The 57,671-nt window shown below is 51.2% G+C and carries 59 protein-coding genes (1 of these 59 running past the window's edge); 34 read left to right on the top strand and 25 right to left on the bottom strand.

The features are described from left to right. The 3 genes in view from sppA to rnk are tightly spaced (at most 53 nt apart) and all read right to left on the bottom strand, a layout consistent with a single transcriptional unit that may run on beyond the window. Positions 1–641: the 5' portion of a signal peptide peptidase SppA gene (gene sppA, locus ACK3CJ_RS10960; RefSeq protein ID WP_409526437.1), read on the bottom strand. 409 nt of this gene lie to the left of the window's left edge; only the first 641 of its 1,050 coding nucleotides appear in the window; it begins with the start codon at positions 639–641; its stop codon lies off the left edge, out of view. A gap of 18 nt (positions 642–659) precedes the next feature. Next, complete coding sequence (locus ACK3CJ_RS10955; protein WP_409526436.1) at positions 660–1,331, bottom strand: HAD family hydrolase; 672 nt, start codon at positions 1,329–1,331, stop codon at positions 660–662. A 53-nt stretch (positions 1,332–1,384) separates the two neighbouring features. Further along, the gene (rnk, locus tag ACK3CJ_RS10950) at positions 1,385–1,774 is read right to left on the bottom strand and encodes a nucleoside diphosphate kinase regulator (RefSeq protein ID WP_409526435.1); all 390 of its coding nucleotides are present in this window, start codon (positions 1,772–1,774) and stop codon (positions 1,385–1,387) included. Positions 1,775–2,139: 365 nt separating this feature from the next. On the opposite strand from rnk, the gene ACK3CJ_RS10945 reads away from it, so the two are divergent. The 6 genes from ACK3CJ_RS10945 (at position 2,140) to ACK3CJ_RS10920 (ending at position 8,847) form a co-directional block, all read left to right on the top strand. Further along, positions 2,140–2,865 (top strand): response regulator, encoded by a 726-nt coding sequence (locus tag ACK3CJ_RS10945; protein ID WP_409526434.1) that lies wholly within the window; start codon positions 2,140–2,142, stop codon positions 2,863–2,865. Next, positions 2,866–4,329 carry an ATP-binding protein gene (locus ACK3CJ_RS10940; protein WP_409526433.1) on the top strand — a complete coding sequence of 488 codons (1,464 nt, stop codon included), beginning with the start codon at positions 2,866–2,868 and terminating at the stop codon, positions 4,327–4,329. A 249-nt stretch (positions 4,330–4,578) separates the two neighbouring features. Beyond that, positions 4,579–5,844, top strand: coding sequence for an ABC transporter substrate-binding protein (locus ACK3CJ_RS10935; protein WP_409526432.1), 1,266 nt, complete (start codon positions 4,579–4,581; stop codon positions 5,842–5,844). A gap of 74 nt (positions 5,845–5,918) precedes the next feature. Then, a complete protein-coding gene (locus tag ACK3CJ_RS10930; protein ID WP_409526431.1) occupies positions 5,919–6,854 on the top strand; it encodes a carbohydrate ABC transporter permease in 936 nt (311 codons plus the stop codon). Then, positions 6,847–7,725, top strand: coding sequence for a carbohydrate ABC transporter permease (locus tag ACK3CJ_RS10925; RefSeq protein WP_409526430.1), 879 nt, complete (start codon positions 6,847–6,849; stop codon positions 7,723–7,725). Before ACK3CJ_RS10930 ends, ACK3CJ_RS10925 begins: the two co-directional genes overlap by 8 nt. 12 nt (positions 7,726–7,737) lie before the next feature. Beyond that, on the top strand, positions 7,738–8,847 hold the full coding sequence (locus ACK3CJ_RS10920) for an ABC transporter ATP-binding protein (protein ID WP_409526429.1): 1,110 nt from the start codon (positions 7,738–7,740) through the stop codon (positions 8,845–8,847). 102 nt (positions 8,848–8,949) lie between these two features. Here the strand turns inward: ACK3CJ_RS10920 and ACK3CJ_RS10915 are convergent, their stop codons facing one another. Then, positions 8,950–9,696 (bottom strand): alpha/beta fold hydrolase, encoded by a 747-nt coding sequence (locus ACK3CJ_RS10915; RefSeq protein WP_409526586.1) that lies wholly within the window; start codon positions 9,694–9,696, stop codon positions 8,950–8,952. A gap of 333 nt (positions 9,697–10,029) precedes the next feature. Between ACK3CJ_RS10915 and ACK3CJ_RS10910 the strand changes: the two genes are divergently transcribed. After that, the gene (locus ACK3CJ_RS10910) at positions 10,030–12,312 is read left to right on the top strand and encodes a YgiQ family radical SAM protein (protein WP_409526428.1); all 2,283 of its coding nucleotides are present in this window, start codon (positions 10,030–10,032) and stop codon (positions 12,310–12,312) included. A gap of 62 nt (positions 12,313–12,374) precedes the next feature. Here ACK3CJ_RS10910 and exaC read toward each other — a convergent pair whose 3' ends face one another. Beyond that, positions 12,375–13,895 (bottom strand): acetaldehyde dehydrogenase ExaC, encoded by a 1,521-nt coding sequence (gene exaC, locus ACK3CJ_RS10905; protein ID WP_409526427.1) that lies wholly within the window; start codon positions 13,893–13,895, stop codon positions 12,375–12,377. A gap of 186 nt (positions 13,896–14,081) precedes the next feature. After that, a complete protein-coding gene (locus ACK3CJ_RS10900) occupies positions 14,082–14,837 on the bottom strand; it encodes a DeoR/GlpR family DNA-binding transcription regulator (protein WP_409526426.1) in 756 nt (251 codons plus the stop codon). A gap of 136 nt (positions 14,838–14,973) precedes the next feature. Between ACK3CJ_RS10900 and ACK3CJ_RS10895 the strand changes: the two genes are divergently transcribed. From ACK3CJ_RS10895 to phnE (ACK3CJ_RS10825), 15 genes are all read left to right on the top strand, one after another. Further along, positions 14,974–15,954, top strand: coding sequence for an ABC transporter substrate-binding protein (locus ACK3CJ_RS10895; RefSeq protein ID WP_409526585.1), 981 nt, complete (start codon positions 14,974–14,976; stop codon positions 15,952–15,954). 6 nt (positions 15,955–15,960) lie between these two features. Then, entirely contained in the window at positions 15,961–17,661 is a 1,701-nt protein-coding gene (locus ACK3CJ_RS10890) for an ABC transporter permease (RefSeq protein ID WP_409526425.1), read from the top strand. Further along, positions 17,649–18,716, top strand: a complete 1,068-nt coding sequence (locus tag ACK3CJ_RS10885) for an ABC transporter ATP-binding protein (RefSeq protein WP_409526424.1) — start codon at positions 17,649–17,651, stop codon at positions 18,714–18,716. Before ACK3CJ_RS10890 ends, ACK3CJ_RS10885 begins: the two co-directional genes overlap by 13 nt. Beyond that, entirely contained in the window at positions 18,713–19,810 is a 1,098-nt protein-coding gene (locus ACK3CJ_RS10880; protein ID WP_409526423.1) for an MBL fold metallo-hydrolase, read from the top strand. Before ACK3CJ_RS10885 ends, ACK3CJ_RS10880 begins: the two co-directional genes overlap by 4 nt. 55 nt (positions 19,811–19,865) lie before the next feature. After that, positions 19,866–20,450: a histidine phosphatase family protein gene (locus tag ACK3CJ_RS10875; protein ID WP_409526422.1), complete on the top strand. Its 585-nt coding sequence runs from the start codon at positions 19,866–19,868 to the stop codon at positions 20,448–20,450. Continuing rightward, entirely contained in the window at positions 20,443–20,895 is a 453-nt protein-coding gene (locus ACK3CJ_RS10870; protein WP_409526421.1) for an HAD family acid phosphatase, read from the top strand. Before ACK3CJ_RS10875 ends, ACK3CJ_RS10870 begins: the two co-directional genes overlap by 8 nt. Before the next feature lie 543 nt (positions 20,896–21,438). After that, the gene (locus ACK3CJ_RS10865; protein WP_409526420.1) at positions 21,439–22,245 is read left to right on the top strand and encodes a transketolase; all 807 of its coding nucleotides are present in this window, start codon (positions 21,439–21,441) and stop codon (positions 22,243–22,245) included. Positions 22,246–22,281: 36 nt separating this feature from the next. Next, positions 22,282–23,256, top strand: a complete 975-nt coding sequence (locus ACK3CJ_RS10860; RefSeq protein WP_409526419.1) for a transketolase family protein — start codon at positions 22,282–22,284, stop codon at positions 23,254–23,256. A 14-nt stretch (positions 23,257–23,270) separates the two neighbouring features. Next, the gene (locus ACK3CJ_RS10855; protein ID WP_409526418.1) at positions 23,271–23,594 is read left to right on the top strand and encodes a hypothetical protein; all 324 of its coding nucleotides are present in this window, start codon (positions 23,271–23,273) and stop codon (positions 23,592–23,594) included. A 67-nt stretch (positions 23,595–23,661) separates the two neighbouring features. Beyond that, positions 23,662–24,912 carry an IS256 family transposase gene (locus tag ACK3CJ_RS10850; RefSeq protein ID WP_409522858.1) on the top strand — a complete coding sequence of 417 codons (1,251 nt, stop codon included), beginning with the start codon at positions 23,662–23,664 and terminating at the stop codon, positions 24,910–24,912. 69 nt (positions 24,913–24,981) lie between these two features. Beyond that, a complete protein-coding gene (locus ACK3CJ_RS10845) occupies positions 24,982–25,533 on the top strand; it encodes an EamA family transporter (protein WP_409526417.1) in 552 nt (183 codons plus the stop codon). A gap of 144 nt (positions 25,534–25,677) precedes the next feature. Beyond that, positions 25,678–26,652 carry a phosphate/phosphite/phosphonate ABC transporter substrate-binding protein gene (gene phnD, locus ACK3CJ_RS10840; RefSeq protein ID WP_409526416.1) on the top strand — a complete coding sequence of 325 codons (975 nt, stop codon included), beginning with the start codon at positions 25,678–25,680 and terminating at the stop codon, positions 26,650–26,652. Between the two features lie 150 nt (positions 26,653–26,802). Next, the gene (phnC, locus tag ACK3CJ_RS10835; protein WP_409526415.1) at positions 26,803–27,681 is read left to right on the top strand and encodes a phosphonate ABC transporter ATP-binding protein; all 879 of its coding nucleotides are present in this window, start codon (positions 26,803–26,805) and stop codon (positions 27,679–27,681) included. 2 nt (positions 27,682–27,683) lie between these two features. Then, positions 27,684–28,502 carry a phosphonate ABC transporter, permease protein PhnE gene (gene phnE, locus ACK3CJ_RS10830; protein ID WP_409526414.1) on the top strand — a complete coding sequence of 273 codons (819 nt, stop codon included), beginning with the start codon at positions 27,684–27,686 and terminating at the stop codon, positions 28,500–28,502. Next, the gene (gene phnE, locus ACK3CJ_RS10825; protein WP_409526413.1) at positions 28,502–29,329 is read left to right on the top strand and encodes a phosphonate ABC transporter, permease protein PhnE; all 828 of its coding nucleotides are present in this window, start codon (positions 28,502–28,504) and stop codon (positions 29,327–29,329) included. Before phnE (ACK3CJ_RS10830) ends, phnE (ACK3CJ_RS10825) begins: the two co-directional genes overlap by 1 nt. A gap of 19 nt (positions 29,330–29,348) precedes the next feature. Here the strand turns inward: phnE (ACK3CJ_RS10825) and ACK3CJ_RS10820 are convergent, their stop codons facing one another. From ACK3CJ_RS10820 to ACK3CJ_RS10810, 3 genes are all read right to left on the bottom strand, one after another. After that, positions 29,349–30,233: a hypothetical protein gene (locus ACK3CJ_RS10820; RefSeq protein WP_409526412.1), complete on the bottom strand. Its 885-nt coding sequence runs from the start codon at positions 30,231–30,233 to the stop codon at positions 29,349–29,351. Positions 30,234–30,257: 24 nt separating this feature from the next. Beyond that, a complete protein-coding gene (gene imm45, locus ACK3CJ_RS10815) occupies positions 30,258–30,545 on the bottom strand; it encodes an Imm45 family immunity protein (protein WP_409526584.1) in 288 nt (95 codons plus the stop codon). 182 nt (positions 30,546–30,727) lie between these two features. After that, positions 30,728–31,186 (bottom strand): hypothetical protein, encoded by a 459-nt coding sequence (locus ACK3CJ_RS10810; protein ID WP_409526411.1) that lies wholly within the window; start codon positions 31,184–31,186, stop codon positions 30,728–30,730. Between the two features lie 261 nt (positions 31,187–31,447). Between ACK3CJ_RS10810 and ACK3CJ_RS10805 the strand changes: the two genes are divergently transcribed. Both ACK3CJ_RS10805 and ACK3CJ_RS10800 read left to right on the top strand, forming a co-directional pair. Next, a complete protein-coding gene (locus tag ACK3CJ_RS10805) occupies positions 31,448–32,761 on the top strand; it encodes an IS1380 family transposase (RefSeq protein ID WP_409526410.1) in 1,314 nt (437 codons plus the stop codon). Positions 32,762–32,960: 199 nt separating this feature from the next. Then, positions 32,961–33,086: a hypothetical protein gene (locus tag ACK3CJ_RS10800; protein ID WP_409526409.1), complete on the top strand. Its 126-nt coding sequence runs from the start codon at positions 32,961–32,963 to the stop codon at positions 33,084–33,086. A 118-nt stretch (positions 33,087–33,204) separates the two neighbouring features. Here the strand turns inward: ACK3CJ_RS10800 and ACK3CJ_RS10795 are convergent, their stop codons facing one another. Both ACK3CJ_RS10795 and ACK3CJ_RS10790 read right to left on the bottom strand, forming a co-directional pair. After that, entirely contained in the window at positions 33,205–33,570 is a 366-nt protein-coding gene (locus ACK3CJ_RS10795) for a MarR family transcriptional regulator (RefSeq protein WP_409526408.1), read from the bottom strand. Between the two features lie 357 nt (positions 33,571–33,927). Continuing rightward, the gene (locus tag ACK3CJ_RS10790; protein WP_409526407.1) at positions 33,928–34,917 is read right to left on the bottom strand and encodes a bifunctional helix-turn-helix transcriptional regulator/GNAT family N-acetyltransferase; all 990 of its coding nucleotides are present in this window, start codon (positions 34,915–34,917) and stop codon (positions 33,928–33,930) included. 166 nt (positions 34,918–35,083) lie between these two features. On the opposite strand from ACK3CJ_RS10790, the gene ACK3CJ_RS10785 reads away from it, so the two are divergent. After that, complete coding sequence (locus tag ACK3CJ_RS10785; protein ID WP_409526406.1) at positions 35,084–35,560, top strand: LEA type 2 family protein; 477 nt, start codon at positions 35,084–35,086, stop codon at positions 35,558–35,560. A gap of 6 nt (positions 35,561–35,566) precedes the next feature. Here the strand turns inward: ACK3CJ_RS10785 and ACK3CJ_RS10780 are convergent, their stop codons facing one another. From ACK3CJ_RS10780 to ACK3CJ_RS10745, 8 genes are all read right to left on the bottom strand, one after another. Next, complete coding sequence (locus ACK3CJ_RS10780) at positions 35,567–36,487, bottom strand: AraC family transcriptional regulator (RefSeq protein WP_409526405.1); 921 nt, start codon at positions 36,485–36,487, stop codon at positions 35,567–35,569. Between the two features lie 70 nt (positions 36,488–36,557). Further along, positions 36,558–38,066, bottom strand: a complete 1,509-nt coding sequence (gene xylB, locus ACK3CJ_RS10775) for a xylulokinase (protein ID WP_409526404.1) — start codon at positions 38,064–38,066, stop codon at positions 36,558–36,560. After that, positions 38,063–39,046 (bottom strand): transaldolase, encoded by a 984-nt coding sequence (tal, locus tag ACK3CJ_RS10770; RefSeq protein ID WP_409526583.1) that lies wholly within the window; start codon positions 39,044–39,046, stop codon positions 38,063–38,065. The genes xylB and tal overlap by 4 nt, the downstream gene beginning before the upstream one ends. Further along, the gene (locus tag ACK3CJ_RS10765) at positions 39,047–40,534 is read right to left on the bottom strand and encodes a mannitol dehydrogenase family protein (protein ID WP_409526403.1); all 1,488 of its coding nucleotides are present in this window, start codon (positions 40,532–40,534) and stop codon (positions 39,047–39,049) included. It lies immediately after the preceding gene. Between the two features lie 38 nt (positions 40,535–40,572). Beyond that, the gene (locus ACK3CJ_RS10760) at positions 40,573–41,700 is read right to left on the bottom strand and encodes an ABC transporter ATP-binding protein (protein WP_409526402.1); all 1,128 of its coding nucleotides are present in this window, start codon (positions 41,698–41,700) and stop codon (positions 40,573–40,575) included. 12 nt (positions 41,701–41,712) lie between these two features. Further along, entirely contained in the window at positions 41,713–42,546 is an 834-nt protein-coding gene (locus ACK3CJ_RS10755; protein WP_409526582.1) for a carbohydrate ABC transporter permease, read from the bottom strand. A gap of 15 nt (positions 42,547–42,561) precedes the next feature. After that, positions 42,562–43,404, bottom strand: coding sequence for a carbohydrate ABC transporter permease (locus ACK3CJ_RS10750; RefSeq protein WP_409526581.1), 843 nt, complete (start codon positions 43,402–43,404; stop codon positions 42,562–42,564). Positions 43,405–43,570: 166 nt separating this feature from the next. Then, positions 43,571–44,887, bottom strand: a complete 1,317-nt coding sequence (locus ACK3CJ_RS10745; protein WP_409526401.1) for an ABC transporter substrate-binding protein — start codon at positions 44,885–44,887, stop codon at positions 43,571–43,573. Positions 44,888–45,271: 384 nt separating this feature from the next. On the opposite strand from ACK3CJ_RS10745, the gene ACK3CJ_RS10740 reads away from it, so the two are divergent. Beyond that, a complete protein-coding gene (locus ACK3CJ_RS10740; protein ID WP_409526400.1) occupies positions 45,272–45,931 on the top strand; it encodes a DsbA family oxidoreductase in 660 nt (219 codons plus the stop codon). On the opposite strand, the gene ACK3CJ_RS10735 is transcribed toward ACK3CJ_RS10740, so the two are convergent. The 3 genes from ACK3CJ_RS10735 to dauA are packed head-to-tail and all read right to left on the bottom strand — an operon-like array spanning position 45,905 to position 48,684. Further along, the gene (locus tag ACK3CJ_RS10735; protein ID WP_409526399.1) at positions 45,905–46,675 is read right to left on the bottom strand and encodes a spermidine synthase; all 771 of its coding nucleotides are present in this window, start codon (positions 46,673–46,675) and stop codon (positions 45,905–45,907) included. The two genes, ACK3CJ_RS10740 and ACK3CJ_RS10735, sit on opposite strands and share 27 nt — an antisense overlap. A gap of 51 nt (positions 46,676–46,726) precedes the next feature. Beyond that, positions 46,727–46,957: a hypothetical protein gene (locus ACK3CJ_RS10730; protein WP_409526398.1), complete on the bottom strand. Its 231-nt coding sequence runs from the start codon at positions 46,955–46,957 to the stop codon at positions 46,727–46,729. Further along, entirely contained in the window at positions 46,954–48,684 is a 1,731-nt protein-coding gene (gene dauA / locus ACK3CJ_RS10725) for a C4-dicarboxylic acid transporter DauA (protein WP_409526397.1), read from the bottom strand. Before dauA ends, ACK3CJ_RS10730 begins: the two co-directional genes overlap by 4 nt. A 287-nt stretch (positions 48,685–48,971) precedes the next feature. Between dauA and ACK3CJ_RS10720 the strand changes: the two genes are divergently transcribed. From ACK3CJ_RS10720 to ACK3CJ_RS10705, 4 genes are all read left to right on the top strand, one after another. Beyond that, positions 48,972–49,163 (top strand): CopG family transcriptional regulator, encoded by a 192-nt coding sequence (locus tag ACK3CJ_RS10720; protein ID WP_409526396.1) that lies wholly within the window; start codon positions 48,972–48,974, stop codon positions 49,161–49,163. A 135-nt stretch (positions 49,164–49,298) separates the two neighbouring features. Then, on the top strand, positions 49,299–50,171 hold the full coding sequence (locus ACK3CJ_RS10715; protein WP_409526395.1) for a GGDEF domain-containing protein: 873 nt from the start codon (positions 49,299–49,301) through the stop codon (positions 50,169–50,171). A 139-nt stretch (positions 50,172–50,310) separates the two neighbouring features. Then, positions 50,311–50,595 carry a type II toxin-antitoxin system RelB/DinJ family antitoxin gene (locus tag ACK3CJ_RS10710; RefSeq protein ID WP_409526394.1) on the top strand — a complete coding sequence of 95 codons (285 nt, stop codon included), beginning with the start codon at positions 50,311–50,313 and terminating at the stop codon, positions 50,593–50,595. After that, positions 50,592–50,870, top strand: coding sequence for a type II toxin-antitoxin system RelE/ParE family toxin (locus ACK3CJ_RS10705; protein ID WP_409526393.1), 279 nt, complete (start codon positions 50,592–50,594; stop codon positions 50,868–50,870). Before ACK3CJ_RS10710 ends, ACK3CJ_RS10705 begins: the two co-directional genes overlap by 4 nt. A gap of 122 nt (positions 50,871–50,992) precedes the next feature. On the opposite strand, the gene ACK3CJ_RS10700 is transcribed toward ACK3CJ_RS10705, so the two are convergent. Next, a complete protein-coding gene (locus ACK3CJ_RS10700) occupies positions 50,993–51,493 on the bottom strand; it encodes an Lrp/AsnC family transcriptional regulator (protein ID WP_409526392.1) in 501 nt (166 codons plus the stop codon). A gap of 78 nt (positions 51,494–51,571) precedes the next feature. On the opposite strand from ACK3CJ_RS10700, the gene ACK3CJ_RS10695 reads away from it, so the two are divergent. Beyond that, positions 51,572–52,783 (top strand): MFS transporter, encoded by a 1,212-nt coding sequence (locus ACK3CJ_RS10695; RefSeq protein WP_409526391.1) that lies wholly within the window; start codon positions 51,572–51,574, stop codon positions 52,781–52,783. 38 nt (positions 52,784–52,821) lie between these two features. Here ACK3CJ_RS10695 and ACK3CJ_RS10690 read toward each other — a convergent pair whose 3' ends face one another. Then, positions 52,822–53,568: an SDR family oxidoreductase gene (locus ACK3CJ_RS10690; RefSeq protein ID WP_409526390.1), complete on the bottom strand. Its 747-nt coding sequence runs from the start codon at positions 53,566–53,568 to the stop codon at positions 52,822–52,824. A gap of 133 nt (positions 53,569–53,701) precedes the next feature. Between ACK3CJ_RS10690 and ACK3CJ_RS10685 the strand changes: the two genes are divergently transcribed. The 3 genes from ACK3CJ_RS10685 (at position 53,702) to ACK3CJ_RS10675 (ending at position 56,080) form a co-directional block, all read left to right on the top strand. Beyond that, complete coding sequence (locus ACK3CJ_RS10685) at positions 53,702–54,916, top strand: RNA polymerase sigma factor (RefSeq protein WP_409526389.1); 1,215 nt, start codon at positions 53,702–53,704, stop codon at positions 54,914–54,916. A gap of 126 nt (positions 54,917–55,042) precedes the next feature. Beyond that, positions 55,043–55,588 (top strand): hypothetical protein, encoded by a 546-nt coding sequence (locus ACK3CJ_RS10680; RefSeq protein WP_409526388.1) that lies wholly within the window; start codon positions 55,043–55,045, stop codon positions 55,586–55,588. Next, positions 55,589–56,080, top strand: a complete 492-nt coding sequence (locus tag ACK3CJ_RS10675; RefSeq protein ID WP_409526387.1) for a hypothetical protein — start codon at positions 55,589–55,591, stop codon at positions 56,078–56,080. Between the two features lie 537 nt (positions 56,081–56,617). On the opposite strand, the gene ACK3CJ_RS10670 is transcribed toward ACK3CJ_RS10675, so the two are convergent. Then, entirely contained in the window at positions 56,618–57,349 is a 732-nt protein-coding gene (locus ACK3CJ_RS10670; protein WP_409526386.1) for a hypothetical protein, read from the bottom strand. Positions 57,350–57,671: the final 322 nt, after the last annotated feature.

Below are 57,671 nucleotides of genomic sequence, written 5' to 3'. Positions count from 1 at the left end.
TCCATTAACTCAACAAACCCAAAACTGGATGCCGTCACACCGATTGATCCAACCAGACTGGCTTTATCGGCATAAATTTCATCAGCAGCCACAGCAATATAGTAAGCACCGGATGCACCAATATCAGTTATGACGGCATAGGCCTTTTTCTCTGGATGCAGGGCACGCAGACGCTTGATCTCGTCATTGATATAGCCCGCCTGCACCGGACTGCCACCCGGGCTGTTGATGCGCAGTATCACCGCTTCGCTGTTTTTGGCAGAGAAAGCTCTGCGTAGTGAGGTGATCACGACATCAGCATTAGCATCGGCACTGTCTGCTATGACCCCGGAAACCTCAATCACCGCGACATGGTTACCGCGCTCAACCGTTTCAGGACTCAAAAAGCGCCCCACCAGATAAATACCCAGCAAAGCAAACAGGTAGATAAAAGTCAGTAGCTTGAAAAAAATACCCCAGCGGCGAGCACGACGATGCTCAACATGCAGCGCGCCGACCATTTTCTCAATCAGCTTCCACTCTTTGCTGTTTTTATGAGGTGTCGCAGCATGCTGCCGATCCATGGCAGCTGGAGAGCCCTCCCGTTGCGTAGACTCATCCATTTCTTGCTTTTCCGGGTCGTCCCAGTGGTTCTGTGACACGTATATCTCCTTAAAACACTAATCCACTTTATCCAGCATCTGAGTATGGTTGGCCAGCCAGAGTTCCAGCTCCGTAAAATGATCCAGCTCAACCACTGGACACCACGGGCGCAGGCGATGGATGGGATGAGCTCCGTAACTCACTGCCGCAGTAGGCACACCAGCACGCTGCCCCATTTCAAGATCATACTCTGTGTCTCCAATCATCAAAGCCTGATGAGCCGGCACCTGCGTTTCAGACAGTATCTCATGCAGCATGTGAGGGTCCGGCTTGGATGTTGTTTCATCTGCACAGCGCGACAGTTCAAAATACTGACCTAAACCTGTCTGCTCAAATACGCGATCAAGACCCGGTCGGTTCTTACCAGTAGCCACCGCCATCCTGAAACCGCGATCCCGAAGGCGCGCCAGGGTATCCTCAACGCCAGGAAACAGTGGCGTTGGCGTCTGATCACCCTCTATATAGTGAAAAGCGTAACGCTCACGCATTCGTGGAATCATCTCATCGGCGATTCCAGGGATCAACGCTCTGATTGCCTCAGGTAAACCGAGGCCAATGATATTTCGTACGGCTTCAGGATGAGGTAGAGGCAGCTCCAGATCCTGACTGGCTGAGCGCATGCAGGATATGATGCGCTCTTCCGAGTTAATGATGGTGCCATCCCAGTCAAATATCAGTAACGTATACACAGTCAGAAATCCTCTTTCACTCAAAGCCGTTCAGGCTGTTAGCAGATCACCACTCAGGCGGGATTTTCCACACGGATAATCTTTACGTGACGATGTTTGGTGTCGGGTAAAGTCCAATCTATCTTCTGCCCAACAGACAAGCCAATCAACGCACCACCGATGGGCGCAAAAACTGAGATCGCCTGCTGGGCGTCTTTCATCTCGTGCGGAAAGCACAGCTTCATCTGAAACTGTTGTCCGCTCTCTTCCACCTCGAAAGTCACCACAGAATTCATGCGCACCACATCGCCCGGAACCTGCTCGGGCTTGACGACGGTCGCTCTGGCCAGCTCAGCTTTGAGTGTATTAAATGTTGGATCATCACGGTAGGGTTTCTTGTCCAGCAAGCCTTCAAGCCGGTCAATATCCAGCTCGGAAATCACAATAGCAGGCATATCAGACATGTATTACTCCAACGAAAAAAACGCCATGAAAGCAGGCGTGGTTCGATAATAAATTAATTAAAAACTGAAAACACGATGACCTCCGGCGCACTGCCGTCAGCCAGATGGCATGGGCACAGCTTAGCTGCTGTGCCCTGTAACGGGGATTTTCAGAGCAGCCGGATATCCGGAGGCGATCATGTAACAGGGTGTAAAGTTATCTTTCATGCAGCTATTGTTGCCTCTTTAACATCCGTACGCAAGTCCCGAGAAAGAATGAGGATACTCTTTTATCAACCGGTTTCGACTACTGTGGGGGAAAACGGGCATTGTTCATACCACTACCATCCAATATAGTGTTCATGATCAACCAACAATAAGAAGTTATGAACCCTACAAACTCCCCTGCGCATATCCTTGTGGTGGATGATGACCACGAGATCACGGAACTACTGGACACTTACCTGTCGCGCAATCAGTTTCAGGTATCCACTGCCCACAATGGGCAGCAGATGCTGTCGCAACTTGAAAAAAACGATTTCGATCTGATCGTCCTGGATCTGATGATGCCGGGTGAGGATGGATTTACGCTGTGCAAGAAGGTTCGTGCCAGTTCTGCCATTCCTATCATTATGCTGACAGCCGGTTCCGATGAAACAGACAGGATTATCGGCCTGGAGCTGGGCGCCGATGATTACATGAACAAGCCCTTTAACCCCAGAGAACTGTTGGCCAGAATCAAGGCAGTGTTACGTCGGATTGAGGAGCGCAATACCGACCCGGAACCGAATCGCCAGATGATCCGTTTCGGTGTCTGGACACTGGACATGCTGCACCGTCAGTTGATCCACGAACGCGGGGATAAGCTGCCACTTAACGGCGCCGATTTCGACCTGCTGCAGATATTCATCGCCCACCCTGGCGAGATCATCAGCCGCGAATCACTCTTTCAGCGACTGAAGGGGCGTGAGCTGAGCCCTTACGATCGTTGCATAGATGTCCAGATCAGCCGTCTCAGACATAAGCTTGATGATGACGGCAAAACGCCACAGCTGATTAAAACTGTGCGTGGGCAGGGCTATCTGTTGAGCACTAACATCGAGTATCTGTAGATGCTCAAGCGCGTTCTCACTTTCCTTCCGAAAGCTTTTTCATCTTTGTACAGCCGCCTGTTGCTGGTGATGATGCTGGCTGTCGGCGGCTCATTTTTTATCGCCACAACCATCTGGCTGCACGCCATCCAGAGCGATAAGGAGGCAGATGCCGCTGCCAGCGTACAGGATCTGGCGATCTCCATGGCGCAGACGGTCACTTATTTTGAAGGGCTACCCAAGGCTTATCAGCACATTATCATTGATCAGCAACGGAATATGGGGGGTAGCCGATATTTTCTGAGCGTCAATCAGGAATATGTCGATTTTGAATCGATCCCCGACAATCCTCTGAAACTGGAGCTGATAAAGGAGTACCAACTGGCATTTCGTGAGCGAGTTGGACAACGCATGGGGCAACTTCGTGTTGATTTCGCTTACCCGGATAAGCTCCGAGTGTTCAACAGCGGCGTGCTTTTCTCCGAACTACCCTCTCGATGGGTACAGAACAACCTGGTATTGAATCCTCCGGCACCAGTGCTGGTGGCGCAGATGCAGATGGAAAGTGGCGACTGGCTCTATCTGGCCAGCCTGATGCTGCCAGACCCTTATGTGGTTGAAGGGATACCGGCTTTCACCGGTGATCAGTTGGCGTTCACCCTGATACTGTCACTGGTGTTGATCCTCAGCAGCTGGTTTATCGTGCGCTGGTTGACCAAACCCTTGCGTCGACTCTCCAAAGCAGCCATGTCGCTCGGGCGTGATATTCATCAGGTACCCGTACCCGAACAGGGCACTTATGAAGTGAGAGAGACTGCACGCGCCTTTAATCTGATGCAGCGCCGCATACTGACATTCATCAGTGAGCGCGACCTGTTGTTTTCGGCAATTTCACATGATCTCAAGACCCCCATCACTCGCCTTAGATTGCGCGCCGAGCTGCTTGATGATGAGCCAACCAGAGATAAAATCAACCAGGATCTTGCCGAGCTTGAACAACTGGTACAGGGCGCTCTTGAACTGGCCCGCGGCAGTGATCTGAACGAGCCATCGGGGCGCATCAAGCTCAAACCGATGCTGGAAGCGATCCAGGAAGAGGTGGCTGTACTGCAACGGCAGGTGCATATCGAGATGCCCTATCCGGTATTTTTTTCCGGCAAGCCGATGGCATTCAAACGCTGCCTGTCTAATCTGATACATAATGCTGTGTTCTATGGTTCCGAGGCCTGGATCAAGGTGGTGGATGAGTCAGACAGCATCACGATCATCATCACCGATAATGGCCCCGGAGTTCCGGAGTCAGAGCTTGAGCATATCTTCGACCCCTTCGTTCGACTCGAAGGGTCGCGCAACAGGCATACTGGTGGCAGTGGACTGGGCATGACAATCGCCCGCAATATCGTGCACAGCCATGGTGGCGAGATCAAGCTGCACAATCTTCCCGTGCAGGGTCTTGAGGTGCAGATACGCGTACCCAGGGAGTGAATGTAACAATTTTTTTACATTTATTTCACTTTACAAAAACTCAATAACAGTATGAAATACAATTATTTTTTTATTAATAACAAGCTCTCCATCACACTCTCACCAAGCAGGTTGCAGTAACAATTGGTAACTCTTCCTTACGTGTAAATGTCCGGCACAGGGATTAAATTTGGTCTGGCAATAATATCAGTACTGGATCCTTCAGGCTGAGTCCGCCAGATAAAAACAATAAGTTGAGGACAAACTCTCATGTATCTGAAAAAGCGTTTCATGGCAGCTGCGATCGCATCCGCTCTCTCTGTTTCCACCCTTTCTGCTACAGCCACTGCCGGTGAAGTTGAAGTACTGCACTGGTGGACCTCAGGTGGTGAAGCCGCCGCCGTCAGCGTATTGCGCGAAATGGTGGAAAAAGAGGGGCATACCTGGAAAGATTTTGCAGTGGCTGGTGGCGGTGGTGAAAACACCATGACCGTTCTGCGTGCTCGTGCGGTTTCTGGAAACCCTCCCTCCTCTGCACAGATCAAAGGGCTTGAGATTCAGGAATGGGCAGATCTTGGCTTCCTGGCCAATCTTGAAGAGGTCGCAAAACAGGAAGGCTGGGATGACGTGTTGCCTCCCGTTGTCGCCGACATCATGAAACACTATGACTACTATGTCGCAGTCCCGGTCAATGTACACCGCGTAAACTGGATGTGGGTCAACCCTGCCGCGCTGGAAAAAGCCGGAGCATCGGTGCCGACCACCTTGGATGAGCTATGGGAAACTGCAGACAAGCTCAAGGCAGCCGGTATTATCCCAATCGCACATGGTGGCCAGTCCTGGCAGGATGCGACAGTGTTTGAGTCCATCGCACTGAGTGCCGGCGGACCTGAATTTTTCCGCAAAGCATTTGTAGAGCACGATCAGGACACATTGCTCAGCCCACAGATGGAAACAGTGTTTGATCAGTTCCGTAAAGCACGTGAGTACCTTGACCCCGGCTTCCCAGGCCGTGACTGGAACATCGCCACATCCATGGTCATCAAAGGCGAGGCTGGCATGCAGTTTATGGGCGATTGGGCCAAGGGTGAATTCACAGCCGCAGGCATGGAGCCCGGCACCGACTATCTCTGCCTGCCCTTCCCTGGCACTGAAGATGCGTTTGCATTCAATATCGACTCTCTGGCGATGTTCATGCAGCGTGACGCCGATAATGTGAGTGCTCAGCAGACAATGGCACGACTGGTTCTCTCCCCCGAGTTCCAGGAAACATTCAACCTGAACAAGGGCTCTATACCCGTCCGTCTGGATCAGGATATGACCCCGTTTGACAGCTGTGCCAAGGCATCCATGGAAACCTTCCAGAGCACCTCTGAGAGCGGTCAGGGTCTGGTGCCTTCAATGGCACATGGCATGTCCACCACTTCGGCGGTTCAGGGCGCCATTTATGATGTCACGACAACTTTCTTCAACAGTAGCATGAGCTCCCAGGACGCAGTGCGCCAGCTGGCTTCAGCCATACGCGCAGCCCAGTAAGGGCCTTATCCTGCACCGGCCTGTCATGCGCAGCACCGGTGCAGATTCAGCCAAAGCTGCACAGGTACACCACCATGTCTCAAACACTGACTTCATCGTCGCAGGCTGCTCGTACTCCTGCGCCTGCACGCTCACCTGCAGATCGCATTGCCCAATGGATACCCAAACTGGTGCTGTCACCCACTCTGGTGATCGTAGTGGTTTTTTTCTACGGCTTCATCTTCTGGACTGGGCTACTCTCTTTTACCAACTCCCGCATGCTACCAAGCTATGGCCTGGTCGGCTGGGACAACTACGTTCGCCTGTTCAACAATGAGCGTTGGCTTGTTGCACTGGGCAATCTGGGTATCTATGCCTTTTTGTTCATCGCTATCTGTCTGGTGCTCGGTTTACTGCTGGCGATACTTCTGGATCAGAAAATCCGTGCCGAAGGCGCGCTGCGCACCATCTATCTCTACCCGATGGCACTATCTTTCATCGTCACCGGTACCGTCTGGAAATGGATGCTCAATCCTCAGGTGGGTCTGGAGCAGTTCGTACAAAGCCTCGGCTGGGATAGCTTCCAGTTTGACTGGCTGGTCAATCCCGATTTCTCGATCTACACCGTCGTTATTGCCGCAGTCTGGCAGTCCTCTGGTTTTGTCATGGCACTTTTCCTGGCAGGTCTTCGCGGTGTCGATGACAGCATAATAAAAGCCGCGCAGATAGATGGTGCTTCACGCTTTACCATCTACACCCGCATCATCATCCCAAGCCTGCGCCCGGTCTTCTTCAGCGCTTTCATCATGCTGGCGCACATTGCGATCAAGTCATTCGATCTGGCGCTGGCACTGACTGGCGGCGGACCGGGTATCAGTTCGGACCTACCGGCCATTTTCATGTATCAGCTCTCCTTCACCCGCAACCAGATGGGTATCGGGGCGGCGTCTGCGATGATCATGCTGCTGACCGTGATTGCGATTCTGGTGCCTTATCTGTACTCCGAGCTTAGGGTGAAAAAACATGACTGAGCATAACCAACGTCGCTACAGCGATATCAGCGGACGCGCCATTCTCTATGCCCTGCTCGGGATCATGGCGCTCTACTACCTGCTGCCACTGGCATTGATGATCGTGACCTCCTTCCGCTCCATGGATGAGATACGCCTGGGGCAATTGATTGACTGGCCAACGCAACTGAGCCTGGATGCCTGGCGCATCGCCTGGGATCAGGCGCAGATCGGCGCGCGTTCCGAGAAAGGTCTGCGCCCCTATTTCATCAACTCACTGTTGATGACACTGCCAGCCGTGGCGATCTCGACAATGATTGGTGCCATCAATGGCTATGTCCTGAGTTTCTGGCGCTTCAAGGGCAGCAATCTGTTCTTCGGCCTGCTGCTGTTTGGCTGCTTCATCCCCTTTCAGGCGATACTGCTGCCCCATGCCACCGTGCTCGGTAAGATGGGCATCAGCGGCTCCATCGTCGGTCTGATCTTCACCCATGTGATCTATGGCGTCGCATTCACGACCCTGTTTTTCCGCAACTACTACGTGACCATTCCCGGTGAGCTGGTCAAGGCCGCACAACTGGATGGCGCAGGGTTCTGGCGCATCTTTTTCCGCATCATGCTGCCGCTGTCGACCCCGATACTGACAGTTTGCGTGATCTGGCAGTTTACTCAGGTATGGAACGATTTTCTGTTTGGCGTGACCTTTTCTGATCCCTCATCCCAGCCGATCACGGTCGGGTTGAACAACCTGGTGAACAGCTCCACCGGGGAGCGTCGTTACAACGTGGATATGGCCGGTGCAATCATCGCCGCCCTGCCCACACTGCTGGTGTATGTGATCGCTGGTAAATATTTCGTGCGCGGGCTGACAGCCGGCAGCGTCAAAGGCTAGGAGAATAATAAGATGGCCAGTTTAAATATTGAAAATGTAGAGAAATCCTTCGATCAGACCCATATCCTGAAAGGGATCAATATGGATATCCGCGATGGTGAGTTCATCATCCTCGTCGGACCATCCGGCTGCGGTAAATCGACCCTGATGAACTGCATCGCGGGTCTTGAAGACGTTACATCCGGCTCCATCAGCATCGCCAATCAGGATATTACCGGTGTACTGCCGAAAAACCGCGATATCGCGATGGTGTTTCAGTCCTATGCGCTCTACCCGAATATGAATGTGCGCAAGAACATCTCCTTCGGCCTTGAGATCCGCAAACTGCCCAAGGATGTGATCGCCAATGAGGTAGACAGAGTCGCCAAACTGCTACAGATCGAACATCTACTGGATAGAAAGCCGGGTCAGCTCTCTGGTGGACAGCGCCAGCGCGTGGCGATGGGTCGTGCTCTGGCTCGTCAGCCGAAGATCTACCTGTTTGACGAACCCCTCTCCAATCTGGATGCCAAGCTCAGGGTCGAGATGCGTACCGAGATCAAGAAACTGCATCAGCGCCTCGGCACCACTATTGTTTATGTGACCCATGATCAGATCGAAGCGATGACCCTGGCGGACCGAATTGCGGTGATGAAAGATGGGCATATTCAGCAGTTCGGCTCCCCGCAGGAGGTCTACGACAACCCGGCCAACCGCTTTGTTGCCGGCTTTATGGGATCACCCTCAATGAACTTCATTGAAGTGATGGTCGTGCAGCAACAGGATAGAGCCTGTATCGAACTGGCCATCGATGGTGTCACGCACTACCTGCCGATCCCGGATCAGGAGCAACGTGTCAGACAGATGGTTGGGCAGACCGTGATTCTGGGTATCCGCCCTGAACAGATCACCCATGTTATCCCCCATTACGACGACAACCCCGGCATTGCCAGAGTGGATGCTACAGTTGAAGTAATAGAACCAACCGGCGCCGATACGCTGGTACTGGTCAGGATGAACGGCCAGGAGGTGAACTGTCGTGTTGATCCCTATGAGGCACGCCAACCCGGTGAAGCAATGACGCTGATGCTGAATATGGGCAAGGCGGTTTTTTTTGATGTAAGCAGTGGGGAGAGGATCTGACTTAATGTGTTGCTCTACTGTCTCAACAGGGACGGCCACCAGTACATCCCTGTAGACCTTGACTGCGGCCATCCCTGGCCGCAGTCACCCCGTTGAAACAGGTCATCGACTCTTCAGGTCCGGCCGAGAGCTTTCCAGAAAGCTTAAAAGTATCTCAAGAAATAGTTCCGGCTCTTGCTCTGCCGGATAGTGCCCGGCATTCCGTATGACTTTGGAGGTGACATTGACTCCAAACTCACTAAGCCCCAAACCTACAGCTTTGCCCATACCAAATTCACCACCGAGCGCAAGCATAGGCATATCTAGCGGCCATTCCCGTTCGGAGCGAATATCCAGTATGTCTTTAGTTTGCGATCTGTAATATCCGAGAGTTGATGTGAGTTGCGATTCACCGACATAATTTTCGAGATATTTTGCGATTGCAAAACTCTCGAGTGGAAACTTTCCTGCACTTTGTCTCAGAAAAAGGCCATAGTATTCACTTTCTCGTCCGGGAACCAATTTCTCTGCTAAGCCTTCAGCACGATTGAACGGACCATGCCAAGTTGGGTAGTAGTCTGAACCTGGCGCCGGTACATCAACATCAACACCTGGAAGAATCTCCTCTTCAACTACAAGCGCGAAACATTTCTCTCTAGCCCTTGTAGCAAGTAAATAGCCGATCGTGCCCCCCCAGTCATGCCCAATGATGGCAAAGTTTGATAGCGACAGCTTGTCGATTGCTTCAGATATCTCCAATGCGATCGTAAGTTTGTCAAAACTTCCTTGGCCCGAAGTTTCCATTCCGAGTCCTCGAGGAGTTACCGAAATCGCCCTGTAACCGGCTGATCTTAACTTGGGGATTATCAATCGCCAATGGAGGTCTGTGACCGGCCAACCGTGGATTAGAATGAGCGGGACACCAGCCCCGTCATCGTCCAAGCCAACTATTCCGCCGTTGTCGAGTGTTATGGTATGTCTCAATTTCTACTCCTGTCACTGCGCATCAAGTTATCAACTGGCTCTCCCAATATTTGTCTTGATGATGACACGAAGAGTAGCATCTGTCAGAGGATTGCACCTTGATTGAGCGCAAAAAACTTCGCCCTTTAGCCTTGTAAATGACTCAAGTAATCAAAGACCTTTTTTTGCATTCCGCGTATACTTGACCGTTTGACTAATCCCTCAGACAGTACCTCCGCCATGACGCAAGCCGTAACACCCATCCATACCCGCGCCCAGTTCAGGCCCGCTACCCGCAGCAAACCTGCCCCCTTTCTGCCGATGAGCCGCAAGGAGATGGACAAGCTCGGATGGGACAGTTGCGACATTATCATTGTGACGGGAGATGCCTATGTCGATCACCCCTCCTTTGGCATGGCGATCATCGGGCGCCTGCTGGAAGCTCAGGGTTTTCGTGTCGGCATCATCGCGCAGCCAGACTGGCACAGTGCCGAAGCCTTCAAGGCGCTGGGCAAGCCGAATCTGTTTTTCGGTATTGCGGCAGGCAATATGGATTCGATGATCAACCGTTACACGGCTGACAGAAAGATCCGCTCCGATGATGCCTACACACCAGGCAATATCGCTGGCAAACGCCCCGATCGGGCAAGTATCGTTTACAGCCAGCGCTGTCGTGAGGCCTGGAAGGATGTGCCGCTGATTCTGGGTGGCATCGAAGCCTCACTGCGCCGAATCGCTCATTACGACTACTGGCAGGACAAGGTGCGTCGCTCCATACTGCTGGACTCGCGTGCCGACCTGCTGCTCTACGGCAACGCCGAGCGCGCCATTGTCGAAGTGGCGCACCGCCTGGCAGCTGGTGAAGCGGTCGCAGAGATTCGTGATGTGCGCGGCACGGCGTTTGTGCGCAAAGACACGCCTGAAGGCTGGATGGAGATCGACTCCACGCGCATCGACCGCCCCGGCAAGGTCGACAAGATCATCAATCCCTACGTCAACACACGTGACCTGCCGGAATGCTCACTGGAGCAAAACGACACTGTCAACAACACACTCGCGTTTGATCCAGACGAGGAGCAGGTGCTGCATATTCTGCCCAAGCCGAAGCTGGATCGCGCCACAACAGTGATCCGTATCCCCTCTTTCGAGAAGGTCAGTCAGGACCCCGTGCTGTATGCGCATGCCAGCCGTGTGCTGCATCTGGAGACCAATCCCGGCAATGCGCGGGCACTGGTACAGCTGCATGGGGATCAGGAGGTCTGGCTGAATCCGCCACCGATACCCCTGACCACCGAAGAGATGGATTATGTATTTGACCTCACCTATGCGCGCGTTCCTCATCCTGTGTATGGCAAGGAGGAGATTCCGGCGTACAAGATGATTCGCTTCTCGGTCAATATCATGCGCGGCTGCTTTGGCGGCTGCACCTTCTGCTCCATCACCGAGCATGAAGGCAGAATCATTCAGAACCGTTCAGAGGGATCGATTCTGCGCGAGATCGAAGAGATTCGCGACAAAGTACCCGGTTTTACCGGTGTTATCTCTGATCTTGGCGGGCCGACTGCGAACATGTATCGCATCGCCTGCAAAACGCCTGAGATCGAGGCCGCGTGTCGAAAACCCTCCTGCGTTTACCCAGGCATCTGTAACAATCTGAACACCGATCACTCAGCCCTGACGCAGCTTTATCGTGATGCGCGCCGCCTGAAAGGGGTCAAGAAGATTCTGATCGCGTCCGGTCTGCGTTATGACCTGGCGGTTCAGGACCCCGAGTACGTACGCGAGTTGGTCACGCACCATGTTGGCGGTTATCTCAAGATTGCGCCGGAACACACTGAACGCGGCCCGCTGGATAAGATGATGAAGCCCGGCATCGGTGCCTATGACACCTTCAAGAAGATGTTTGAGCGCTTCTCCAAAGAGGCTGGCAAGGATCAGTACCTGATCCCCTACTTCATCGCCGCTCACCCGGGTACCACCGATGAAGATATGATGAACCTGGCACTCTGGCTGAAGACAAACGGCTTCAAAGCGGATCAGGTGCAGGCCTTCTACCCCTCCCCGATGGCAACTGCCACGGCGATGTACCATACCGGCCGCAACCCTCTGCGCAAATTGAGTTATAAGAAAAGCTCTGAGAAGGTTGAGAGCGTCAAGGGTGAGAAGCAGCGCCGCCTGCACAAAGCGTTCCTGCGCTGGCATGACCCCGACAACTGGCCACTGCTGCGTGAAGCACTGGCCAATATGGGACGTGTGGATCTGATCGGCGATGCTCCGCATCAGTTGATTCCGTCCGAAGACAGCGACAGCCAGTATACCAGTGCGCGCCGAAAGAATACCCCGGGAGCAGCCAGAACTGCCAAGGGACGAATACTGACCCAGCACACAGGCCTGCCACCACGGACACACAAGGCTCCCGCGGGGAAAGGCAAGGCGGCTGCAGGGGCTAATCCTTCCAATAAGCGGACCTCTGCCGGTAACCGTCCTCCAAAAGCAGGAAAAGCCCGTCAGACGCAAACCTGACGAGCTTTTAAATCAGCAGGTTAAGTGTTTAATTTAACCTGCTTTCAAGACAAGCCGATCGATCAGAAGAACCCCATCGGATTGGTATCATAGCTGACCAGCATGTTCTTGGTCTGCTGATAGTGGTTCAACATCATCTTGTGGTTTTCACGGCCAACACCAGACTTCTTGTAACCGCCGAAAGCAGCATGAGCAGGATAATGGTGGTAGCAGTTGGTCCAGACGCGACCCGCTTCGATACCACGACCCATGCGATAAGCGCGGTTCATATCTCGTGTCCAGACACCGGCACCGAGACCGAACTCAGAATCGTTGGCAATCGCCAGCGCTTCAGCCTCATCCTTGAAGGTGGTCACAGATACCACAGGCCCGAAGATCTCTTCCTGGAACACGCGCATGCTGTTGTTGCCTTTCAGCAGTGTCGGCTGGATGTAATAGCCGGTGCTCAGGCCACCTTCCAGCGCTTCACGACCACCACCGATCAGCACTTCAGCGCCTTCATCGCGGCCGATATCCAGATAGCTGAGGATCTTGTCATACTGCTCCTGCGACGCCTGTGCCCCAACCATCACTTCGGTATCCAGCGGATTACCACGCTTGATCTGGCGGGTACGGTCGATCACCATGCTGATGAACTGATCGTAGATGGTTTCCTGAATCAGCAGGCGTGACGGGCAGGTGCACACTTCACCCTGGTTGAAGAACGCCAGTACTGTACCCTCAACACATTTGCTCAGGTAGTTGTCTTCAAAGCTCACCACATCTTCAAAATAGATGTTTGGTGACTTGCCACCCAACTCGACGGTAGATGGGATAATGTTTTCAGCCGCACATTTCAGAATATGTGCGCCAACAGGGGTAGAGCCGGTAAAAGCGATCTTGGCGATACGCTTGCTGGTAGCCAGTGCCTGACCCGCTTCGGCACCATAGCCGTTTACTACGTTGAGTACGCCAGGTGGCAGCAGATCTGCAATCAGTTCAACAAACTTAAGGATCGACCAGGGCGTCTGCTCGGCTGGCTTGAGCACGATGCAGTTACCAGTCGCCAGTGCCGGAGCCAGTTTCCAGCAAGCCATCAGCAGCGGGAAGTTCCAGGGGATGATCTGCCCAACGACGCCAAGCGGTTCATGGAAGTGATAGGCAACCGTGTTGTGATCGATTTCGCTGATGCCACCTTCCTGCGCACGGATGGTACCGGCAAAGTAGCGGAAATGATCAACAGCCAGTGGCACGTCGGCATTCAGGGTTTCACGAACGGCCTTGCCGTTGTCCCAGGTTTCTGCAACGGCCAGCATCTCCAGATTAGCTTCCAGGCGGTCAGCAATCTTGAGCAGAATATTGGAGCGTGCGGTCACGGAGGTGGTGCCCCAGGCCGCTTTGGCCTTGTGTGCAGCATCCAGCGCCAGTTCGATATCCTCAGCGGTAGAGCGTGGAATCTCGCAGAAGGCTTCGCCATTCACAGGCGAGATATTCTTGAAATACTGCCCTTTTACCGGCGCAACCCACTCACCGCCAATAAAGTTGCCATAGCGCTCATTAACGGTAGTCTTGGAGCCCTGATGTCCTGGTTGTGCGTATATCATGATGTTTGCCTCTTTTTTTTATGACGTGCAATATTCAATGGAGAAGTGAATGACTTCATGCCTCCATAATAGGCAGGGAGAGGCTTGATCCGACATGCCGCATTGGCAGCAGAAAAACAGTACCTTGGTAGTAATTCTTCAGACCTGCCTGATGCTCTCATTCAACATTCAGCTTCCGAAAGCCGCTCAGCAGATCAGTCGCACACCTGCAGCAGACAGTTCACTGCGCAGTGACGCGCCAGGAGGCTGATCCATCACCACAATATCGTAATCGGTCAGATGTCCGGCACTGCAGCAGGCCTCGGTATCAAATTTGGCGCTGTCGAGCAGCAGCACCTTTTGCCGCGCATTAAGCAGTAACGCCTCACGCGCCATCACCTCATCGGTATTAAAATCATACAACTGTCCATGACGGCTCATACCACCAACAGACACGATGCCGATATCCACACGAAAGCGGGAGAAAAACTGCAGTGCATCGCCACCCACAACATCCTGATCACGCTTGCGTACCAGTCCACCGGCAATGATCAACTCACAATCAGGATGGTGGCACAGGCGCGTAGCGGCATGGATATTGTTGGTCATCACCCGTATTCCTTTACGCAGATTAAGCAGATCAGCAAGGTGCTCCACCGTTGTACCAGTACCCAGAAACAAACTCTGATAGTCACTGATAAGCTCCAGACACTGCTCGGCGATCACCCGTTTACCCGAGCGATTCACAATCTGGCGCTGATCAAAATCGACATTTTCCCGACCGGGAAAGGGAGCCGCGACACCATGCCGACGCATCAGTAATCCTCGATCTGCCAGCACGCGTATATCGGTGCGGATAGTCTGGACAGACACATTAAATCTCTCGGCCAACTGTTCCAGACTCTGCCTGCCGGACTGATTGATCAGAACGACAATCTGTTGGCGACGTTCACTGGCACTCATATACCTCTCCTGAAAACGAAAACAAAACCGATCAACGCGAAAGATCCGGCAGCTGATTCGAAAGGTTAATGTCACTTTATTGTCATTCGATGACAGTACGCTGACATCTCTGATCCAACCAACCGGAGATGCCGCTATGCCCTGCCCGACCCTGCACCGCTGGATACTGACGACCGCACTGGCCATGCCTGTAATGGCCTTCGCTCAGGAATCCCTGATTCTGTACACCAGCCAGCCGAACACCGATGCTCAGATGACTGTCGACGCTTTCACCGCCGCCCATCCCGAGATCAAGGTTGAATGGGTACGTGATGGAACCACACAGTTGATGACTCGCCTGAGAGCCGAGATGAGTGCCGGCGTATCGAAACCGGATGTGCTGCTGATTGCCGATAGTGTCACTATGGAATCGCTCAATCGTGAAGGCCTGCTGCACCCCTACCTGAGCCCGGAGCGCTCCCAGTACGATTCCGAGCTGTATCATCAGGAGGGTTACTACTATGGCACCAAGATGATCACCACCGGCATCGCTTATCACACCCAGGCACCACTGAAGCCAGACAGCTGGAAGAGCCTCACCACATCTGACTATCGCAATCAGGTGGTGATGCCCAGTCCGCTTTACTCCGGTGCAGCATTGATCCATCTGGCTGCACTGACCGATCAGGCCGAGATGGGTTGGGACTATTATCAGCAGTTGCAAAACAACGGCGCTACCGCTCATGGCGGCAATGGTGGTGTGCTTACCGCGATCACATCCGGCACCAAGCCCTATGGCGTGATTGTTGATTTCATGGCGATTCGTGAAGCTGCCAAGGGCTCACCGATTCAGTTTGTGTTTCCTGAAGAAGGGGTCACTGCCGTTACTGAGCCAGTTGCCATCCTGAAACAGGCTGACAATATGGAAGCGGCACAGAAGTTTGTCGACTTCTTGCTTTCAGCGACTGGCCAGAAGCTTGTACGTGAGCAAGGCTACCTGCCTGCCCGTGCCGATATCGACCCACCCGAAGGCTTCCCTGCACGCAGCGAAATCAAGATGATTCCTCTGGATGCCGGCAAAGCACTGGATAATGCGGAATCCAACAAGCAGCGCTTCAGCGATATCTTCAGCGGTTGATCACTGATGCTCACAACGCTTGACTCCGGCAGCCAGCCCCGCTGGCTGCTGTTATCGATCCTCTTACTGATCAGCCTACTGACACTGCTGCCAACCCTGCGTCTGCTGCTTGAAGCGCTGCAGGGATGGCAACTCGGTGCCGACTCGCCCATGATGCGCGTGTTGCAACAGCCTGCCACCTGGCGAGCGTTCTGGCACAGCCTATATACCGCAGGAGTCGGCACACTGATCGCGGTGATACTGGGCAGCCTGTTTGCATTTACCGTGACACTGACTGATATCCGCTGGAAAACCCTGCTGGTTTTCAGCTTCATGCTGCCTATGATGATTCCACCGCAGGTGACTGCTCTGAGCTGGTTACAGATGACCGGCCCCGGTAGCCCACTGCTCAACACGCTGGGGATCGCTCCGCCCTTGGGGTCGCCACAGCCGCTCTATTCTGCCGAGGGGATCGCGCTGCTACTCGGTATTCAGCACGCTCCACTGGTGTTTCTGGCACTGCGCACCAGTCTGATCAATCTGCCGCGTGATCTGATCGAAGCCGCCCGGATCAGCGGCGCTCGCCAGCGTCATGTCTGGCTGGATATGATTCTGCCTCTGACTCGTAACGGCATGGTTGCCGGGGCATCAATTGCTTTCGTATCGGCATTGGGCAATTTCGGTATCCCTGCGATGCTGGGTATTCCGGCATCCTATTATGTATTGCCGACGCTGATCTATCAGCGCATGTCCAGCTTTGGTACTGGCGTGTTGCCGGAGATTGCGTCCCTGTCGGTGTTGATCGGCCTTCTCGCCCTGATCGGTGTCATGCTGCAACAGCAGATGTTGAAGAAAAGTCACTTCAGACTGCTGGGCCATGCCGGAAAAGCGCAGGATTTCGCACTCGGTCGCTGGCGACTGCCGCTTCAGGGCCTGCTGTTTATTCTGCTCGGCATCATCCTGATCGCCCCGCTGGCCGCGCTGATAACCAGCTCGCTGGTACCGGCGCTGGGCGTGCGACTGACACTGGACACGATGACACTGAGCGCCTATTACGAGATGATCGGACGCCAGAGCGTGACTCTTCGCGCTTTCAGTAACAGCCTGCTGCTGGCCGGTGGCGCAGCACTGCTACTGATGTTGCTGTCTACCCTGCTTGCCTATCTGATGCAGGGAATGTCGGACCGCGCACGCAGCAGCCTGATCAGTATGATAGAGATCCCCTACGCGCTGCCAGGTGTCGTGCTTGCCATCGCCTGTATTCTGCTGTTCGCAAAACCCTTGCCACTGCTGAATATCACACTGTATGGATCGCTTGGCATCATCTTTATCGCCTATCTTGCCCGATTCATCAGTGTCAGTCTGAAGCCGATCAATGCCAGCTTCAGCGAACTGGACAGAAGCCTTGAGGAAGCGGCACGTATTGCCGGGGCAGGCAGCATCCGTCGCCTGGTCGATATTCTGCTGCCACTGATTGCACCCGCCGTATTTGCCGGGGGCCTGCTGGTTTTTCTCACTGCGGTCAATGAGCTGACTGTCTCTGCCCTACTCTGGAGCGCTGGAAAGGAGACTCTGGGCGTGCTGATCTTCAATCTGGATGAAAGCGGCGACAGTATTCTGGCCTCCGCCATCGCCGTGCTGGTCGTGATTATGGTTGCAACGATCATGTTGCTATTGAGCCTGATGGCCTCTCGACTACCTAAAGGAGTCATACCATGGCAGAACTGATACTGGATAATATCAGTAAGCGTTTCGGCCAATCGGTTGCCGTGCATGAACTGAGTTTGAGCATTCCACAGGGGGCTTTCGTTGCCCTGCTCGGCCCAAGCGGTTGCGGCAAGACCACCACACTGAGAATGCTGGCTGGTTTTGAGCAGGTCAGCAGCGGGCAGATCCTGCTCAACGACAGGTGTCTGGCACGCGACGGCTGGCAGGTGCCGACTGAAGAGCGCAACATGGGGATGGTGTTTCAGTCCTATGCCCTCTGGCCTCATATGAGTGTGGCAGAGAATGTCGGCTACCCGCTGAAACACCGTCATATCAAAGGTGCTGAGTACAAACGTCGTGTGCTTGAAGCACTCGAAACAGTGAAGATGGAAGCGCTTGCGGATCGCATGCCTCAGGATCTCAGTGGCGGCCAGCGCCAGCGTGTTGCACTCGCCCGCTCTCTGGTCACTGATCCCTCGGTGGTACTGCTCGATGAACCACTGGCCAACCTGGACCGACATCTGCGTGCCTCGATGGAAGATAGCTTCCGTGAGTTTCACCGCCGTACCGGCGCCACCATGATCTATGTCACCCATGATCAAAGCGAGGCGATGTCGCTGGCCGATCATATTGCCGTGATGCATCAGGGACAGTTGGTGCAGTGGGCCAGACCGGAAGAACTGTATCAGACACCGAGAACCGAGTGGATTGCCGGATTTATCGGCCAAGGCAGCATACTTCAACTGCCGGATATCGCACCCGGCCAGCCTTTGCAGGCTTCTGATCTGATGGCTCTTGCACGGCGTCGTTCTACACGACCGGAGAACTCATCAGCACTATACACGCCTGTTCTGATCCGCCCTGAACATATTCAACTGGCCGCTCAGGCAGAAACAATGCCACAGGGTCTGCCCGCCCAAGTGATCGATTGCTGTTTCCGTGGAGAGCGGCATGAGGTTAAAGTAGCGCTTCAAGGCGGTGATGAACTCACCTGCTATCACTCAACGAGCCTGTCACCCGGTGTACAGGTTCATGTGACACTTCAGCAAGGCTGGAGCCTGGAGCCCGCCGCATGAGTATTAAAGTTGAGATCATCAGTGGATTGGGTGAAAAAGCACCGGCAGCCATCCTGATTCATGCTCATGGTCGACGCCTGCTGCTGGATGCCGGTGGGCCGATGCAACCGGATGAGCCTTGCGACTGGTATCTGGGCCTGGGCTTAGCTCAGGGGCAGGATCAGAGCATCGATGCCATCCTGATCAGCCATGACCATGTTGACCATATTGGCTCCGTGCGCTGGCTCCCGGACTATATCCCGCTTTATTGCACGGCTCAGGTTGCCCGCAGCCTACCCAGTGGACGGCTATGGCACCCCTTGCCGACGCGTGGAGAGATAGAGATAGAAGGCGTTCGCATCACCTGCGGACAGGCCGGGCACTCGTTAGGTGGCCTCTGGCTGCACCTGGATCTGGCCGGGGGGATTTTCTACAGCGGAGATTTCAGTACCGAGTCACTGCTCTATCCGTTTGACCAGCCACCGCCTGCGGATCTGGCACTTCTGGATGCCTCTTACGGCACCTACGACACCGATCAGACAGAGTGCCGACAGGCACTGCTGGAGCGACTGACTGGGCCGACACTGATTCCTACACTGCTTCCTGTGCCGCCATCAGGTCGTGCACTGGAGCTGGCCCTGTGGTGCCAGGCGCAACAGATCGAATGGGCGCTTGACCCAGTATGCGAAGGATTCATGCAAGCACTGCTGCAACTGTCACCTGATCTCCTGCTTCCCGGTGTACAAACGCAACTCAGCCAACTGACACCAATCCCCTGGCATGCCCGGGAATCTGACCATCCACGATTGATCCGGCTGGCGGCAAATGCCAATGGTATCGGCGGTGAATCGGGTCGCTTGATTGAGGATGAAAGCTACACCGGTCAGGTGATCTATACCGGCTACACGCCAGCTAAAGCGCGCGCCGATATAGCAGCGGGACGCGCCAAATGGTTGCGCTGGAATGTACACCCTCGCCTGAGCGACCTGCAGAATCTTGCCGATGATCTGAGTGCCAGCCAGGTGATCCCTCTGTTCTGCTCCATGCAGCAAACAGAGCGTTGGAAGAAAGCTTTCGGAGAACGCTTTATATATGAATCAGCTTTACATCTATAATTTATATACTTGATTTCAGTATCTTTAATAGATGACATAACAACACAGGATTGTCATGAAACTGACTAAAAAGCCATTTATCTTTCTTCGTCATGGCGAAACACCCATGAATCAACTGCGACTGATCGCAGGTAGTACCGATACACCATTGAGTGATACCGGTCGTGAAGAGGCACGCCGCGCGGCAGAGTTGCTTGCCGATATCCACTGGAGCGTGATCGGTGTGAGCCCCTTACAGCGTGCACATGAAACCGCGCAACTGGCAACATCGGGCCAACAGCTGACACTATTGGAAGGTCTGCGTGAGCGCGATTGGGGTGATCTTGAGGGTGCCCCCTGGGAAACATTGATCCCCTACACAGAGACGCCTGCCGGTGGCGAAAACTGGGATCACTTTACGCAACGGGTACTTCTGGCTCTCAATCAGTTGCTGGAGCATGAGATGCCTCTGGTCGTAGCCCACTCGGGTATCTTCCGCGTTATTCGCGCGCTGGCCACCGGTACTCCTGAGGGTGATCGAGTCGGCAATGCGCAACCGGTTCTGGTGCTGCCACCTGATGGCAATCAGAGCACCTGGACCTTCATTAATCTTACTTCAGACAACATGACCCCAAGCTTCAAGGAGCAGTATTTTGGTTAAGGATACAGTGATAGTTGATGTGGATGGCACCCTGGCGCAGTTCAATCCTGAAGAGGTCCGCCACTGGGTACTTGGTGATGAGAAGCACTGGGACCCGTTTTTTGCCCATATGGCCAATGCAGAGCGCATTGAACCGGTGTATCGACTGGTAATGCTACTCAGACAACAGGGGCAGAAGATCGTGATCTGCAGTGGACGCCCCGACACTCATCGTGAGCAAACGTTGGAGTGGCTGACACGTCGCGAGATCCCCTTCGATGCGGTTTTTCTGCGCAAAGCCGGTGATGACCATGAAAAGGATGAAGTGGTCAAAGCCCGCCTGCTGGATGAGATTCACGAAGCAGGTTTCTCACCCTGGCTGGTGCTGGACGATCGCGACAGCGTGGTGGCACAGTGGCGTACGTTAGGGCTGACCTGTCTGCAGTGCGCACCTGGTGATTTCTGATTATGGGATACAGACGCGTTCGTATGACAACCGGACGCGCCCTGTCAGAATCTGACAAAGCTCCTGGCACCATCAAATTCATACTGTCATAAAAGTACTTATGTCACAGAAATAACATATTTACTTAACAAAATTGTCACAATGATTCAATATAGTGCCTGCACACTCACATACGGAAGAGACTTAACGTGCAGTTTATTTCACGGATGATCCACCACCTGATATTCCCCCTGTTCATCAGCCAGTTAGCAACTGACACAATTGTCAGCGCCCAGGCAATCGATATGGATCCCTGCTTCACCCAGGTGTAAGCATTGTAATCCGTCTCTTATTCTATTTTTAATTCGTTGACCTACTTGGCGTTAGTGAGAATAGAAGCAGAGGCCATATATAAAACATTTACTTCTAGCAATTAATCCGGCTGAAAAATGCATAAGCTACGAAGTCATGTATTAATTATGACCTCAAAAAATTTTGCTCAAGACTAAGTTGATATCTGCTCAATAACTAACGATCACTAAAATTAAAGTGTAGGAAAAATTAATGCACCCACGGGATGTTGCTCGAAAAATACGTGTTATTTCACTTACAATTGCAAACTCAACTAAACTCGGCCACCCTGGTGGTGACCTTTCTTGTGCCGACATAATGGCTGTTCTTTTCTCTCGCATCCTTTATCCCAATATTGATAACATTAGTTGCCCTGATCGTAATCGTTTTATACTTAGTAAAGGCCATGCCGCGCTATCATATTATTCTGCATTGTATCTGCGAAATATTATCTCATATGATGAACTTATGACCTTTTCTGCTGAGAACTCACTATTTTCGGGGCATCCTGCATCTGAGAAAATCAAAGCTGTAGAGACCAGTACCGGACCACTAGGTCATGGTCTTCCGATTGGTGTGGGAATGGCTCTTGCAGCTAGACTTCAAAACTCCGACCGTAAAATATTTGTGCTTTGTGGTGACGGTGAAATGCAAGAAGGAAGTAACTGGGAGGCTGCAATGCTCGCTGGTCATCAAAGACTTTCCAATCTCGTATGCATAATTGATAGGAATTTATTTCAACATAGCAAATCTACAGAAGACGTTGTTTCCTTATCTTCATTACCAGAAATGTTTCACTCCTTTGGCTGGCATGTATCATTAATTAATGGCCACAACATCAACCAATTAGAAGAAATATTAACTGAATTCTCAGAAAACAAGCGCAGCAAGCCGCATTGTATTATTTGCAACACAGTTAAGGGAAAAGGTGTTTCTTTCATGGAAGAAATGCCAGAGTGGCATCATAAAATACCAACAGATGACCAACTTGAAAAAGCATTATTGGAGCTTAACTCCTAATTCTATTTATACAATATTTTTACTAGAGTTATGAAAATGATCAAAAAGATTGACTGCCGAAATGAGTTTTCATCTAAGGTTATGGAACTTGCTAATATAGATGACCGTATCGTCGTTGTATGCAACGACTCCATCAGCTCCTCTGGCATGACCGAGTTCGACGTTCGCTTCCCCAATCGAATGTTTAATGTAGGGATAGCTGAGCAGAATATGATTGGTGTTGCAGCCGGTTTGGCCAACGCTGGTTTGATCCCCGTTGTTTGCTCAGCATCAGCCTTCTTATGCGCAAGAGCTTTTGAACAAATTAAGGTGGATGTCGGCTACTCTAATGCTAATGTGAAACTGTTTGGTGTTAGCCCTGGTTTTGCATATGGTGCTCTAGGGGCAACTCATCACTCTCCCGAGGATGTGGCGCTTATACAAGCAATACCAAACATCTTCATTGCAGTTCCAGGTGATCCTGCTGAGACACGTTCCGCTACAGAAGCAGCGATTAAGCATCAAGGGCCTACGTTTGTACGCATTCTGCGAACACCTGTCTCATCATTTTCACAAGAGAGTATCAGGTTTGAATTTGGGAAATCGCATAAGTTGCGAGCCGGATCTGATGTTCTTTTTATTGCGAATGGACTAATGGTCCAAGAGACGATAGGCGCCATAGATATTTTAGAAAAACAGAATGTCTCATGTGGGCTAATAAATGCATCAAGCGTTCGCCCAATCGATGAGATCATTCTTTTTAAAGAGGCAGCTAATTATAGATTTATTGTCACAGTCGAAGAAGGAAATTCCTGTGGAGGGATGGGTTCAAGAGTGGCTCAGATCATCTTAGGAAAAAATTCGAAGCCGATAATGAATTTAGGAGTCTCTGATTTTGCTCCAACTGGAAGTACCGAGCAAATTCTTAAGCATTTCGGCCTAACATCTGAGGGGATCGCAAATAGCACCATAAAATTAATTAATGTGTCAAATGAGAGCTCCTTCATGCACACTTTTTCATACCCATTGTAAAGACGAATAAGCATATGAACATCTCTATTGTTATATTTGCAGTTCTTGTTGCTGCATTGTTACATGCATTTTGGAATACAGCCGTCAAAGGGCATGATGATAAAATCATAATGATGCTTATGATTGCTGTTGTGCAATCATTTATAGCTCTGCTTATGATACCTTTTTTGGGCGTTCCCTCACCGTCCGCATGGCCTTGGTTGCTTGCAGCATCCATCCCGCATACCACATATAAAATAGCTCTCGCTAAAGCGTATGAAATCGGAGACATGACAAGAATATATCCTATATCTCGTGGGCTAAGAGTTATAACTGAATCTGGTGTTCGGAAGAGTTGAAAAAAAGCGGCGTATCTGGTTGATTTGTAATCGCCAAAAAACGAATCAACAGAAGAGATACACCGCCATGAACAAGAATACCCTTGTTGAGTTTGCCCGTCGAGATCAGACAAGAGATCCGTTATCTGATCTGTTGCGCCAAGGAGCGCGGGATCTGATCCATCAAGCGATTGAGGCAGAGCTAGCTGTCTTCATGGAGGCGTACCAGGATCGCCGATTGGATGATGGTAGAGCCTCCATCGTCCGTAATGGCTACTTGCCTGAGCGCGAGATCCAAACCGGCATTGGCCCGGTTACAGTGAAAGTGCCCAAGGTTCGCAGCAAGGATGGTGAAGCGGTGACCTTTCGGTCTGCACTGGTGCCGCCGTATGTTCGCAAGACCCGGAGTCTGGAGGCTGCCCTGCCTTGGTTGTACCTGAAAGGAATATCGACTGGTGAGATGGAGGAGGCGCTGTCAGCTCTGGTAGGGCCTGAAGCAAAGGGGCTATCTGCCAACACGGTGTCACGACTGAAGCGCCAGTGGGCCGATGAGTATGAGGCGTGGCGCAAGCGATCGCTGGATAAGGACCGCTGGGTCTACATCTGGGCTGATGGCATCTACAGTGGTCTGCGATCAGAGGAGAGTAAGCTATGCGCGCTGGTAGTGATGGGCGTCAATGAGCGTGGCGAGAAGCACTTCCTGGCCATTGAGGATGGTGCACGCGAGTCGACACTAAGCTGGAAAGCCGTGCTGGAAAGTCTCAAGGGACGCGGGATGAATGCACCCGAGTTGGCCGTAGGCGATGGCGCGATGGGGTTCTGGGCAGCGCTGGAGGACGTGTACCCATCGACACGTCAGCAGCGCTGCTGGGTGCACAAAACGGCCAATGTCTTGAATCGACTGCCGAAGTCAAGTCAGCCTAAAGCCAAGCAGGCGCTGCATGATATCTGGCAGGCTGAGACACGAGCCGATGCTGAAAAGGCGTTCGATACCTTCATCAGAACGTATCAGGCAAAGTACCCTAAGGTGGCTGAGTGTCTGCTAAAGGATCATGAAGAGCTGTTGAGCTTCTTCGACTTCCCGGCCCCGCACTGGCAAAGCATAAGGACGACGAACCCGATTGAGTCAACGTTCGGTACGATACGCCACCGGACCAAGCGCTCAAAAGGTTGCCTGTCGAGAGCGGGCATGCTGCATATGATGTTCAAGCTGGGCATGTGTGCTGAAGGAAAATGGAGAAAACTACGGGGCTTTGACTATCTTGCCAAAGTCATTACCGGAGTAAAGTTCAGGGATGGAGAAGAGGTGCCAACATCCGACCAGAGGAGCGCCGCTTGATCAGGCTGCTGAACACCAGATTTGACAATAACTCGTGGGCTAAGCATAGTACTTATAACTGGTACAAGCATGATTATCTTGAAAGAAGAGATATCAATGTTTGGAGTATTTGGAATTATAGCGATAGCGTCAGGTGTTTTTGCCCTATCTACCAAGGAAAAGGGAGGTGCACTAAACCTCACAACGAAAGCAATTGTTCTATGCCTATTTGCAGGATCCAGTGTCGCTCTTTACACCATACTCGATGGTGTCGGCGTGAGAATTGCTGACACCGGTATCACTCTACGTAGTATCGCAACGTTTGCAGCATGGCTTTTTGTTTTTGATGGTATCGGGATGATGCTATTCATGCTCTGGTACCGTGGACCTAAAGCATTTACGAGCTTGAGTAAAACTGGATTATCTGGTGTGTTTGCAGGGTGTACAGCCTTTACATGCTTCTGGATAGCTATATGGGCATTCGCACATGCACCTGTGGCTGTGGTCGCGGCACTGCGAGAGACAAGTGTGCTGTTCTCATTGGTACTAGGCAGAGTCTATTTATCAGAAGCTGTGAGTCTTCGCCGAGTGCTGCTTGCTACTCTTGTCTTGTTCGGCATCATCATGCTGCGGTTCGCATAATTATAGTCAGCATGAGCGATCATACCAACCCACCTATTGGTAACGCAGGCCACAGGTGTCATAAAACTAACATATTGATTTAACAAGCCTGTCACAAAGCCTCAATAGAGTATCTGTACACTCAACATGCACAAGAGGCTTAACATGCAGCTTATTTCACGGATCACCCACCATCTGAAATCCCCCCTGTTTGTCGGCCTGATGGCTGCTGGTGCCATTATCAGCGCTCAAGCGAGCGATCTGGCTCCGCGCTTCACTGATGCTGACGGCGATATGGTAGCCGACGCACCGACAGATTCATCCGAGTGGGTCGATCCAGCTACGCTGGTATTTGCTTATACCCCTGTTGAAGACCCCTCTGTGTATGCCAAAGTATGGGATGATTTCATCAAGCATATGGAAGGTGTAACCGGCAAAAAAGTCCAGTTCTTCCCCGTTCAGTCCAATGCTGCGCAGCTCGAAGCGATGCGTGCGGGGCGTTTGCATGTCGCTGGCTTTAACACTGGTTCCAACCCACTGGCGGTTAACTGTGCCGGTTTCGTACCGTTTACCATAATGGCGCGCGAGGATGACAGTTTCGGTTACGAGATGGAGATCATCACGCGTCCAGACTCAGGCATCAACGAAATTGCAGACATAAAAGGGCGCAGCCTGGCCTTTACCTCACCCACTTCCAACTCAGGCTTCAAAGCTCCATCTGCCCTGCTAGATGCTGAGTTCGGCATGGTCGCAGAGCAGGATTTCACCCCATCGTTTTCGGGTGGTCATGACAACTCGATCCTGGGTGTGATCAACAACGACTATGATGCCGCGGCCATTGCCAATTCGGTATTGAAGCGCATGATTTCGCGTGATGTGGTCAAACCTGACAGCTACAAGACCATCTACACCTCAGAAACCTTCCCAACCACTGGCTACGGCTATGTTTACAACCTGAAGCCTGAACTGGCTGAAAAGGTCGAGGAAGCTTTTTTCACTTATGATTGGGAAGGTAGCGCCCTGCTGGAAGAGTTCAAAAACTCCGGTGAGGCCAAGTTCATTCCAATCACTTATAAGGAACACTGGTCGGTAGTGCGCACCATCGATCAGGCGATGGATGTGACCTACAGCTGCAGCTGATCTGCTGATCGCACCGGATATCGACGCCTCCCCTGTGGAGGCGTCGCCATTCATACCGGCAGCATCAAAGCACCACTAAAGCGCCGTTAAAGCACCGTTAATGCTCTACAGCACTTCGATCAAGCTGACCGTAAAGAAGAGACACACATCATGCTGACACTAACCCAACTCACCAAACGCTACGCAACCGGCGACCGCGCACTGACACAGGTTTCACTGCATATTCCTGAAGGCCAGGTGGTCGCACTGATCGGTCCATCCGGAGCTGGCAAAAGCACCTTGATACGATGCGTCAACCGTCTGGTGGAACCCAGCGAAGGCAGCGTGACGCTGTCGGGTACAGAACTGACCTCTCTCAATGGCCGTCAACTTCGTCATGCAAGACGCCGTATGGGTATGATTTTCCAGGAGTACGCCCTGATTGATCGTTTGACGGTCATGGAAAACGTATTGTCCGGTTATCTGGGTTATACCGGTTTCTGGCGCAGCTTCCTGCGGCGCTACCCGCAGCCAGTGGTAAGTGAAGCCTTTCGGCTGTTACAGCGCGTCGGTCTGGAGGCTTTTATCGACAAGCGTGCAGATGAGCTCTCCGGTGGTCAGCGTCAGCGCGTCGGTATCGCTCGTGCCCTGTTACAGAGCCCGGAGATTCTACTGGTCGATGAGCCCACCGCCAGCTTGGATCCCAAAACATCGCGTCAGATCATGCGCCTGATCAAAGAGCTTTGCGCAGAACGCGGCTTGGCGGCGATCATCAACATTCATGACGTGGCACTGGCACAATTGTTTGCGGATCGCATTATAGGCCTGCGTGCTGGTGAGGTTGTTTTTGACGGCCAGCCTGAGCAGTTGGATGCTGAAATTCTGACACGCATTTATGGTGAAGAGGACTGGAATACCGCCGCAGATTCAGAACCTGAATCTGACTCTCAATCTGACTCTGGCTCTGAAACCATGCAAACGGATGAAATGAGTAAGCAAAACCGCTTGCAGCCTGCTCAGGTAGTAGTCAGATCGGCCGGAGCGGTATGACGATGATGCAAAACGAACGTTTGAGGGCAGCAGAAAAGGGACACTGGAGGCCACTGCCGCTGATCCGCGATGCACGCTATCGTTGGCTATTGATACTGGGTGCGGTGGTTTATCTGCTGCTTGCCATGATGAGTGTCGATATCAACTGGGCACGCGTAGCTGAAGGAATGAGCCGGGGGCTGAATTTTATCTCTGCCTTCGCCAGCCCAGACTTCACCAGTCGTGGCGGTGATATTCTGGATGGGTTGATCGAGTCACTCACCATGACGCTGACATCAACCGTTATCGGTATTCTGCTTGCCATTCCGGTGGGTATCGGTGCGGCACGGAATATCGCACCGCTACCTATCTACCTGTTCTGCCGCTCCATCATTGCGATCTCGCGTACTTTTCAGGAGGTGATCATCGCGATCCTGTTTGTCGTAATGTTCGGCTTCGGGCCGCTGGCAGGCATGATCACTCTCGCCTTTGCCACGATCGGCTTCATGGCCAAGCTGCTGGCAGAAGATATCGAGGATATTGATGCACGACAGGTCGAAGCGATCCGTGCCACCGGCGCGCGCTGGCTTCAATTGATGAACCATGCCGTTCAACCTCAGGTAATGCCAAGACTGATCGGCCTGTCGCTGTATCGACTGGACATCAATTTCCGTGAATCAGCCGTGATCGGGATCGTCGGTGCCGGAGGTATCGGTGCCACACTCAACACGTCATTGAGCCGCTATGAGTACGAAACCGCCGCCGCAATCCTGCTGATCATCATCGGCATCGTGATGGCCACGGAATACCTCTCAAGTCATGTTCGCAAGTGGGTACAATAATGCCAGTTCGATATCCTGATCATTCAACCAATCTGGCAGATGCCCGCTGGAAGCTTCACACCACACGCAAGCAGATTCTGATCTGGCTGGCGTGGCTGCTGGGTATCAGCCTGTTTCTGCTGTGCTGGAAGCAGATTTCCGATAACACCATGTGGGTTTTTGTCGAGGATGCACCACGACAGGGAGCCGATCTGATCAGCCGCATGTTGCCGCCGGAATGGAGCTATGCGCACCTGCTATGGAAACCCCTCTGGGATACCATCACCATCGCCACATTGGGCACACTGCTGGGTATTGCCATGGCATTCCCCTGCGCATTTCTGGCAGCACGCAATACGACACCCCATGGATTAATCCGCTCAGCGGCATTAATGGTGATTGTATCATCACGCTCGATCAACTCCCTGATCTGGGCGATGCTGCTGGTGACCATTCTCGGCCCTGGCATTCTCGCCGGGATTATCGCCATAGCTCTGCGTTCGATCGGTTTTGTCGGCAAGCTGCTATACGAAGCGATAGAAGAGATCCACCCCACACCAGTTGAGGCAGTCACGGCCACTGGCGCCAGCCGTTTGCAGGTGATGAGCTATGGCGTACTGCCACAGGTGATGCCTGCCTTTGCTGGCATCAGCATCTATCGCTGGGATATCAATATCCGCGAATCAACGGTACTTGGGTTGGTCGGAGCCGGTGGGATTGGCTTGCAGTTGAATGCTGCCATTAATACTCTGGCCTGGGATAAGGTCAGCATCATCTTTATCTTGATCTTCGCCACCGTGTTGGTGTCTGAGTATATCTCGGCCAAGGTGCGTAAGGCGTTTATCTGAAGACCAAGGGATCAGAAAATCAGCTCTCAGGGCGCCAGGTGCCTCCCTGATCAAACCAATAGGCGATCTGTTCGGCCCCGTCGTTGTCGAAAGCAATGCGAAGGTGGCGCCACGACTTGCCCTCCAGGTTGGGCAGTTCTTTCTGCAGCCGAGTAAACGCATTCATGGCCCCGATAGGTTGGGGCGGGTTGAGTTGACGCACTGATCCATCAGCCATCTGTGCCTGGAAATCGGCAGAAACGTTGTTCAACGCGCGGCCCGACGCATCGGTCTCCACCCACACCTGACCGTCGATAACCACCTTGCTCCAGCCGGCGGGTGCCGCATTCAAGGCAGTGGTCAGGATTTCTTCGAACAAATCGGGAATTCCTAACTGCTTGGGTTGGGGTGCGGGTGTAGATGCTGGTGCCTTTTCCTTGATTTCAGGAAGGACGCCACGCATTTTTCGTGTTCTGCCCTTGTGTTGGATATATTCAGCCAACTCGACTTCGGCCTCTTTGATCTCTTCTGGAGTCAAATATTTTTTTACCTCCTCCAACTGCAGTCGATCCATTTCAGAATCGAAGCTCCACGCCATTTTGACCCGTCGATCAGGAAATATTGTCATTTCAAGCCGGTTGGCAAGAAAGCCATCTTCAAGAAGCTTGCGAGAATTGATCAGACTGGGATCAACCTCCAAGAACTCGGCGAACAAGCGAAGGCATTCAGAACCTATCGAGAAATCACGCAACTCGCTGTCTGGAATGTGCTTCATGTTGCGGTCATAAAGGCGCATAGGACCACGTCCTGAACCAGGCGAAGAGAAGATCCAGTAAGCAGGAATAGTGACTTTCCCCACGAACTCGGGTCGGTACGCAAGTACAAAATTAATCAACTTTTGCAGTGCTACTGATTCATCGCTCATGATAGATGCACCCAGCTTCATAGACTAATTAGACGAACAGTCAAAAAATTCGTCTGGTGTTAGAGATTCAAAACGGATCCAAACATCATCAACACTCGATTCAGGCCATATCCATTTATTCCAATTGTTGATCAGCCAGCCCACATCAAGTGCAACGGTCGTTCCTGGAGAGGGATGCGGCAACAACTGCATGGGGCAAATTCCTGATTTGGATCCAGTCAAACGCACCAACGAGTAGGGAAAATCAGAATTTCCGAATGTTTCACAGAGCATGAGAATTACATGCTCCGCCTTCCATGACTCATCAAAAATTTCAATGTACTACCCCTTCCGACCACAGACAAGGGGTCAAGATCGACAAGTCTAAACCATTTCTGTTGATTCATCTTACCCTCAAGCCATGATCATTACGTTGAGAATCCGGAACCCTGCAATCAGTTTGAAGCAGTGCAATGACGATACGTCAAATCATCCACCAGCAGTAGCACTCAACTTCAAGGATTGACTAGCTGACAGCCATCAAAGAACTGTTTTTTAGGGTCTGCGTAGAGTTTTCCTTCTTTGCATATGAGCAAATCCACATTGCTAGGGTCACGAATAGACTGAACATAACCAATCACTTGGTCCATCACTCCCAAACTCGCAACCCAGTCAAAGAACAGAATGAATTGATGGTACCCATCAACGCCCTTTATCCCGATAATAGATGTCTGGATGAAAAAACCAAACCCATCTATACGAGACAGCGACACTCTATACTGACTCACCCCAAATGGTGAGTATAAAGCCTGGTATCGCGGCACGCTCTCATTGTATCTAAAGAAAAGATGCTCAGGAAATCCGCCCCTGGGCATTGCACCATCGGAAAGTACGTAATTAATAATATCAATAGATTCTTGATCCAATGAATCAGGCAATTGCATGCACACAGTAGCCAAAAATGAGTCCGCCATAAACCCTCACAAACCTGGAGAAAATGCTGCGGTAATTTGCTCTCCAACCGCAGGATCCGCATAAAAAAGCATTCAAGTTATCTACCCCTGCATATTTGGCACAATCCCTTGACAGGAGTTACATTAGCACCGGTTTCGGCCCCCACGCAAAAGCCGTGAATCAACGGTGCTAGCCCGAATATTGCAGCATAAACAAGAAGGGCGACCCGGTTTTTTGCTATAATTCAGGTACTTAAGCTAAATATAACAACCGGATCGCCCATGACACATTGTACTGTTACCCGAGATTTATTTCCACGCTGCAAAGGCCGTAAAATCGAAACCAATTTTGACGGTGGTGACATCACATCCGATGCTGGAGCAATTCTACTCCGACAGCTCGACCGGGAGCTGAACCTGACCCGTTCGATTGCCCGTAAACTCACTGATCCGCGTAACCCATCTCTTTGCCAACATCAGGCGCAGACCATGATTCGCCAGCGCGTTTACGGACTGGCGCTGGGGTATGAAGACCTCAATGACCACACCGCACTGCGGCATGATCTGGCACTTCAGACCGCTGTCGATAGCGATGCCACATTGGCCAGTCAGTCAACTCTGTGCCGGTTCGAGCTCAACGCCAATCGGAGTTGGGCTGTGGCCATACATGAAGAACTGGTTGAGCAATTCATTCGCTCGTACCGGAAGCCACCCAAACGGCTGATTCTCGACTTCGACGCCACTGACGATACGGTGCATGGAGAGCAGGTAGGCCGCCACTTCAGTGGCTACTACAACAGTTACTGCTTCTTACCACTATTCGTGTTCTGCGGGCAGAAACTGTTGGTGAGCTATCTGCGCCCCGCGTCTGTTGACGCAGCCAAGCATGCCTGGGCCATTCTGGCCCTACTGGTCAGGCGGCTTCGCGCCGAGTGGCCGCAGGCGCAGATCATCTTTCGAGGCGACAGCGGTTTCTGTCGGCCACGACTACTGAGCTGGTGTGAACGCCATGGTGTCGATTATGTCGTTGGTATCGGCAAGAATTCCAGATTGGATCAACTGGCATTGGATACCCGTTACCGCGCGGCTATCGCGTGCGAGGCCACACAGGAAAAACAGCGCTGCTTTGCGACGCTCTGGTACTCGGCACGCAGTTGGAAGAAGCGCGTACGAAAAGTGATCGTCAAAGCCGAGTTCACTGCACTGGGCGACAACAACCGTTATATTGTCACCAGTCTGTCAGGCTCTGCCAAATGGCTCTATGACCGGCGTTACTGCCTGCGGGGTGATATGGAGAACCGGATCAAGGAACAGCAATGGCTGTTCTCTGACAGAACCAGTTGCCATGACTGGTGGCCTAATCAGTACCGTTTACTGCTATCCGGCCTGGCCTACGTGCTACTGGAAAGGTTGCGCAGTGGTTATCTGCGTGGCACTCGCTATGCCAGAGCTCAGGTGACTACGCTGCGTACCCGACTACTGAAAATCGGTGCCGTCATCACCCGCAACACCCGCCGGATCCGTATCATGATGAATAGCACTTATCCGGATCAGGAACTGTTCCAGAAAATCACCGCCAAAATGGCATCAGGATAACGTCAGTTGTGCTGCTCCCGGCACGGAATAAACAATGGGGTAAGGGGAAGTTGTGCTCTGATCATGCTGATTGATCAATAAACAAACAGTGCGCCGGGGGGGCGCTCAGCAAATCGGACAGAATTGGGCTGCCTGGCCCTCCACTTAAGAGCCGGATGAAATATCCGGGCTAGGGCTGGTCGGAGCCGGTGGGATTGGCTTGCAGTTGAATGCCGCCATTAATACTCTGGCCTGGGATAAGGTCAGCATCATCTTTATCCTGATCTTCGCCACCGTGCTGGTGTCTGAGTATATCTCGGCCAAAGTGCGTAAGGCGTTTATCTGATACATCTGCAAGTTAAGGGCTGATGATCTGTTGGGGTTATCAGTCCTGTTCTTAAACTTAAGATCTACCATCCAAAAACGACGAAAATCGCTGTAACCGCATATGGCTAATAGCTATTTCATGCAGCTGTGCTGGTTGGAATGTGCAGCGATATTTCATCCCAGTTAACGACTGGCATTTTTTTACCGTGAGACTCTTCAAACTCCACAATATGAAACTCAGCCATGCGCTTTAATGTCCTGGAGACATTGCTTTGCTCACGCTTCATTAGCTTAGCCAAGTCAGATATTGTAGCAGGGTGTTGGGTTCGGATAGCGCCAATCATCGCGAGATTTTCTGCATTCAGCAGCCGTCCAACAGACTCAACTGAATTTACCCAAATTTTCGGATCAGTATCTTTCGGCTTAATTCGACCAGCAGCAATATCTATAGTGCGCTGGCGAGTGAAAGACTTCGACGCCACCCCGATTATCAGCCTCTTCATCACTTTTTCCTCTTTCTATCCAGCTCAATCGCTTCATCAACTTCGATGATCTCACCGTCAAGGCCCAATAAATTTTCAATTCCGTGGTCTAGTATTGTGTTTTGTTTCAAGTATATCATCTTATGATATGCCAACAAGCATTAAAGGAGGTTATTGCTTACTCTGTCTTGAGTAACAATTCGCAGAGCAACCATTGTGGTTGGGGTTTTATCGGGTGAGAGGACGCGTCCCAGACTGATGAATACCACCCGTCCTGGAAAAGGACAGAGGCTCTCACCTTGAGAGATCAAGCATCCATAGCTCCTCTGTTGATATGAACTTATCGTCTGACTACTCTGGTGTATATAGGAAAAAATCCTAAAAAATCAGCTCCCAGTCCTGATAGAGCTCATCCCTGCCGAAGCTGCTGACTGTTTCCTCACTCAGCAGTTTAAAGCCCTGAGCTTCATAGATGTGCCGCGCAGCATGCAGCCCGGCATTGGTCCAGAGCACCATTTTGCGATAGCCAAGCTGTCGTGCGGTGTTGACACACTCCTCGACCAGTCTGCGTCCCAGGCCCAGCCCCCGCATCTCTGGCTCGATATAAAGCATGCGCAGGCGTGCCACCGACTCACTCTCCTGCACCAGGAAGATTGATCCGACATTGCGCCCATCACATTCGGCGATCCAGCAGCGCTCATGCTCAGGTTTATAGTTCTGTATAAAGTCCGCCACCAGCTTTGCCACCAACGCATCAAAACCCTCATTCCAGCCAAATTCACGGGCATAGTAGACGCCATGGCGCCAGACCACCCAGCCCATATCACCCGGCCTATGCTGGCGCAGAATCACTGGTGAATGAACCTTATGATCACGGCTCAGTAACTGCTCAACAGACTGCATCGATTCAATCAGTTTTTGCTGATCCGTATCCGGCAGTGTCTGCAACAGGCCAGTGATCTCTTGGCTGGAGCGTTGATTCAATTCCTCGAAAACCTGCTGCCCGGCCTCTGTCAGACTCAGGTGGCTCTGGCGAGCATCCTGTTCCGAACGGCGCTTTTGTATCAGCCCCTCTTTATCAAAACGCTGCAGTATCCGGCTAAGATAGCCAGCATCCAGGCTCAACGCCTGACACAACTCCGCAGCTGTCGGTTCGGCACTATGGGCCAGTTCATAGAGTACCCGCACCTCCGTCAGAGAAAATGGGCTATCCAGCATGCCCTCATGCAAGACACCGATCACTTGGGTGTAGAGTCGGTTGAAGCGCCTGACTGCGTTAACCCGCGTTTGTATTTCTGAACCGCTCGTTTCAGAGGAATCCAAGCCAGTGCTATCTGTTTCACGGTTCAAAGACGTTTTGCTATTCATGCTGTCCTCCGAGAAAAATGCCGCATACAAGAAGTGTTATTATTTGACAAAGTCTAGCATATTAATTGACATAGTCAACTAGTTAACAACACATATTCAGCTAAGACTCAGTTATGATAGTGCTCAATAGGAAATCGTTATTGCACAGTAAAAAGGCAACAAAGATATGAATGTAAAACGCCGCTTGATCATGATGGGTGTGCTGGCCTTGCCGCTGGCAGGTTGCGCCGCTTTGCAGGGACAGCTTGAGAAGCCTCAGGTGAACGTCACCTCCTTCAACATGGCACCTGGTACCACCGGGATGGCACCGAAGTTCAATATCGGCATCCAGATCGTCAATCCTAACAGTATGGGCCTGAGCCTTCGCGGCATGAGCTATTCAGTGGAGGTTGAAGGCTATCGCATCATGAGTGGTGCAACGCCGGATCTGCCGAAAGTGCCAGGTTACGGTACGGCTGATTTTGTTATCGAAGCCAGCCCGGATCTGTTTGGCAGTGCAAGACTGCTCAGTGATCTCTTTTCAGCCCAGCGAGACTCTTTCAGCTACACCTTCAAGGCGCGCCTGGATGCCGGGAGCATTATGCCTTTTATCAATGTCGAAGAGACAGGCCGGTTCGATTTTGCCGCCGGTGGCAGCCGTTAAAATTGTTTAAGATGAGACTGGCTGATAATAGCGCAGTGCCGCCTGACGTCGGTAATCTGAAGGCGTCATCTCCTTGAGGCAGTAAAAGCGGCGGTTGAAGTTGGCAATGTTGTTGAAGCCTACCTGGAAACAGATATCCGTGATGGAGTCATTGGTTTCAACCAGTTGTTCGCAGGCGCGGTTGATACGCAGATTATTGACGAATTCGATAAAGCCAATGCCGGTGCTGCGCTTGAAGAACTTGGAAAAATAAGCGGGCTTCATACCCAACTCCTCCGCCACATCCTCAAGGTTCAAGCCGATCTGGTAATGACGCATGATATAGTTGACGGCGATATTGACCCTGTCTATCGCATGCTCATCCAGCAATGGGTCGAAAGAGGTTGATGACAAAAACCGGTATTTACTCGTGTGCGACAGCTTCTCCATGATCGTAAAAAAAATTACCAGACGACTGAACCCACTTGTTTCAGCCGCTTGCCTGAAAAGAGGCTCCACTTCTAACGCCAGACTCTGATCAAAGAGTATGCCGACACTGGCCTGTTTCAGCAGACGATCCAACTGAGAAATTTCAGGTATCACAGTGCGGCACTGCTGGATGAAATCACCCGAGAACTGCATGATGCGATCCCGTATCGGCGGTACTTCCACTTCGGGATCGATAGCACTGATCCAGTTATGCGGCAGGTGTGGTCCTGTCAGCACTAACTGCATGGGGCTGAAATTGCCAATATAGTCTCCGATAAACACCTTGCCGGATGTCGACACAATCAGGTGCAATTCGTACTCTTTATGACAGTGCCAACGAATCAGGGGCGAGTCTGCGCCATGCTGGAGATAACGGACAGATCCACTGTAGAGCGTGTCTGACAGCTCCAGTTCTAGTTTGAAGGAAGTATCCGGTTGGAGGTCACTACGTCCACCCATGATGTTCATCTCTCTTTTTGACCTGCACGCTGCACCACTGACATGGCAGCCTATGCATTCGTTACTTTAATTAAAGCATAAGACTCGGGTAGTGCTGCTGCAAAAGCGCCAGATAATGCTGAAATGCCGCTTCATACTCACCGACAGCTTCCGGATTCGGATATGCCTGAGCAGATGGATCAAACCGGATCATCTGATCGCACAGGCTCGACAGTGAAATCGCCCCACCCGCTTGGTGATGATCACACCAGATCGCCTGAATCGCGCCACCGAGCGCTGCCGCTTCGGACTCAACCGGACTGATCACCGGTGTATTCATCAGATCTGCCAGCAGTTGTCGCCACACAGGGCTTTTTGCCCCACCACCTGTCACACGCAAGGTTGTCGGCCGGATCCCCTCCTCCCTCAGACAATCCAACCCATAACGCAAGCTGTAAGAGGTGCCCTCCATCACCGCACGGCAAAGGTTTTCCTGAGTCATATTGTGCATGTTCAGTCCCAGTATACTCCCGCTGGCCGTCGGCAGTGCCGGTACCCGCTCACCGTTCAAAAAAGGCAGCATTGTAATACCATCCGAGCCAGGAGACGCCAGTGCGGCCAGGCTATTGAAGCGTTGCAGATCCAGATCCAGCAACGTTCGCACCTGGTTCGTCACGCCAGTCAGATTCATGGTGCAGATCAGCGGAAGCCAGTTGTTCGCAGAGGAGCAGAAAGCCGCAAGCGCCGGTCTGACAGTTGCTGGTGGTGTTGCAGAGCTGGCGTAAAGTGTTCCTGATGTCCCGAGACTCATCGTGACGACACCTTCGCTGACGTTACCCGTTCCGATGGCGCCCATCATGTTATCACCTCCGCCTGATGACACAATGACGCGGTCACTCAACCCCAATAAGCGGGCACGCTCTGCACTGACATAACCAACAGGCATCTCGGCAGGCAGAAGTGCCGGTAGTGCCTGCTGCATATGAGGTGATGAACTGACCAACGCCAGCACATCTGTTTGCCAGCAGCGCGTTCTAATATCAAAGTACCCCGTACCCGAGGCATCACCATATTCAGACGCCAGCTCACCTGTCAGCCAGTAGTTGATATAGTCATGAGGCAACAAAATGTGCGCAATGCGTGCAAACGATTCCGGTTCATGACGCTTCAGCCATGCCAGTTTCGACAGGGTATAACCGGTAGCCAACACAAGGCCAAGTTGTTCAATGGAGCCTTTATCCCCACCCAACTGCTCCAACAACCGCTCATTCTCTGCGGCGGTTTCGGTATCGCACCATAGCTTGGCTGGGCGTATTACCTCCCCATGCTTATCCAGTACCACCAACCCATGCTGCTGGCCGGATACCCCTATGCCGCAGATCTGACGGGTGTCGATAGCCGCTTTATCCACGGCCATGCGATAAGCTGATACAAATGCCTCAACCCACCACTCAGGTGACTGTTCACGCCGCCCGTTGGCGTTGCTGTTCATGGCATGCGCAGCATAACCTTCACCCAGAATACGAGCACTTCGCCGCTCCAGTATGACAACCTTGGTGCCCTGAGTACCACAATCCACACCGAGATACATGGCACTCATGCTGAGGACTCTGACAGCAAACAAGTGGTGATCAACTGCTCAAGCTGCACCTGGTCTGCCTCAAACCCACTGATCCCCGAAGCCAGCATCTCGGATGCCATGACATCATCCTGCATCTGTTGCCGAAACTGCGCTTCTGTCAAAGGATCAATAGTCTGTTCAACATTCATAACATTCCCAGCGCTGGCTGAAAGTGCTGGATGCAGCCCCCCTTCTAACGACTGTAGCTGAGACAGCAGCGCTGGATTGATAGTCAGACGATCACATCCGGCCAGTGCTACGATCTCACCGGTGTTACGAAAGCTCGCACCCATCACCAGCGTGGGATATCCCAGCTCACGGTAGTAGTGGAAAATTTGTTTCACAGACTGCACACCCGGTTCATCTTCCGGCAGATAGTCTGTTTCGGGATATTCGCGCCGATACCAGTCCAGAATGCGCCCAACGAAGGGCGATATCAGAAAAACACCTGCTTCGGCACAGGCGCGTGCCTGAGCAAAGCCGAATATCAGCGTAAGATTGCACTGAATACCCTCGCTTTCGAGAATCTGTGCAGCCTTGATGCCCTCCCAGGTCGCAGCCAGTTTTATCAGAATACGTGACCGACTGATCCCGGCTTGTTCATAAAGAGATACCAGATGACGAGCCTTGGCGATGCTGGCAGCTGTATCATACGAGAGACGCGCATCTACCTCAGTGGAAACCCGGCCCGGTATGCATTCAAGAATTTCGATACCCATCGCAACGATCAACTGATCACTGATACTGGCAATCGCTTCCTCAGTCGGTAGCTTTTTCTGGCGCACAGAATCAACAATCGACATCAAAATATGATCATAACTACCTGATTTAACAGAATTTAAAATGATTGAGGGATTGGTAGTAGCATCTTCAGGCGCAAACTGTCTGATCGCGTCAATGTCGCCGGTATCAGCAACCACTACACTGTATTGTTTCAGTTGTTCGAGCAGATTCATGATCTATTTCCGAGATATTGATGATGACAACAGTTTCAGGGTTTGATGAACGCCCAGTGTCTGCAGCCTCAGCAACTGTTCGCTGAAAGCACTGACAAACGCATCCGACTCCCCAAGATCCTGTCCAAACACATCCTCAATCGCAAGCATCCCGGGCACGATCAAAGCAGGCTCCGCGACGGTTTGCCTTAACAGTGACAGCTGCGGATCGAGGATCGGATACTCACGCCCCGCTTCATCCACGCCCTGCAGATAGTGTGTCCAGGCAGCGATGATCAGTGCCGTGCGATCAAGCGGCATTCCCCTCTTGATCTGGCCTCGTAAGGTGGGCAGCACGAACTTCGGAAACTTGGCCGCTGCGTCCGAGCAGATACGCGTCAACTGATCGCAGATGGCCCGATTGGAAAAGCGCTGAATCAACGTATCCTTATATTCACTCAAATCGATGCCCGGCACATCTGACAACAGCGGCGTCACATCCTTATCCATATAGTCACGCACATAGTTACTCAGTAGCTCATCCGCCATCACTTCATGGGCGTACTCATAACCCAGCAGAGTACCCAGAAAAGTCATGGCCAGATGCCCACCATTGAGCAGCCCGATCTTCATCTCCTCATAAGGGGTGACATCATCAGTAAACTGAACGCCGACCCTCTCCCACTCCGGCCTACCATTACAGAATTTGTCTTCCAGTACCCACTGCAGAAATGGCTCGGCCACCACCGGCCAGGCGTCAATAATGCCGGTTCTGGCCTCCAGTTGCTGCCGGTGCTGATCACTGGTCATCGGAGTGATCCTATCCACCATGCCGTTAGGGAAGCTGACCTCTGCGTTTATCCAGTCATGCAACGCCTTGTCGCGCAGCGCGGCATAGCTTAAAACGGCCTTGCGTGCGACATCCCCATTATGCGGCAGGTTATCGCAGGACATGACAGTAAAGGGTTTGATACCAGCCGCTCGACGCCTGAACAAGCCCTCAGCGATCAGTCCCACCATCGTCATGGGAGATGTCGGGTTTTCAAGATCCCGAACAATAGCGGGATCAGAAGTTTTGAACTCGCCACTGCTGTCATCAGTGAAATAACCGCCCTCCGTCACCGTCAGCGACACTATCCGGGTATCGGGTGATGACAGACGATCGAGCAACGCCTGATGATCCTCATCCACCAGCAGGAAGTCTGCGATAGCGCCAACAATCTGTATCGCTGTATTATCTGACTCATCCAGCTCACACAGGGTATAGAGGTAATCCTGAGCGGCCAGCGCGTCTTTCATTGCCTTATCTGCCGAACGCACCCCTGCCCCACAGATGCGCCACTGCGTGGCATGCCCAAGATTCAATAACTGCTCGGTATAGATCGCCTGATGGGCCCGGTGAAAACCGCCTACACCAATGTGCACCATACCGATTGAGGTCTCGTTGCGCGGATATTCGGGCCGAATGACCCCCTCTGGCAAATCAGCCAGCGTTGCTGAAGAAAGTTTCATGAATAATCCTGTTGGTCAGTTGCGTAGAGAGCCGTCGATCAGATTGCGACACTGTGGTTTGTAGTGGTTGATGTCTGCTGGATGCGCTTTCGGGCCAGACCATCCTCATCAAACAGATGACACTGAGACAGATCTATCTTCAAACCGACATGGCTCCCGTATTGCCCCTGGAAATCTCCACCGGCTCTGACAGTCAGGAGTTCGCCAGCTGCCATTTCGACATAACAAAAAGTATCGGCACCCAGATGTTCAGACACGGTTAATGACGCCAACAGGCCCGACTCCTCCGGTGAGGTGATGCTCAGATGCTCTGGTCGCACACCCAACGTGACGTGGCCACCGGCTACAAGGCCCTCGCCATTGATCGGAAGTGTCAATTGATGCCCACAGCCCAGTGTCAGAGTCACCTCACTGGTATTTGCTGTAACGACCCGCCCCTCCATAAAACCCATTTTGGGTGTGCCGATAAAGCCAGCGACAAAGCGATTGACCGGGTGGTGATACAGCTCCAACGGACTCCCTACCTGCTCAACACGCCCGGCATTGAGTACCACTACCTTGCTGGCCAGGGTCATCGCCTCCACCTGATCATGCGTTACATAGATCATGGTCGCACTCAACTCCTGATGCAGGCGGGCCAACTCCAGCCTCATCTGCACACGAAGAGCTGCATCAAGATTGGACAAAGGTTCATCAAACAGGAAAATCTTTGGTTGCCTGACGATCGCTCGCCCTATCGCAACACGCTGACGCTGTCCACCCGAGAGCGCCTTGGGCTTGCGTTCAAGCAGTGGCTCCAGCTCCAGAATTCTGGCAGCATCGGATACCTTGGCATCTATCTCACGTTTATCTATTCCCGCCAGATCCAGTGCAAACGACATGTTTTTGCGCACCGTCATATGTGGATAGAGCGCATAGGTCTGAAACACCATGGCAAGATCACGTTTGGCCGGTGCCATATCGGTGATCTCATTGTTATCCAGAAAAATCTGACCGCTGGTCACCTCTTCCAGACCTGCAATCAGGCGCAGCAAGGTTGACTTACCACAACCGGATGGCCCGACAAACACGACAAACTCATGGTCCTTGATCTCCAGATCAACCCCTTTGATGATCTCGATCCCTTCGAACACCTTTTTCAGATTTTTAATATTCAGATCAGACATGACAAAACCTCGTTATTTCACTGCGCCAAAGGAGAGACCACGTACCAACTGCTTCTGGCTGAACCAGCCGAAGATCAGAATCGGTGCGCATGCCAGCGTGGAGACAGCCGACAATTTGGCCCAGAATAGCCCCTCGGGGCTTGAGTAAGATGCAACCAGTGCGGTCAAGGGAGCAGCAGATGATGCGGTCAGATTGAGCGACCAGAACGCCTCGTTCCAGCACAGAATCAATGACAGCAATACCGTAGATGCCATACCACCCTTGGAGATAGGGATAAGAACACGCAGGATTTCCTGCAAGGGAGTAGCCCCATCCAGCCGTGCAGCTTCCAGAATATCTTTCGGGATCTCCTTGAAGTAGGTGTACAGCATCCACACCATGATCGGCAGGTTAATCAGGGTATAGATGATGATCAGTCCGGTACGCGTATCCAGCAAACCGGTATCCTTGAAGATCAGATAGATCGGGACCAGCACGCCAACAGGTGGCAGCATCTTGGTCGAGAGCATCCACAGCAGTGTACCTTTGGTGCGTTTGGTCTCGAAGAACGCCATGGAATAGGCAGCCGGTACCGCCAGCAGCATGCCCGCCAGGGTGGCACCGAATGAGATGATCACTGAGTTTTTCGCGTAGTGGAAATAGTCACTGCGGCTGTCGACCAGCAGGTAGTTTTCCAGCGTCGGCGTAAAGAAAAGTTGTGGTGGTGACGAAAACGCCGCCAGCTCTGTTTTAAAACTGGTCAGGAACATCCACAGAATCGGGAAGAACACCACCAGCGCCACTATCCACGCCAGCGTGCCGAGCAGTACCGTGCGCAACTGACGGGTCTGTTTTAATGTAAGCATCATGATATCCCGCCCTCAGTATTTTTCAGTCAGGTTCTTGCCGATAATGCGGATCAACATGAAAGCCGCAATATTGGCGATGATGACTGCAATCAAGCCCCCGGCTGATGCCACACCGACATCGAACTCCAGTAGTGCCTGGGTATAGATCAAAAAGGCAAGGTTGGTGGTTTCATATCCTGGACCACCACCGGTGGTGGTGAATATCTCGGCAAAGATCGCCAGCAGGAAGATGGTCTGAATCATCACCACCACCGCGATCGGTCGCATCAGATGCGGTAAAGTGATATGCCTGAAGATCGCAATCGGACCTGCACCATCCAGACGTGCGGCATCCTTCTGTTCCTGATCCAGCGACTGCATCGCGGTCATCAGCATCAGTACCGCAAAAGGCACCCACTGCCATGACACGATCATGATGATCGCCCCCATGGGATACTGAGTGAACCAGTCAATCGGCTGCGCCCCGAAAAATCGCCAGATCGCAGCAAAAACTCCCGACACAGGATTTAGCAGCAGGTTTTTCCAGACCAGAGCAGACACGGTCGGCATGATAAAGAAAGGCGAGATCAGCATCACACGTACGATCCCCCTGCCCCAGAAAACATTATCAACCAGAACAGCGATCAGCACCCCCAGCACAACGCTGATCAGCAGTACCGAACCCACCAGCCAGAGCGTATTGGACATTCCCGCCGTGAAGCCAGGATCTGTCAGAAAGTAGTAGTAGTTCTCCAGCCCTACAAACCCCTCATCGGTCGGATACAGCAGGTTGTATCGCATCAGTGAGAAGTAGATCGTCATGGAGAGCGGTATGATCATCCATGCCAACAGCATAAGAACAGATGGAGAGACCATCACCAGACTGATTTTGCTTTTGCGCCGGTTCTGAACCGTAACAGACAGTTCATCACTGACTGCAGCGCTATCAGCAGCGGCAGGAAGACTGGAAGTACTCATAATCAAGACTCTTGTCATTTCTTATTGTGACCACCGGGAGCCAGCTCCCGGTGGGACGGACGGCTTACTTGTAGTAACCGGCCCGCGACATGGAACGATGGGTTGAGCTCTGAGCACTCTTGAGCGCGTCATCGACGCTCATTTGCCCAGCCAATGCACCTGAGAATACACGTCCGACCTGAGTACCAATCGCCTGGAACTCAGGGATCGCAGCAAACTGCACGCCGGTATACGGCTTGGGTTTCAGTGTGGAGTTGATTGCATCCGCCTTGCCCATCGATTCGAGGGTTTTCTCCGCAAACGAGGCAGCATTCATATAATCTTCATTGAAGTAGGTGGACGCACGCGTACCCGGCGGCATACTGGCAATGCCATAACGCTCGGCAACCAGTTCACTGTACTCTTTAGATGTAGCCCAGGTGATGAAGGTTTTGGCCTCATCTTTGGATTTTGAACTGGCCGGAACAGCGAGATTCCAGGCCCAGAGCCAGCCTGCGCCACGATCTGTCACCTGCATCGGTGCCAATGCAAACTTGACGGAATCCGCCACATCACTTTGCGAGGAATCCGTCACAAAGGAGCCGGCCACCGTTGCATCCACCCACATCGCACACTTGCCGGAGTTGAACAGCGCCAGATTCTCATTGAACCCGTTAGACGAAGCCCCTGGAGGTCCATAGTTACCCAGCAGATCGACATAAAAGCTGACGGCAGCTGTCCATTCGGGCCCTTCAAACTCGGGTTGCCAGTTTTCATCAAACCAGCGTGCACCAAATGTATTGGCAACGGTTGAGATCAAGGCAATATTCTCACCCCAACCTGCTTTGCCACGAAGGCAGATACCATACTGCTCCTGTTCAGGCTTATGCAGCGCAACGGCATACTCCCGCATCTGATCCCAGGTCGGGCGATCCGGCATTGACAGACCCGCCTCTTCGAACAGGTCGGAGCGGTAATAGGTCATTGAGCTTTCAGCATAGAAAGGCAGCGCATAGAGCGTATCGTCGTATGACAGACCTTCGCGCAGTGATTCGAAAATATCATTCAGATCATAAGAGGCGGGTAGATCGCCCATCTCCTCCAGCCAGTTCTGCTTACCCCAGATTGGCACTTCATAGCTGCCGATTGTCATGACATCAAACTGCCCACCGCCAGTTGCGATATCCGTTGTCAGACGTTGGCGCAGAACATTTTCTTCGAGTACTACCCACTGCAGCTTGATATCAGGATGCTGCTCTTCAAACACAGAAGTCAGCTCCTGCATGCGGATCATGTCACCATTGTTAACGGTACCGATCGTCAAGGTGGTTGTCGCAAATGCAGCAGAAGAAATAAGCGCAATGGCTGATGCCATAAGGGTTGGAACGAACAACTTTTTCATCAGGAGCCTCTCCGTTAACTGACATTATTGTCAGTAATTCTTATATTTGTTTTGTACACCTTCAGGAGGTTGAGTTCTCAATATCCTGAAGAGAGAGCCATCTCATTACACTCCTGACTGAGAATGGAAACAAATCCAAATTCCACCTCAAATCTATACTTTTTTGCACAATAGAAAACACCAGCTACTGTGGTATTACATGATAAATTACAATCAATATTTTGATTTATAAGATATTATTAAAAAACAAATACAATAATAACTTATAGCCCCTGTGAGAATGCGTAGAAGTCGAATCTTTTCTACTGGTAACAACGTATACACTGGTACACAATTGACTGATACAACCAACAGGCAGGTATACCCTGCCTCAGTGAGATTAAGATGAAAAATATACAGATAGACATCGTGTCTGATATTGCCTGCCCCTGGTGCGCAATCGGCTATGCCCGTCTTGAGCAAGCCATGAGCAGCCTGGCAGAAGAGCTCAGTTTCTCTATCGAGTGGCATGCATTTGAATTGAATCCAGACAAGTCATCAGCAGATGAGCCGATCCTGCAGGCATTGAGCAGAAAATATGGGCGCAGCGTGGAGGAGATGGAAGCCGCACAGAGCAACATGATGACAATCGCATCTGAGCTGGGCCTGAATTTCAGCAAATTGCAGGAGCGTTACACACGCAATACCTTTGATGCTCACCGCCTGGTTAAATGGGCCAGCGAGCAAGGTCTGCAGACCGAGATGAAAAAGTCACTGTTTGATGCCTATTTTGGCCATGCCGAGAATGTATCAGATATTGATGTGCTGGTTCGCTGTGCCGAATCGGCAGGGCTGGATGGCAATCAGGCAAGAGCTATTCTCTCCTCTGATCAGTTCACCGATATCGTCCGCGAGGATGAGGCAAGCTGGCAGCAGGCAGGAATCTCATCAGTACCAGCTTTCATCATCAACCAGACATATCTCATATCAGGTGCACAGGAACCGGACAGCTTTATTCAGGCGTTACGGCGGATCGCTTCAGAGCCTGATCAAGTTGCCCAATAAGTGCGCTAAACGCTGGTGCAGCTGTTCTTCGATGCTCTCAACTCTTTGAATATTTGACTCAATCTTTTCAGGGCCCGCCTTTGATGCAAAAATCACAACGTTTTCAGTTGTCGAGTTGATCATAACGGTAGGAAAGATGTTATCCAGCATTTCAAAAAAAGCGAATTGGTCAGTGGGAAGCTTGTGCAGATTGATCACCAAAAACCCTTGATCTGTCAGCACTCGCGCACACTCCCGTAAAAAGCTTTTTTGGATTTGTCCTGGAGCCATTCGATAGGCATCGTACATATCGGAGAAAATAATATCGCTGCTGTTACTGTGTGTTTTTGTGATTTGTTTAACCGCATCGTCGACACAAATATTGACCCGGTGATCCCTCGGCACTGAAAAATACTCATTGGCGACTTCTACAACGGTCTGTCTTAGTTCGATCACATGGAATGTGCATTCTGGCAACGCATAATGCAGGGTGCGTAGTAAACTGCCGCCGCCCAATCCCAAAAACGTTATATGGGCAGGGTCGATGAAGGCCACTGCGAGTGCCATAAATCGCGTATATTGATGGACGAGCTGATGCGGGTGGCAAATCTGCATGCAGCTTTGTTCAAACGGCGAATCAAAGTTCAAAATCCGCCGTTTACCGTCATCGATCACTAAAACACACCCGTAATCATCCTTGGAAAAATGAATAATTTTTCCACTCTGAAGAAAAGGCAATGCTGGATGTTCGTCAAATGGGCTCAATCGTACAGTCACTCGTCTGGCTGAAATAGCACTAATATCCTCAAGCAGAGGCTATAAAAAAACCGTAAACTCTTTTAGGCCGATGGAACGGATAAGATCAGCGAGCCTGTTCATCTCCTCAGTAGCGATCGGACGGTCATCATTGTCCGAGAGAACAAAATATTTATAGTGGGAGTCACGCAGCATCACGAACCATTGGTTACTATTGTCCGGGCTGACTCTGACTTGCGCATCTTGCCATCGACCCGTTTTACCCAATTCAATAGCCTCATTCAGTTTCATGTTTTTCCCAGGGTTAGAGCTTCGTTGATAGCATCATTCAGCGTCGGAAACGACGCTTTCAATGGGCTTAAGGAATCACCACGTGCCTTGGCAAGTGTTTTCAATGGCTGGAACTGCCAAGCTGAAAAGACCAGTTGTATCTGATGTTTTTGGCAATACGCCATCAACTTTTCAATGGCTGACAATCCACCCGCATCCAAATAAGAGCTATAACGCATGTGCAGAATAATACCGTCAAGGCCCTGTGCTTGCTGAGACAACTCACCGAATATACGATCTGCAGCGGCAAAAAAGAGTGCGCCACGAATTTTGAATATTTTCCAGTTGGTGGGCAGCGATTCCTGATGGTATTCATTGTTATCGGTTATCTCCACCACGCGAGTTATGGCAGCCAGATCCTTCATAAACAACAGGGAAGCCAACAGTACACCTGCCGTGATAGCAATCACCATGTCGAAAAATACCGTTAGGGACAGACAAACCAGAAAGACCAAGATATCGCTAACCGGGGATTTTTTTACCAGCTTGAGAGATTTATGGGCCTCACTCATATTCCAGGCTACAACCATTAAAAGAGCCGCCATCGCGGGCATCGGTACGTAAGCAAGCAACCGAGCAAGTAACATGAGCCCGAGTAATACGACGACAGCATGGGTAAAAGCAGCGATAGGAGAAATTGCACCTGCTTTCAGATTGGTAGCTGATCGTGCGATAGCAGCCGTGGCTGTGATACCACCAAAAAACGGTGTGATGACATTGGCCATCCCCTGAGCCAGCAGTTCGCTGTTAGCGCTGTGGCGCTTACCAGACATGCCATCCAGCACTACCGCACAAAGGAGCGATTCAATGGCACCGAGCATCGCGATTGCAAAAGCCGCAGGCAATAAATCAAACACCAGGGCTAGAGACAGCTCCAGTGGTTGACCACCCGCACCTGTGCGAAGCCAAGGCCATTCAAACGAAGGCAGATACGGAGGAATACCTGCCGCTTCAGATCCATCAGGCAACAGATAGTGAAAACGTGAGCCGATTGTATCAACCTCGATACCCATGCCCCCAAAAATCATCCCCAGCAGACAGGCGAGGATCAGTGCCGGCAGATGAGGCGGTACCGGTGTTCGCAGGCGCGGCCACAGTAACATTACCACCAGTGTGAAGCCGGCAATCAAGGTACTGCCCATATCAAGTTGGTGTAGATGGGTGGTAATAGCAATGATTTTTCCGATGAAGTGCTCAGGTAAATCATTCATCACCAACCCGGTGAAATCGGGTATCTGTAACACAGCGATCACAATCGCTATGCCCCCGGTAAAGCCCAAAGTAACGGATTCGGGAATGTATTCAATAAATCGCCCTAAGCGAGCGTAGGCCATGGCAATGAGTATGATGCCAGACATCACAGAGGCCAGTAGCAGCCCCGCCAAGCCGTACTTGATGGTAAGTGGATACAGAATCACCACAAATGCAGCTGTCGGCCCAGAAACGCTGTAACGACTACCGCCGGTCAAGGCAATAATGGCCCCTGCAATAATGGCTGTATACAGCCCGTATTGAGGAGGAACACCGCTGGCAATAGCAAGCGCCATAGCCAGCGGAATGGCGATCACGCCCACGGTAGCACCTGCAATCAGATCTTTCAGGAGGGATTTTCGGTCATACCCTTCCTTCAGTACCTCACGGAGGGCATAACCCACTCGTAAGGAAAACAGGTGTTTTCTGTGAGACATCAGAGTGCTCCCGGAAAAATAATCATCAATTGCACGCCTGATTTCATGCTTGATACATGAGCATTATATGTTAATGTTATTAACATTCAATGATTCTTGAATTTTAATTAAATTCACCAAGTTGAAACAGAGGGCTCCCAATGAATAAACCCCAATTGAGTGAGCTGCAGTCTGAGCAGGTGCGTAACAATGACTGCCTGCAGAATCCTTGGGATTGAGGGTGCTGTCAGGTACAATTCCATGTTAATCAGATTAACATCCTCATTCAGCCAACTAAGAGCGAAACCATGGAAAAGCGCACTGCCCGGCTAACAGTTCTGGTCGACCCCCAAAAGAAAGCAGCATTTGAAAAACTGTGTGAGCTGGAAGACGTGACGCCGTCACAAAAAATTCGCCAGTTCATGCGTGACTACATTGAGCAAGCCTTAGGAGCCGACGACAAAGAGCAGATTTTTAATGGCGAGAACGATAACAATTAGCCTGATTGGGTTGCCCAATAAGTACGTATTACGCGATGTGAAACAGCCCTGCCGACACATCAATGGTCAGGCTTGATTGACATAACTCACCACCTGGCCTAAAAGTTAATGACATGTCTCAGATAGCAGAGTGCTATGCCTAACAACCTGTCACACCCCTTGTTGACTCTTTTACTGGACAGCCTTCCGGATGGTTTGCTTGTGATTGGCGAAGATCGCAAGGTGCTCTATCTCAACCAGCGATTCCGTGAAATGTGGCACGTCCCCAACGACTTCCCGGTCCGCGATGATCGAGCGTTAATCACCTTGGTACTGAGTCAGCTAAAAGACCCGGATCACTTCATCGAAGTGGTAGAGCGCGCCTATCAGACAGAAAAACACTTTATCGATGAGCTCGAGTTTATTGATGGGCGGGTCTTTTCACGGCGCTCCGCATCTCTCAACAGCGACATACACGGAAGAGCAAGAATCTGGATATTTACCGATATCACTGCCTTGAAAGAAGCGGATATCGATGTATTAACCGATGTTTATAACCGTCGCTGCTTCGAGAACAATTACACCAACTGGGTAGCCAGCGCCAATGAACGCCACTGGAGTGCATTGGTGATGGTCGATATCGATCACTTCAAACCCTACAACGACAACTACGGACACCTGGCAGGTGATGAAGCCCTGAGAAAAGTGTCTGCCGTGTTGAAAGAGCAGGTCAAACGCTATGACGATCAGGTATACCGATACGGCGGTGAGGAGTTTGTCCTGCTTCTCAGCGGCCATGATCGCACAGCACTGCTCAAGCATGTAGAAGAGATCCGCCTGAAAGTGTTGGCGCTGGGTATCCCACACGAGGAAAACCCACCTTATGCCATGCTCACACTATCGATCGGCTGTATCTTTTTTCAGCAGCCTCATGATCCCTTCGCCCTGTTTCACGAAGTCGACAAACAACTCTATAAAGCGAAGGAACAGGGGCGTAACTGTCTGATGGAATCCACGCTGCTGCCTTAAACCGACACATCATGTCTGAACTGGTAACACCTTCCTTGACTCAAAAGCTGCATGGGCGCAAGTAGCAGAATTGACTGAGCAGTTTGTTAGCTGTCATATATAGTGCTAACATTTGTACACACAGAATAAGGAGCTCATTATGGACTCTAGAATACAGTTTCGTGTCGATGACGAAACAAAACGTCTAGCTCAACAAATGGCTGAAAGCCAAGGGCGCACTCTCAGCGATGCATGCCGTGAGCTCACTGAACAATTGGCAGAACAACAGCGCAAAGCAATATCTCACAATGCTTGGCTTACCCAACAGGTTAACCAAGCATTTGAGAAGCTTGACGCGGGTGAGGCTTCATTTGTCGACCATGAAACAAGCAAAGCAAGAATGGCTGAACGAAAAGCGAAAATTCGTAATCGAGCTCATCAATGATCTTATGGGAAGAAAAATCGCTGGAGGATCGTGAAAAAATCTTCGAGTACCTGTATGAATTCAACCCTGTCGCAGCAGAGAAAACCGACAATATTATTGAAGCTAAAGTAGAGAGTTTACTGGAGCAACCACTTATGGGGGTTCAACGGGAGGGCCTTCGAGGAAGGCTGCTGATTATCCCTGAGATTTCAATGATTGTATCCTATTGGGTTGATGGTTCAGTCATCCGCATCATGCGTGTACTCCATCAGAAGCAAAAATTTCCAACTGGTTGATCCTAATCGCATGGAAACTCAGCATTCGACAACTACCGAATCACCTACCAGGTTGTCTTCCAAATCACCACCCTTCCCACCACGCTGGGTCGACATCCGTTTGACCGCCGTCCTTTCTTGTTTCACACCATCACCTCTGGTTTCGGGCCGCGTTCGAGGTAGGAGTCGAGTACCACGTAACTTTTGGTACTCCGTACACCCTCGATTTGGTAAATACGGTCGAGCAGGCCTTCGAGATCTTTTGTGTCGCGGGTGCGCACTTTTAAGACCACGCAAGTATCTCCGGTGACGGTGTGAACCTCTTCCACATCGGCCAGGGCTATGAGGTCATCCAGCGCCCCGATCATCATGCGTCCAACGGTTTCGACATGAATGAAGGCCAATAGCGGGCAGCCTATCAGCTTCCCGTTGAGTTTGGCGACCGTGGCAGTAATGACACCATTTCGCTTGAGGCGTTTAACCCGCTCGTGCACGGCGGGGGCGGTAAGGTGTATCCGCTTGCCCAGTTCGGCATAGGTCTGGGTAGCATCCTCAGCCAGCAACCTTAATATTTTTCGGTCAGTTTCATCGAGTGGTACTGGGGTGAGCAGGTTTTTCTGAACTGTATTCGTATTTTTGGGCATCGGGTGTTTCTCTGGCCGAATCAATTTATATAAAGTATATACTGATAATAGACATATAAAAAAAGGCAATACAATAATATGACTAAAAAATATTCAGTAATAACTGAAGTCCGGCTGTTAACACTGGCCATCATGATTATCGGAAGTAACTCATTCCTCCTCAGCCCGGTGCTGACCAATGTGGCCCATTCGCTGGATACTGAACCGGTGACGGTGGCGCGTGCAATTTCCGCTTTTGGCGGGGCAACTGCGGTGTCAGCATTTCTATTTGCGTTCAGTCCAATAGCGGGTCGGTTGGACACCAGGTCGGTCTTGTCGCTGGGAGGCGTTGTGATGGCGTTGGCTCTGGTGGGGTGTGCCTTGAGCCCTAACTGGTGGGTGCTGGCGCTGTGCCAGGGGCTCATAGGGCTCATGGTTGGAGTAATGCTACCCACCATTTATACAGCGGCAACAGCCAGCGCGCCCGCCGGGCAGAGTGCGGCACGGCTTGGCAAAGTCATTCGGGGCTGGGGGATTGCGCTGGTACTGGGGGTGCCATTCTCCGCCTTTGTATCCGATCTGGCAGGATGGCGGGCTGCCTACTGGATTCTGGCCGGGTGTGCGGCACTAACCGTGCCGGGGTTCCTGCGGCTGCCGAGGCGTGTGGCAGCCGGAAATGGGCCAAGTGGCATGATACCGTTGACGGTTCTGCGCCTACCGGGTGTCATGCCGATACTGGCGATCTGTGGAGTCTACATGATCGGGTTTTACGGGCTTTATCCCTATTTGGGCGACCATTTACACCATGCATTCGGTGCCAGCGCCAGCGAAGCGGGACTGGTGGTGCTGGCCTACGGAGCCGGGTTCGGGTTGGCGAGTTTTGTGATGGCCGCGGTGGAGCGCAGCGGTCTACAACGGGCCTTTCCGCTGACACTGGCCGGTCTGGCCGTGATCTATTGCGGGGTCGGGCCGCTGACCGACACCATGGCCACTGCGCTCCCGGTAGCCTTCGTGTGGGGGATCATCAATCATATCGGGGTCAACCTGATCATCCTGAGTTTGTCGCGGCACGGTGAAGACACACGTGCCACGCTGATGGGACTGCATACCACGATAACCTATGCCTCGATCTTTGCGGGGCCCCTGATGATGGGCGCACTCTATGAGGCGAACGGGTTTACCGCCGCAGCGCTTTTGTCGGCCCTGTTACTGGCTACGGGGGCGGTGCTGGCGTTCCGGTTCAAGGCTTACTGGCAGCCTGATCAACAACCCGTCAAGGGCACGTATGCTGACCGCATTGATGAGCGGTAAGGCACTGACGGCAACCGGACTGGCACTTGAGGCAGAGCTCACCGCCCACCCGCCAGATCAATAAACGTACCGGTGGCATAAGAGGCCTCATCCGATAGCAGCCACAGAATTGCAGTCGCCACCTCCTCCGGCTGGCCGCCTCGTTTCATGGGAACGGCACTCTTTACCCTGTCCACCCGACCTGGTTCGCCGCCTGCTGCATGGATATCGGTATAGATAAATCCCGGACGCACGGCATTAACTCGAATCCCCTCTTCTGCAACCTCCTTTGAAAGCCCGATAGTCAACGCATCCACTGCCCCTTTCGACGCCGCATAATCGACATACTCACCGGGTGAGCCCAGACGTGCAGCAACAGACGACACGTTCACGATCGCGCCACCCTGCCCACCATGACGGGTCGACATCCGCTTGATCGCTTCGCGGGAGCAGATAAAACTGCCGGTGATGTTGGCCGTGAAGATACGTGTCAGGCGCGCTGCATCCATCTGATCAACCCGCATCTGCGTTTCCAGTATGCCGGCATTATTCACCAGCGCCGTAACAGGCCCCAGCGCCTGATCCACAGTATCAAACAGTCTGATAATGTCTGCCTCCTTTGCTACATCTGCAGCCACAGCGATCGCCTTGCCACCAGCACTCTCTATCTCTTTCACCAGCGCCTGCGCAGCCGCCTCATTACTGATGTAATTGATACACACCGCATAGCCGCGCTTTGCAGCCAGCCGCGCTGTTGCTGCGCCAATCCCACGACTGCCCCCGGTAATGATGATGACCTGATCCACGATATTCGCTCCTGTTCTCCAGAACACATTGTCCAGAACAATTTGCCCAGAGCACCTTAAAGAGTGTCTGTCAGTTTTTGCATCTATCCAGACTACGCTATAACCTGAAAACGTCAAACTCAGGGAGTGTGTAATGACCATAGAGACTCAATTGGAGCAACTGTATCAGACCCATTCACGCCGGGTGCTGGCAACGCTGATCCGACTGCTGGGCGACTTTGATCTGGCTGAAGAAGCGATGCATGAAGCGTTTATCGCTGCCCTGCAACAGTGGTCAGATCAGGGTGTGCCAGAGAATCCAACCGCCTGGTTGATCACGGCAGGACGCCACAAGGGGATTGATCAGATACGCCGTCGTCAGACCCTGCGCCAACATCAGCAGCAGCTACTGGATGAAGATGAGCTGCCAGAAACATCATTCAATGACGAATCGATTGAGGATGACCAACTCCGGCTGATCTTCACCTGCTGCCATCCCAGCCTTGCCACCGAGGCACAACTGGCTCTGACGCTGCGCGAGATGTGTGGTCTCACCACTGAACAGGTCGCTCATGGCTTATTACAGAAACCCACAACACTGGCACAACGGATCGTCCGCGCCAAACGCAAGATCCGCGACGCCGCCATCCCCTACGAAGTCCCCGACAGCAAGGCCTTGCCGCAACGGTTGCAGAGCGTTCTACAGGTGATCTACCTGGTGTTTAACGAAGGATACTCCAGCAGCTTTGGAGAGTCTGTTGTGAATCATAATCTGGCTGAGGAAGCGATCCGTCTCGGCCGAATACTCTGCGAACTACTGCCCGATACTGAGGTACTGGGCCTGTTGGCGCTGATGCTGCTGCAGGATTCACGCAAAGCGGCTCGGCAGACAGCAGAGGGCGACCTGATTACACTGGACGAGCAGGATCGCGCCCTCTGGGATCAACAGCAGATTCTGGAAGGTCTAGCCTGGCTGGATCAAGCCATGACTCAGCCACCTGTAGGCCCCTATACATTACAAGCTGCCATCGCCGCACTGCATGCACAAAGCAAGCATAGTGAAGGGACGGACTGGGCACAGATTACAGGACTGTACGACCTGTTACTTCGCATCAATCCCTCCCCAGTAATTGAGCTTAATCGTACAGTGGCACTGGCGATGCGTGACGGGCCTGAGGCTGGCTTGCAAGCCCTGCAACCACTGGAAGACACCCTGCAGAACTATTACCTGCTGCATGCCGCAAAAGCAGATTTTTATCGACGCCTGAATCGCGTATCGGACGCCAGAGCTGCCTATCAGGCTGCACTGAATCTGACACAGCAACTACCTGAAAAACGTTATCTGCAAAGACGCTTGGAGTCACTGTGACTTTTTTTATCAAGCTTGAAAGCGCCAAATTAGTTTGCTAGAATTTTGAGCATGATTTTATTGATAGCAATACCTTTGCTTATTGATATATAAATCAATGGAGAAAAAATTAACAAGGAAGTATTTATGCCACCCAGCTTGCCTTATCGCCTCCCTGAAAGCACCAAAGAACAAATCGCATTCTTAAAGGAAATACTAAATCTCCCTTACAATGTTTTTGATGCTTACAATAATAAGCCCGCAATTTCTGATGAAAAAGCAATACAAATTCTAACCGGCGTGGTTTTATACCACCACCTTAATAGAAGTCAGAAGCATGAGGTTATGTCACTCCTTCACAGTGAGCTCAGAGACAGACCTGCAATCAATCTTTTTATTACAAAAATCACCGACCCCATGGTGAGCTCATACTGGGGTTTATGGGCTAAATCTACTGACGAACTGCTTGCAGATTTAGAGTTCCTGGAAGCCATAAGTAGCGCACTAGCTTTCGCAGGTGCAGGAGTTACATTTGATACATTCAGGGATGTTTATAAAGCAGCTACCAAGAAAAAATCGTATAAACGTGGGCACCCTGTACTTATTGTGCTGCTATATGGTTTCTACTATAACAATGAGGGGGCCAAAAAAGCCATACAGGAGGAGTTGTATAGCCGGGCAAGGAACCATTAAATGATACTAAGCGTATCTCGTGTAACCATTTTTTTAGAGAGAAGCACTCTATTTAGGTGGTTTGAAGTTATTGCAAACATGTTTATTTTTTATTCTGGATATAGGTTTTTAGTTAATGACACTAACCTTGGACCAGGAATTAAATTCATCATCACGTCTTTAGCAATGGCTCTAGCCTTAGGTTTTTTAGCACATATAACTCAATGGGCTTCTTATATTTTTCGTGACAGAGTCGAAATTGCCAGCTTTAATAAAGGCAAACTCTGCCTATCATTAGATTTTCATGAAGAGTTTGAAACTAAAAAAATTAATGCAATAGAATTTTTTGGCCCACCTTCATTTATTATCGCCTGTTGGCCGTACACTAAATATACCATTCGACTTGTTTATGATGATAAAATTAAAGAGTTGAAAACTCGCTTCAGGCTAAAATCGATTGCAAATTTTTTTGATGATGTGAATCAGGAGCTTATTAAGGACAATAAATCTTAAATTCAATTCTCTAATTAGTTACTTTAGTACTTGATGAGCCTTTTGAAAGGGCTGAGAATACAGGCAGGGCAAACGCATGAACAATTTTCGTACAGTCAAATGAGCAACTGTGAGGAGCCGGTGACTGGAAGCTGTCGAATTTTTCTCAGGCATGAGAGCGAAGATAAGCTTCTCTAGTTTTTGCAGCTATCGGGCGTGGACCAATCATCGGCTATATTAAGATCGCCTGATACAGGCGCTCCTTTTTTTGTCGGCACTGTTTTAACCAACTATACAGACTCACTCAGAAATGATGCCTTCCTCGGAAGAAACAGACGAAACAGAACGGTTGATCGGTGACAATAACTTTCCACCACAGCCTTACGTTCATCGGAATGCCGGGGCATGCAAGCCCTCATTCTGCCCACTCAGACATTAAAATAGTCAACTAGGCTAACCAAGCGATTCATTGTAGCGGTAGTGGCCGCACAGCACATCAAATTTTCGGCGCTGGCCACAGAACAGAGTCGCATCGTGCAATAGCTCTACAAAATCATCCTAATCAGCTCGTTTTGATACGTAGTAACGGTTAAATAAATGGTTTACCTGTTTTGTGATGCCTATCATTTTTTTTGCTTCAATAGTAAATGGATCATCATCCTGCACATCAACAGGAAGCACCTCACCATATAAGATACGCAGCATTAAAGAATGATGTAACAGATCTGCCCCCTGTTCAGTGCGTATAGTGGGGTCGGCCCCATTATCAATTAATTTTTCCAAGATAAATAACGTGTCGGAATGATGTGAATATAACACATGCACCAGTGCTGTTTTTCCTTCTTCATCCGTCGTATTGATATCAATACCAGCACGGACAAATATATTAATGCATTTAACTATCTCATCAGTTGAATCCAAATATCCAAGATAGTTATAAGGAGAACCTGATTTTTTTGATGAAAGCATGATTTTATAATTTGAAAGCGTCATGAATATATCTTCATCGCATTGCTTTGCTTCATACATTAATTCGTTAACAATGGATGCTCTTACAACCTCTTCCTCTAGCCACTTGGCACCCCGATGCTGATCCAAAAAAGCATCCAACTCACCCTGTCTTCCATATTTTATGATTTTCAGCAGTACTACATGGTCATCTGAAATGCTTTTTTCATGCGAATGATTGGCACTTTCAACAGAAGGAATAAAAATAAAACTTGCAGCAAAACAAATTAATGAGATAAAAATCCATTTAAATTTTATCATATAAATTCTATAGTGAAGCATCTTTAACACCCTGATAGTTAACTTTTTAAATCTGTTAAATAGTAAAAATACAATCAACACAAACGAAGATACGCTTGATATGATTTAGACTTTAAAATTTTCAGGGAGGCGATGAGATAAACTAGACGACATAAACACTTCCTTGTTTTGAAAAATTTCAGCTTATTCTTTAAAAATATGCACAAGTGGCCCTTTCAATTTTACCACTCATCAAATACTAGCAAACGAGCTTATCGCTATCAAGCATCTTGATCCTTAGATGTTTATTTCCAAATTATAACTTGCCTGAGCACTCAGCAAAGCTGTTGAGGTGCTCTTATTT

Source organism: Nitrincola salilacus, from assembly GCF_046271865.1.
In the GTDB taxonomy this organism is placed as follows: Bacteria; Pseudomonadota; Gammaproteobacteria; order Pseudomonadales; family Balneatricaceae; genus Nitrincola; species Nitrincola salilacus.
The sequence above is the reverse complement of the archived record's forward strand: the minus strand, read 5'-3'. Positions and strand labels throughout refer to the sequence as shown.

Coding starts and splice junctions, on each gene's coding strand:
- ACK3CJ_RS10875 (WP_409526422.1), top strand. CDS start 19,866: ATGAAACTGACTAAAAAGCCATTTATCTTTCTTCGTCATGGCGAAACA.
- ACK3CJ_RS10945 (WP_409526434.1), top strand. CDS start 2,140: ATGAACCCTACAAACTCCCCTGCGCATATCCTTGTGGTGGATGATGAC.
- ACK3CJ_RS10880 (WP_409526423.1), top strand. CDS start 18,713: ATGAGTATTAAAGTTGAGATCATCAGTGGATTGGGTGAAAAAGCACCG.
- ACK3CJ_RS10730 (WP_409526398.1), bottom strand. CDS start 46,957: ATGAAACTGAATGAGGCTATTGAATTGGGTAAAACGGGTCGATGGCAA.
- ACK3CJ_RS10805 (WP_409526410.1), top strand. CDS start 31,448: ATGACACATTGTACTGTTACCCGAGATTTATTTCCACGCTGCAAAGGC.
- ACK3CJ_RS10680 (WP_409526388.1), top strand. CDS start 55,043: ATGCCACCCAGCTTGCCTTATCGCCTCCCTGAAAGCACCAAAGAACAA.
- xylB (WP_409526404.1), bottom strand. CDS start 38,066: ATGAGTGCCATGTATCTCGGTGTGGATTGTGGTACTCAGGGCACCAAG.
- ACK3CJ_RS10740 (WP_409526400.1), top strand. CDS start 45,272: ATGAAAAATATACAGATAGACATCGTGTCTGATATTGCCTGCCCCTGG.
- ACK3CJ_RS10900 (WP_409526426.1), bottom strand. CDS start 14,837: ATGAGTGCCAGTGAACGTCGCCAACAGATTGTCGTTCTGATCAATCAG.
- ACK3CJ_RS10885 (WP_409526424.1), top strand. CDS start 17,649: ATGGCAGAACTGATACTGGATAATATCAGTAAGCGTTTCGGCCAATCG.
- ACK3CJ_RS10705 (WP_409526393.1), top strand. CDS start 50,592: ATGATCTTATGGGAAGAAAAATCGCTGGAGGATCGTGAAAAAATCTTC.
- phnE (WP_409526414.1), top strand. CDS start 27,684: ATGATGCAAAACGAACGTTTGAGGGCAGCAGAAAAGGGACACTGGAGG.
- ACK3CJ_RS10795 (WP_409526408.1), bottom strand. CDS start 33,570: ATGAAGAGGCTGATAATCGGGGTGGCGTCGAAGTCTTTCACTCGCCAG.
- phnE (WP_409526413.1), top strand. CDS start 28,502: ATGCCAGTTCGATATCCTGATCATTCAACCAATCTGGCAGATGCCCGC.
- ACK3CJ_RS10670 (WP_409526386.1), bottom strand. CDS start 57,349: ATGCTTCACTATAGAATTTATATGATAAAATTTAAATGGATTTTTATC.
- ACK3CJ_RS10685 (WP_409526389.1), top strand. CDS start 53,702: ATGACCATAGAGACTCAATTGGAGCAACTGTATCAGACCCATTCACGC.
- ACK3CJ_RS10720 (WP_409526396.1), top strand. CDS start 48,972: ATGGAAAAGCGCACTGCCCGGCTAACAGTTCTGGTCGACCCCCAAAAG.
- phnD (WP_409526416.1), top strand. CDS start 25,678: ATGCAGCTTATTTCACGGATCACCCACCATCTGAAATCCCCCCTGTTT.
- ACK3CJ_RS10765 (WP_409526403.1), bottom strand. CDS start 40,534: ATGAAACTTTCTTCAGCAACGCTGGCTGATTTGCCAGAGGGGGTCATT.
- ACK3CJ_RS10675 (WP_409526387.1), top strand. CDS start 55,589: ATGATACTAAGCGTATCTCGTGTAACCATTTTTTTAGAGAGAAGCACT.
- rnk (WP_409526435.1), bottom strand. CDS start 1,774: ATGTCTGATATGCCTGCTATTGTGATTTCCGAGCTGGATATTGACCGG.
- ACK3CJ_RS10755 (WP_409526582.1), bottom strand. CDS start 42,546: ATGCTTACATTAAAACAGACCCGTCAGTTGCGCACGGTACTGCTCGGC.
- ACK3CJ_RS10700 (WP_409526392.1), bottom strand. CDS start 51,493: ATGCCCAAAAATACGAATACAGTTCAGAAAAACCTGCTCACCCCAGTA.
- exaC (WP_409526427.1), bottom strand. CDS start 13,895: ATGATATACGCACAACCAGGACATCAGGGCTCCAAGACTACCGTTAAT.
- ACK3CJ_RS10895 (WP_409526585.1), top strand. CDS start 14,974: ATGCCCTGCCCGACCCTGCACCGCTGGATACTGACGACCGCACTGGCC.
- ACK3CJ_RS10810 (WP_409526411.1), bottom strand. CDS start 31,186: ATGGCGGACTCATTTTTGGCTACTGTGTGCATGCAATTGCCTGATTCA.
- ACK3CJ_RS10760 (WP_409526402.1), bottom strand. CDS start 41,700: ATGTCTGATCTGAATATTAAAAATCTGAAAAAGGTGTTCGAAGGGATC.
- ACK3CJ_RS10780 (WP_409526405.1), bottom strand. CDS start 36,487: ATGGGTGGACGTAGTGACCTCCAACCGGATACTTCCTTCAAACTAGAA.
- ACK3CJ_RS10940 (WP_409526433.1), top strand. CDS start 2,866: ATGCTCAAGCGCGTTCTCACTTTCCTTCCGAAAGCTTTTTCATCTTTG.
- ACK3CJ_RS10715 (WP_409526395.1), top strand. CDS start 49,299: ATGCCTAACAACCTGTCACACCCCTTGTTGACTCTTTTACTGGACAGC.
- ACK3CJ_RS10890 (WP_409526425.1), top strand. CDS start 15,961: ATGCTCACAACGCTTGACTCCGGCAGCCAGCCCCGCTGGCTGCTGTTA.
- ACK3CJ_RS10850 (WP_409522858.1), top strand. CDS start 23,662: ATGAACAAGAATACCCTTGTTGAGTTTGCCCGTCGAGATCAGACAAGA.
- dauA (WP_409526397.1), bottom strand. CDS start 48,684: ATGTCTCACAGAAAACACCTGTTTTCCTTACGAGTGGGTTATGCCCTC.
- ACK3CJ_RS10845 (WP_409526417.1), top strand. CDS start 24,982: ATGATTATCTTGAAAGAAGAGATATCAATGTTTGGAGTATTTGGAATT.
- ACK3CJ_RS10920 (WP_409526429.1), top strand. CDS start 7,738: ATGGCCAGTTTAAATATTGAAAATGTAGAGAAATCCTTCGATCAGACC.
- ACK3CJ_RS10785 (WP_409526406.1), top strand. CDS start 35,084: ATGAATGTAAAACGCCGCTTGATCATGATGGGTGTGCTGGCCTTGCCG.
- ACK3CJ_RS10750 (WP_409526581.1), bottom strand. CDS start 43,404: ATGGTCTCTCCATCTGTTCTTATGCTGTTGGCATGGATGATCATACCG.
- ACK3CJ_RS10820 (WP_409526412.1), bottom strand. CDS start 30,233: ATGAGCGATGAATCAGTAGCACTGCAAAAGTTGATTAATTTTGTACTT.
- ACK3CJ_RS10790 (WP_409526407.1), bottom strand. CDS start 34,917: ATGAATAGCAAAACGTCTTTGAACCGTGAAACAGATAGCACTGGCTTG.
- phnC (WP_409526415.1), top strand. CDS start 26,803: ATGCTGACACTAACCCAACTCACCAAACGCTACGCAACCGGCGACCGC.
- ACK3CJ_RS10860 (WP_409526419.1), top strand. CDS start 22,282: ATGATCAAAAAGATTGACTGCCGAAATGAGTTTTCATCTAAGGTTATG.
- ACK3CJ_RS10745 (WP_409526401.1), bottom strand. CDS start 44,887: ATGAAAAAGTTGTTCGTTCCAACCCTTATGGCATCAGCCATTGCGCTT.
- ACK3CJ_RS10935 (WP_409526432.1), top strand. CDS start 4,579: ATGTATCTGAAAAAGCGTTTCATGGCAGCTGCGATCGCATCCGCTCTC.
- ACK3CJ_RS10695 (WP_409526391.1), top strand. CDS start 51,572: ATGACTAAAAAATATTCAGTAATAACTGAAGTCCGGCTGTTAACACTG.
- ACK3CJ_RS10910 (WP_409526428.1), top strand. CDS start 10,030: ATGACGCAAGCCGTAACACCCATCCATACCCGCGCCCAGTTCAGGCCC.
- ACK3CJ_RS10925 (WP_409526430.1), top strand. CDS start 6,847: ATGACTGAGCATAACCAACGTCGCTACAGCGATATCAGCGGACGCGCC.
- ACK3CJ_RS10710 (WP_409526394.1), top strand. CDS start 50,311: ATGGACTCTAGAATACAGTTTCGTGTCGATGACGAAACAAAACGTCTA.
- ACK3CJ_RS10930 (WP_409526431.1), top strand. CDS start 5,919: ATGTCTCAAACACTGACTTCATCGTCGCAGGCTGCTCGTACTCCTGCG.
- ACK3CJ_RS10865 (WP_409526420.1), top strand. CDS start 21,439: ATGCACCCACGGGATGTTGCTCGAAAAATACGTGTTATTTCACTTACA.
- ACK3CJ_RS10855 (WP_409526418.1), top strand. CDS start 23,271: ATGAACATCTCTATTGTTATATTTGCAGTTCTTGTTGCTGCATTGTTA.